Here is a 57,671-nt window from a genome sequence, read left to right on the forward strand (position 1 = left end):
CCTGCATCAACCTGGCGGCTTCCCTGGTTGCGACCAAACGCCGTGTGCTGCTCATCGACCTTGATCCACAGGGCAACGCCACCACCGGTAGCGGTGTGGACAAACAGGCGCTGGAGCATTCCATCTACGACGTGTTGGTTGGTGAGTGCAACCTGGTCGAGGCCATGCAGTTCTCCGAGCATGGCGGCTACCAGCTGCTGCCGGCCAACCGCGACCTGACCGCCGCGGAAGTTGGCCTGCTGGAAATGAAGATGAAGGAGAGCCGCCTGCGTTACGCCTTGGCGCCGATCCGCGAGAATTACGATTACATCCTCATCGACTGTCCGCCGGCGCTGTCCATGCTGACCGTCAACGCTCTGGTCGCCGCCGATGGTGTGATCATTCCGATGCAGTGCGAGTACTACGCACTCGAGGGGCTGAGCGATCTGGTCGATAGCATCAAGCGTATTGGCAAGCTGCTCAATCCGTCGCTGAAGATCGAGGGCCTGCTGCGTACCATGTATGACCCGCGCATCAGCCTGACCAACGACGTATCGGCGCAGCTCAAGGAACATTTCCCTGACACGCTCTATCAAACCGTGATCCCGCGTAACGTGCGCCTGGCCGAAGCGCCAAGTTTTGGCATGCCGGCGCTGGTCTACGACAAGCAATCTCGTGGAGCGATCGCTTATCTGGCGCTGGCAGGCGAATTGGTTCGCCGCCAGCGTGCGAACGCTCACACCGCAAACGTATAAGGAATTCATGCATGGCCGCCAAGAAACGTGGGCTGGGACGAGGCCTGGACGCCCTATTGGGGGGCTCTAGCGTCGACGCCCTGGAGGAAGAAGCGGTCAAGGCTGACACCAGCGAGCTGCAGCACCTGCCCCTGGATCTGATCCAGCGCGGCAAGTACCAGCCGCGCCGTGATATGGATGCCACTGCCCTCGAAGAGCTGGCCCAGTCGATCAAGGCCCACGGTGTGATGCAACCCATCGTCGTGCGTCCTGTGGGCGAAGGTCGTTTCGAGATAGTTGCCGGTGAACGCCGCTGGCGTGCCACTCAGCAAGCCGGTCTGGAACGCATCCCGGCGCTGGTACGCGAGCTGCCAGACGAAGCGGCCATTGCCATGGCGCTGATCGAGAACATTCAGCGCGAAGACCTCAGTCCGATCGAAGAAGCCATGGCCCTGCAGCGCCTTCAGCAGGAGTTTCAGCTGACCCAGCAACAGGTCGCCGAAGCCGTTGGCAAGTCGCGGGTAACCATCACTAACCTGCTGCGCCTTATCGCCTTGCCAGAAGAAGTAAAAACTCTTCTCTCCCATGGTGATCTGGAAATGGGCCACGCTCGTGCGTTGCTTGGTTTGCCTGCCGAACAGCAGACAGAAGGAGCGCGACACGTTGTCGCACGCGGGCTTACCGTCCGTCAGACCGAGGCAATGGTTCGGCAATGGCTGAACACTCAGGAGAAGCCCGTTGCCCCTACCAAGACCGATCCGGATATCAGTCGCCTCGAACAGCGCCTGGCTGAGCGGCTGGGCTCTCCGGTACAGATCAAGCATGGGCAGAAGGGCAAAGGGCAATTGGTTATCCGCTATAACTCCCTCGATGAACTCCAGGGCGTTCTAGCCCACATCCGCTGAAACAATTGCCCGCGCAGCACTAGTGCGAAAAGGCTTTCGGGCAGTTGAATGGGGTGGGAACCACCCCTATACTCTGCGCGCATTTCGACGGCACAAAATGTGCCAAGTTATTGATTAGCTTGGTAACGAAGTCTGAGTACGATCTACCGGGAAAAATGATGGATATACGCACGCCAAAACGCCTGCCATTCCATCGACTGCCGGTGTTTCCTGTTCTACTGGCTCAACTGATCGTGGCATTGGTTCTTGCCGCTGCCTGCTGGCAATGGCGGGGCTCGATCGGCGGATATTCAGGCTTGTACGGTGGCCTGATCGCCTGGCTGCCAAATGTGTACTTCGCCCACAAGGCATTCCGGTTTTCCGGAGCGCGGGCGGCCCAAGCTATCGTCCGGTCGTTCTACGCCGGTGAAGCTGGGAAACTGGTTCTGACAGCGGTGCTTTTTGCGCTGGTGTTTGCAGGTGTGAAGCCTTTGGATGCGCTGGCGTTGTTTGGCGTATTCCTGCTGACCCAATTGGTCAACTGGTTCGCACCCTTGCTGATGAAGAGATAACTTTTAAAGCCTTAGAGCGTTTGAGGGATTTATGGCAGCTGCAGAAACCGCTTCGGGTTATATCCAGCATCACTTGCAGAATCTGACCTATGGTCAGCATCCGGTGAATGGCTGGGGGTTCGCCCACTCCGCTGAAGAAGCCAAAGAAATGGGCTTCTGGGCTTTCCACCTCGATACCCTGGGCATCTCTGTGGTGCTGGGCCTGATCTTCATCTTCCTGTTCAAGGCTGCCGCCAAGCGCGCCACCTCGGGCCAACCGGGCGGTCTGCAGAACTTCGTTGAAGTACTGGTCGAGTTCGTCGACGGCAGCGTCAAGGACACCTTCCACGGCCGTAACGCGCTGATCGCGCCGCTGGCCCTGACCATCTTCGTCTGGATCTTCCTGATGAACCTGATGGACTTGGTGCCAGTTGACTGGATTCCGGTCGCTGCTGCCAAGATCGCCGGTGACGAGCACCTGTTCTTCCGCGCCGTACCGACCACTGACCCGAACGCGACCTTGGGCATGGCCCTGTCGGTATTCGCGCTGATCATTTTCTACAGCATCAAGGTCAAGGGCATCGGCGGCTTCCTCGGTGAACTGACCATGCACCCGTTCAGTGCCAAGAACATTTTCGTGAAAATTCTGCTGATCCCGGTCAACCTCCTGCTGGAGTTTGTGACCCTGATCGCCAAGCCGATTTCTCTCGCTCTGCGTCTGTTCGGCAACCTGTACGCTGGCGAGCTGATCTTCATCCTCATCGCGGTGATGTTCGGCGGCGGCATTCTGTTGGCAGCACTGGCAGGTGTACTGCAGTGGGCCTGGGCAGTTTTCCACTTGATCATCATCACGCTGCAGGCATTCATCTTCATGATGCTGACCATCGTCTACCTGTCGATGGCGCACGAAGACAGCCATTGATGACGTGCTGCGTATCCACTGCCCTGGCGGCAGGATGCGTGGCGTTTTCGATGGATTCCAGCCTTGGCTGGAGCGCCCGGAAGGGCATTGGAAGTAACGATTTTGCTTTACCGCTTTACCCTTAGAAAAACCTAAACCAATACGACGTAAAAAGTCGGGAGGAAAGATGGAAACTGTAGTTGGTCTGACCGCGATCGCTGTTGCACTGCTGATTGGCCTGGGCGCTCTGGGTACCGCCATCGGCTTCGGCCTGCTGGGCGGCAAGTTCCTGGAAGGCGCTGCGCGTCAGCCGGAAATGGTTCCAATGCTGCAAGTGAAAATGTTCATCGTCGCCGGCCTGCTCGACGCCGTGACCATGATCGGTGTTGGTATTGCACTGTTCTTCACCTTCGCGAACCCCTTCGTTGGTCAAATCGCTGGCTGATCACTCGAATTTTCGAGTTGATTGGTGTGATGGACAACGAACGAGCGAGGTGTTGGCGTGAACATTAATGCAACCCTGATTGGCCAATCCGTTGCCTTTTTCATCTTCGTGCTGTTCTGCATGAAGTTCGTATGGCCTCCGGTCATTGCGGCTTTGCAAGAACGTCAGAAGAAGATTGCAGAAGGTCTGGATGCTGCCAGTCGTGCGGCTCGTGATCTGGAGTTGGCCCAAGAGAAAGCGGGTCAGCAACTGCGCGAAGCCAAGACACAGGCTGCTGAGATCATTGAGCAAGCCAAGAAACGCGGTACCCAGATTGTCGACGAAGCCCGTGATCAGGCTCGCGTCGAAGCGGATCGTGTGAAGGCTCAGGCTCAGGCCGAGATCGAACAGGAAATCAACAGCATCAAAGATGCCTTGCGTGCCCAAGTGGGTGCTCTGGCCGTCGGTGGTGCCGAGAAGATTCTGGGCGTATCTATCGACCAAAACGCGCATGCGGAGCTGGTTTCCAAACTGGCAGCCGAAATTTAAGCGAGGGCGCGATCATGGCAGAACTGACCACGTTGGCCCGACCTTACGCTAAGGCGGCTTTCGAATACGCCCAGGCTCACCAGCAGCTGGCCTCTTGGTCAGCCATGCTTGGCCTGGCAGCGGCGGTGTCTCAGGACGCCACGCTGCAGCGCGTGTTCAAGGCTCCGCGTTTGACGAGTACAGACAAGGCCACCACCTTTGTTGAGGTGTGTGGTGACAAGTTCGACGCCCAGGTACGCAATTTCATCCACGTTGTCGCAGAGAACGATCGTCTGGCCCTGTTGCCGGAAATCTACTCGCTGTTCGAGCTGTACAAGGCCGAACAAGAGAAGTCGATCGACGTGGATGTCACCAGTGCCTTCGCATTGAGCGATGAACAGCAAGACAAACTCGCCAAGGTTCTCAGTGCACGGCTCGGCCGGGAAGTGCGCCTGCATGCTGCGGAGGACGCTACCTTGATTGGTGGTGTCGTGATCCGCGCCGGCGACCTGGTTATCGATGGCTCAGTTCGCGGCAAAATCGCGAAGCTGGCCGAAGCATTGAAATCTTGAGTTTGAAGGGGCAGCAGAGCTATGCAGCAACTCAATCCTTCCGAAATAAGTGAAATCATCAAGGGACGTATCGATAAACTCGACGTCTCTTCCCAAGCCCGAAACGAAGGCACTGTCGTCAGCGTGTCTGACGGTATCGTGCGCATTCACGGTCTCGCCGACGTCATGTACGGCGAAATGATCGAGTTCCCGGGCAGCGTCTACGGTATGGCACTGAACCTGGAGCAAGACTCCGTAGGTGCTGTAATCCTGGGTGCGTACACCACCCTGGCCGAAGGCATGAGCGCCAAGTGCACTGGCCGCATCCTGGAAGTTCCGGTTGGTCCGGAACTGCTGGGCCGCGTTGTCGACGCACTGGGCAACCCGATCGATGGCAAAGGCCCGATCAATGCTCAAGCCACCGACGCAGTCGAGAAAGTTGCACCTGGCGTGATCTGGCGTAAGTCGGTCGACCAGCCGGTGCAGACCGGTTACAAGTCGGTCGATGCCATGATCCCGGTAGGCCGTGGCCAGCGCGAGCTGATCATTGGTGACCGTCAGATCGGTAAGACTGCTCTAGCAGTCGACGCCATCATCAACCAGAAGAAAAGCGGCATCTTCTGCGTCTACGTAGCCATCGGTCAGAAGCAATCGACCATCGCCAACGTGGTTCGCAAGCTGGAAGAGTCCGGCGCCCTGGCCAACACCATCGTGGTGGCTGCCTCGGCTTCCGAATCCGCTGCGCTGCAGTTCCTGGCTCCTTACGCCGGCTGCACCATGGGCGAATACTTCCGTGACCGCGGTGAAGATGCTCTGATCGTGTACGACGACCTCTCCAAGCAGGCCGTTGCTTACCGTCAGATCTCCCTGCTGCTGCGCCGTCCGCCAGGCCGTGAAGCCTACCCGGGCGACGTGTTCTATCTCCACAGCCGTCTGCTGGAGCGTGCTTCGCGGGTTTCCGAAGACTATGTCGAGAAGTTCACCAATGGCGCCGTGACTGGCAAGACCGGTTCTTTGACCGCTCTGCCGATCATCGAAACCCAGGCTGGCGACGTTTCCGCGTTCGTTCCGACCAACGTGATTTCGATCACCGACGGTCAGATCTTCCTGGAATCGGCCATGTTCAACTCGGGTATCCGTCCGGCCGTCAACGCCGGTATCTCGGTATCTCGTGTGGGTGGTGCTGCACAGACCAAGATCATCAAGAAGCTCTCCGGTGGTATCCGTACCGCTCTGGCTCAGTACCGTGAGCTGGCGGCATTCGCCCAGTTCGCTTCTGACCTGGACGAAGCCACCCGCAAGCAGCTTGAGCATGGTCAGCGCGTTACCGAGCTGATGAAGCAGAAGCAATACGCTCCAATGTCCATCGCGGACATGGCGCTGTCGCTGTATGCCGCTGAGCGTGGTTTCCTGACCGACATCGAAGTCGCCAAGATCATCAGCTTCGAGCAGGCTCTGATCGCCTTCTTCAACCGTGATCACGCCGACTTGATGGCGAAGATCAACGAGAAGGGTGACTTCAATGACGACATCGATGGCCAGCTGAAAGCCGGTATCGAGAAGTTCAAGGCCACCCAAACCTGGTAAGCCGCAGCGGGCGCCAAATGGCGCCCGCCTGCTAACCCGATAGGTGTGAAATGGCAGGCGCAAAAGAGATTCGCAGCAAGATTGCGAGCATCAAAAGCACGCAGAAGATCACCAGCGCCATGGAAAAGGTGGCGGTCAGCAAGATGCGCAAGGCACAACAGCGCATGGCAGCTAGCCGTCCCTACGCGGAGCGTATCCGCCAGGTAATTGGTCATTTGGCCAACGCCAACCCGGAATACCGTCATCCCTTCATGATCGAACGCGAAGTAAAGCGCGTCGGTTACGTGGTGGTGAGTTCGGACCGTGGTCTGTGCGGTGGCTTGAATACCAACCTGTTCAAGGCCCTGGTCAAGGACATGTCGGCAAACCGCGAGCGCGGCGTGGAGATCGATCTCTGCGTGGTTGGCAGCAAGGGCGCGGCATTCTTCCGCAACTTTGGTGGCAACGTCGTCGCTGCGATCAGCCACCTCGGCGAAGAGCCGTCGATCAATGATCTGATCGGCAGCGTCAAGGTGATGCTCGATGCTTACCTGGAAGGGCGCATCGACCGTTTGTCCGTGGTTTCCAACAAGTTCATCAATACCATGACCCAGAAGCCGACCGTGGAGCAGTTGATTCCACTGGTGGCCGATCCGGATCAGGAGCTGAAACACCACTGGGACTACCTGTACGAACCCGACGCCAAGCAGCTGCTTGACGGGCTGATGGTGCGCTACGTGGAGTCGCAGGTGTACCAGGCAGTGGTCGAGAACAACGCAGCCGAACAGGCCGCGCGGATGATTGCGATGAAGAATGCCACCGACAACGCTGGCGATATCATCAAAGACCTGCAGTTGGTTTACAACAAGGCACGTCAGGCAGCGATCACCCAGGAAATTTCGGAAATCGTCGGCGGCGCTGCCGCGGTTTAACGGTTCAAATATTCAGAGGAACCAAAGATGAGTAGCGGACGTATCGTTCAAATCATCGGCGCCGTCATCGACGTGGAATTCCCGCGTGACAAGGTGCCGAGTGTTTATGAAGCGCTGAAAGTAGTCGGCGCCGAAACCACTCTGGAAGTTCAGCAGCAGCTGGGCGACGGCGTGGTGCGTACCATTGCGATGGGTTCGACCGAAGGCCTGAAACGTGGCCTGGACGTCGACAGCACTGGCGCAGGCATCCAGGTACCGGTCGGGGTGAAAACTCTGGGCCGCATCATGGACGTACTGGGCAACCCAATCGACGAAGCTGGCCCGATTGGCGAAGAAGAGCGTTGGGGCATTCACCGTCCTGCGCCGACCTACGCCGAGCAAGCTGGTTCCAACGAGCTGCTGGAAACTGGCATCAAGGTTATCGACCTGGTTTGCCCGTTCGCCAAGGGCGGTAAAGTCGGTCTGTTCGGTGGTGCCGGTGTCGGCAAGACCGTGAACATGATGGAACTGATCCGTAACATCGCCATCGAGCACAGCGGTTATTCCGTGTTCGCCGGTGTGGGTGAGCGTACTCGTGAGGGTAACGACTTCTACCACGAGATGAAGGACTCCAACGTTCTCGACAAGGTAGCCCTGGTCTACGGTCAGATGAACGAGCCACCAGGCAACCGTCTGCGCGTAGCACTGACCGGCCTGACCATGGCCGAGAAGTTCCGTGACGAAGGCCGTGATGTTCTGTTCTTCGTGGACAACATCTACCGCTATACCCTGGCCGGTACCGAAGTATCCGCACTGCTCGGCCGTATGCCGTCTGCAGTGGGTTATCAGCCGACCCTGGCCGAAGAAATGGGTGTTCTGCAAGAACGCATCACTTCGACCAAGACCGGTTCGATCACCTCGATCCAGGCCGTATACGTACCTGCGGACGACCTGACTGACCCGAGCCCGGCGACTACCTTCGCCCACTTGGACGCCACCGTCGTGCTGTCCCGTGACATCGCTTCCCTGGGTATCTACCCAGCGGTCGATCCACTCGACTCGACTTCGCGCCAGCTGAACCCGAACGTGATCGGCCAGGAGCACTACGACACCGCTCGCGGCGTTCAGTACGTGCTGCAGCGCTACAAAGAGCTGAAGGACATCATCGCGATCCTCGGCATGGACGAACTGTCGGAAGAAGACAAGCAGCTGGTATCCCGTGCTCGTAAGATCCAGCGCTTCCTGTCCCAGCCGTTCTTCGTGGCCGAAGTCTTCACCGGTTCGCCTGGCAAGTACGTTTCCCTGAAGGACACCATCGCTGGTTTCAGCGGCATCCTCAAAGGTGATTACGATCACCTGCCGGAGCAAGCGTTCTACATGGTCGGCGGCATCGAAGAAGCCATCGAGAAAGCGAAAAAACTGTAATCACCCGTGCGCCTGGCAACGGGCGCTTACGTGAGGCTAGATATGGCTATGACAGTCCATTGCGACATCGTCAGCGCAGAAGGCGAGATCTTCTCCGGTCTGGTCGAAATGGTGATCGCCCACGGCAACCTGGGTGATCTGGGGATTTCCCCGGGCCACGCACCGCTGATCACCGACCTCAAGCCGGGCCCGATTCGTCTGGTCAAGCAGGGTGGCGAAACCGAGGTGTTCTACATCTCCGGTGGCTTCCTCGAAGTGCAGCCGAGCATGGTCAAGGTACTTGCCGATACCGTGCAACGTGCCGCCGACCTGGACGAAGCCTCTGCCCAGGAAGCCGTCAAGGCTGCCGAGAAAGCGCTGAGCGAGCAGGGTGCCGAGTTCGACTACGGTTCTGCCGCTACGCGTCTGGCCGAGGCCGCAGCTCAGCTGCGCACCGTCCAGCAACTGCGCAAGAAGTTCGGCGGTAGCTGATACCTACGGGCTTCATCGTTGCTTGGTAAAAGGGTAGCCTTGGCTACCCTTTTGCTTTTCTGCCGTTTTCATTTCGCAGCCGACCCGTGTGGCTGCGATTGCCAAGGAACCGCTCCCCATGTCCCTCGATATCGTCATCCTCGCCGCCGGCCAAGGCACCCGCATGCGTTCCGCTCTGCCCAAGGTGCTGCACCCGGTGGCCCACAAGCCCATGCTCGGTCACGTCGTCGACACTGCCCGCAGCCTGCAGCCACAGAGCATTCAGGTGGTGATCGGGCATGGCGCCGAGAAGGTTCGTGAGCGACTGGCGGCGGACGACCTGAATTTCGTCATCCAAGCCGAGCAGCTCGGTACCGGCCACGCGGTGGCCCAGGCCCTGCCGCAGCTCAGTGCCGAGACCGTACTGATTCTCTACGGTGACGTGCCGCTGATCGAGACCGCGACCCTGCAGCGCCTGCTGGCTCTGGTCAATGATGACCAGCTCGGCCTGCTCACCGTCGAACTTGCCGATCCGACCGGCTACGGCCGCATCGTGCGGGACGATCAGGGCGTGGTGCAGGCCATCGTCGAGCACAAGGATGCCAGCGCAGCGCAGCGGCAGATCCGCGAAGGCAATACCGGGATTCTCGCCGTGCCGGGCAAGCGCCTGGCCGACTGGCTGGGGCGGCTGTCGAACAGCAACGCCCAGGGCGAGTACTACCTGACCGACGTGATCGCCATGGCAGTGGCCGACGGCCTGGTGGTGGCCACCGAGCGTGCCGCCGACGAGATGGAAGTTCTCGGTGCCAACGACCGCATCCAGCTGTCGCAGCTGGAGTGTCATTACCAGCAGCGCATCGCCCGCCGCTTGATGGCGCAGGGCGTCACCCTGCGTGACCCGCATCGTTTCGATGTGCGCGGCGATGTCACCGTGGGCCGCGATGTGACCATCGACATCAACGTGATTCTCGAAGGCCGGGTGGTCATCGAGGACGACGTACAGATCGGTTCCAACTGCGTGATCAAGGACAGCACCCTGCGCAAGGGCGCCATCGTCAAGGCCAACAGCCATCTGGAAGGTGCAGAAGTGGGTGAGGGCGCCGATTGCGGCCCGTTCGCCCGTCTGCGCCCTGGCAGCGTGCTGGGAGCCAAGGCCCATGTGGGTAACTTCGTGGAGCTGAAGAATGCGGTGCTGGGCGAGGGCGTGAAGGCGGGTCACCTGACGTACCTGGGTGACACTGTCATCGGCGCGCGCACCAACATTGGCGCAGGCACCATCACCGTCAACTACGACGGTGCCAACAAGCACCAGACGGTGATCGGTGAGGATGTATTCATCGGCTCCAACAACTCGCTGATTGCACCTGTGGATATTGGTGCTGGTTCCAACACGGCTGCCGGCTCGACCATTACCAATGACGTGCCACCCAAGAACTTGGCCGTCGCCCGTGGCCGCCAGCGCAATATCGAAGGCTGGCAGCGTCCTGAAAAGAAGCGGTAAGCATCCGTAGCCTGGGTTGAGCGAAGCGATACCCAGGAAATACCAGCTACCGATGAGCCTGTGGATAACCGCTAGATAGCTGGCTTCGCTTCATCACGGCATACAGGAGTCAACGCATGTTCGGTGTAACGGATTACAGCGCTTTCGTGGTGGCCTTCATCGTGCTGCTGGCGATTCCCGGCCCCGGGAACCTGGCGCTGATCTTATCCACAGGCAAGGGTGGGTTTCGCGGCGGTCTGGCATCGACTTTGGGCATCATCCTCGGTGATCAAGTGCTGATGTGGCTGGCTGTAGCCGGAGTGGCTGCGTTGCTCAAGGCTTATCCCGCCGCCTTCCATCTGGTGCAGTGGCTGGGCGCGGCTTATCTGATCTGGCTGGGTGCGCGGATGTTGCTGGCCAAGCCAGGCGCTGCGCCAACCCTGGATATAAAACCGCGCCAGTACCTGCGGCAGACCTTGCTGATCACCCTGTTCAACCCCAAGGCCATCATCTTCTACATGGCCTTCTTTCCGCTGTTCATCGACCCGCAGCGCCATCAAGGCATCCTCACCTTCGGCTTTTTGGCCGTGACCATTGCGGTACTGACCTTTCTTTACGGGCTGATAGTGGTGCTCTGCAGCCATTTGCTGGCGGAGCGCATGCGTGCCAGCCCTCGCATTGGCAGGGGTCTCGAAAAGCTGGCTGGGCTGTTTCTAATCGGTTTTGGGGTCAAGCTGACCCTCAACTGAAAAGCTGGAGAAGTCCTGGAAAGCTGGAGTTATGGATAACTTTATTGGCGAATTTGCTTGCCCGGTAACTTGACTCAAAAGCTTCGTTAGGTTTTGATTCGCTCCATTATCTTTCGAATCGAAACTTAAGCATGTCGAAGCGCAACACACCGCAGCGTCGTCACACCATTCTCACTTTGCTCGCCGAGCAGGGTGAGGTGAGCGTGGACGCGTTGGCCAAGCGCTTCGCGACTTCCGAAGTGACCATCCGCAAGGATCTCGCTGCTTTGGAAACCAATGGTCTGTTGCTGCGTCGTTATGGCGGTGCGGTGCCGTTGCCCCAGGAACTGATCGTCGAAAGCAGTCAGCCGATTTCCCCTTACAAGCAAGCCATCGCCCGTGCCGGTGTGGCGCGGATTCGCGAGCATGCGCGGATCATCATCGACAGCGGCACCACCACGGCAGCGATGATTCCCGAACTGGGCCACAAGCCTGGCTTGGTGGTGATGACCAATTCGCTGAGCGTGGCCAACGCCTTGAGCGACATCGAGCACGAGCCGGTGCTGCTGATGACCGGCGGAACCTGGGATCCGCACTCGGACTCCTTCCAGGGCCAGGTCGCCGAGCAGGTGCTGCGCTCCTATGATTTCGATCAGCTGTTCATCGGCGCCGACGGCATCGACCTGCAGCGCGGTACCACCACCTTCAATGAATTGCTGGGCCTTTCACGGGTGATGGCCGAGGTGGCCCGTGAAGTGATCGTGATGGTCGAGAGCGACAAGATCGGCCGCCGCATCCCCAATCTCGAGCTGCCCTGGAGCAGCGTGCACACCCTGATTACTGACGAGCGCCTCGCTGATGAGGCGCGTGAACAACTCTTGGCCCGCGGGATCCAGTTGATCTGCGCGGTAGCTGACGCTTCCTGAGGAGAACGCTATGTGTGGCATCGTAGGCGGCATTGCCGAACGTAACATCACCGCTGTGCTGGTCGAGGGCCTCAAGCGCCTTGAGTACCGTGGCTACGACAGCGCCGGTGTGGCGCTGGTCGATGATCTAGGTGCATTGCAGCGTCGTCGTCGCGTCGGCAAGGTCAGCGAACTGGAAAGCGCGCTGAGCAGCGAGCCGCTGCCGGGTCGCCTGGGTATCGCCCACACCCGTTGGGCCACCCATGGCGTGCCGACCGAGAACAATGCTCACCCACACTTCTCCGGTGATCAACTGGCCGTCGTGCACAACGGCATCATCGAAAACCACGGCCCGCTGCGCGAGCGCCTGCAGGGCCTGGGTTATACCTTCAGTTCCGATACCGATACCGAAGTCATCGTGCACCTGCTCGATCACACCCTGAAAACGCAGAGCGACCTCGCTGACGCTCTAAAGGCGGTGGTCAAGCAGCTCCAGGGTGCTTACGGTCTGGCCGTGATCAGCGCCGCCCGTCCTGATCGTCTGCTCGCCGCGCGCAGTGGCAGCCCACTGGTGGTGGGCTTGGGCCTGGGTGAGAATTTCCTCGCCTCTGACCAGCTCGCCCTGCGCCAAGTCACCGATCGTTTCATGTACCTGGAAGAAGGCGACATCGCTGAGATCCAGCGCGACAGCGTGCAGGTCTGGGATACCCACGGCACTGTCGTGCAGCGTGAAGTGGTGCAGTACCACGAAGGCGCCGATGCCGCTGATAAGGGCGCGTTCCGCCACTTTATGCTCAAGGAAATTCACGAACAGCCCACCGTCGTGCAGCGCACGCTGGAAGGCCGCCTGGGCAGCGATCATGTGCTGGTACAGGCCTTCGGCCCTCAGGCTGCCGAGCTGTTCACCAAGGTGCGCAACGTACAGATCGTCGCCTGTGGTACCAGCTACCATGCCGGCATGGTCGCCCGTTACTGGCTCGAAGGGCTGGCGGGCATTCCCTGCCAGGTCGAAGTGGCCAGTGAGTTCCGCTATCGCCGCGTAGCGGTGCAGCCGGACACCCTGTTCGTCAGCATCTCCCAGTCCGGCGAGACGGCCGACACTCTGGCCGCCCTGCGCAACGCCAAGGCCGACGGCGGTTACCTGGCCAGCCTGGCCATCTGCAACGTCGGCATCAGCTCGCTGGTGCGTGAATCCGACCTGACCCTGCTGACCCACGCCGGCCCCGAGATCGGCGTCGCCTCGACCAAGGCCTTCACCACTCAACTGGTCGGCCTGATGCTGCTGACCCTGGCCCTCGGCCAGGTCAAAGGCACCCTGGAAGACGGTGTGGCTGCCGAACTCGTCGAAGAGCTGCGCCGCCTGCCGGCCCGCCTGGACGAAGCGCTGGCCATGGACAAGATTGTCGAGAAGGTCTCCGAGCTGTTCGCCGAGAAGCACCACACCCTGTTCCTGGGCCGCGGCGCTCAGTACCCGGTGGCGATGGAAGGCGCGCTCAAACTCAAGGAGATCTCCTATATCCACGCCGAAGCCTACCCGGCCGGTGAACTGAAACACGGCCCGCTGGCCCTGGTGGATGCAGATATGCCGGTGGTCACCATCGCGCCGAACAACGAGCTGCTCGACAAGCTCAAGTCCAACCTGCAGGTAGTCCGTGCCCGTGGCGGCGAGCTGCTGGTGTTCGCCGACGAGCAGGCCGGAATGAGCAATGGCGAAGGCACCCACGTGGTGAACATGCCGCACATCCACGACGCCCTGGCGCCGATCCTCTACACCCTGCCGCTGCAGTTGCTGTCTTACCACGTGGCTGTGCTGCGCGGCACCGACGTCGACCAGCCGCGCAATCTCGCAAAATCGGTAACGGTTGAGTAACGGAAAATGTGCAGGCATATCGCGTAGCCTTGCAGATCTTTTTAGCTGGATCGGTCGTTAAGGAGTCGAGCATTGAGTCACAAGAGCAAAGCGATTCTCTGGGCCAGCATGGGTTTAAGCCTGTTGCTGTTGGTTGTCACGCTTCGTTTGTTCTCTGTCTGGGCGACGACGCTTCCGTTGGATGTGCCGGTACGGCTCGACCAGGACAGCACCCTGGAATTTCCGGTCAAGGTTCGAACCCTCGAGTTCGATACCCTGGCTGTGGTGTTTTCTACCGGTGAGCTGCCGCTGTATACGGTGCGCAAGCTGTCTGGCGGACCGATCTGGGAAAATGAGCAGTGGGTCGAGTACCCACCAGCGCCGATGACGGTGGCCTGGAAGCTGCTGACTCCGGCAGGTGAGCGGGTGTCCGAAGGGCAGGGAGACGTAGGGCAAGAGTTAACCAGCTATGGCAGTGACGAGATTACTCGTGCCGTAGCGCGCATTCCCATGGAGCCTGGGGACTATCGCCTTCAGGTAAACGTGCTGACACCCGATGCACGCTTTGCTGAAGTAGCCACTCGGCTGGTGGTGGTGGCGCAAGGCAAGGGGCAGACCTGGCAATCGGGCGTTGCCTGGTGGGGCGCGATAATCTCGGGCGTGCTGCTGATTCCGCTGATGGTCATCTGCGGCTTGTTGACCCTGCATCACTACACGCGCTGGCGTTACGGAGCACCTGCGGCGGATTGACTGGTGAGCCAGCAGCTTTCAGCGAAAGGGATGAGCGCGAGCCCTGGAAGCGTATGCGTGGTGCCAGCCCGAAATGCCAAAGGGGCTCCTATACAATGAGTGCTCCGCAAGGGAGCACTCATTTGTGAATGTCAGCTGACAGTAAGTGATGTTCCTCAGGACGTAGCGTCAACACGCGTACACCATCACCAGTTACCGCTACGGTGTGTTCGAACTGCGCCGACAGCTGGCCATCACGGGTTACGACGGTCCAGCCATCGCGTTCGGTACGCACCCCAGGCTGGCCTTGGTTGATCATCGGTTCGATGGTGAAAACCATGCCTTCGCGCAGGGTCAGGCCGGTTTTTGCTTTGCCCCAGTGCAGCACCTCCGGCGGCTCGTGCATTTCCTTGCCGATGCCATGCCCGCAGTATTCGCGCACCACTGAGTAGCCGTGGGCGCGGGCGTGTTTTTCGATGGCGTGACCGATGTCACCCAGCCGCCCGCCCGGGCGCACGGTTTGGATGCCTTTCCACATTGCTTCATAGGTAACTGCGGCAAGCTGCCGGGCCTGTGGAGAAACCTCGCCAATCAGGTAGGTCTTGCTGGAGTCGGCGATGTAGCCGTTCTTCTCCAGGGTGATATCGAAGTTCACCAGATCACCGTTTTGCAGAACCTCGCTGGCACTGGGTACGCCGTGACACACCACCTCGTTGCGTGAGGCATTCAGCGCATAGGCATAACCGTACTGCCCCTTGCTGGCAGGGCGGGCCTGGAGCTGCTGGACGATAAAGTTATCCACAAGGTCGTTGACCTGCAGGGTCGACATGCCCAGCAGACTGAGGCTATCCAAATGGCTGAATACGGATGCCAGCAGCCTGCCGGATTCCGCCATGAGGGCGATCTCTTCCGGCTTCTTGATCATACCGCTGCTTCCACATGGCGCGGGGGCACTACACCGGCAGCGCGCATCTCTGCGGCGATCACTTCGTTGAAACTCAGCGTCGGGTTCATCTCGCACAACATGCCGATGCGGATCCAGAAGCCGGCCTGGGCGTTGATCGAGCGGCACGACACGCTGCTCGCCTTACGAATCTGGTCGTGCAGCTCATCTTCGATATTGACGATGCCCATGGGTGCTCCTGATATACGAAACGTATATGGATCATATATCAGCGCTCGAATCTCTGCCATTGCTGTGCTACCGGACGGATCGCGCGCTGGGCCGTATTTCCTGACTCTACCCGTCGGCTGATCTACGTCAGTGGTTGTAATAAGAACGATTCGCGAATAATGTGCGCGGTCGCCAGCATATCCACGCTGTTGTTTGCGCTTGTCGGCCTCGGAGGGCGTCCATGTCGCTACCTGAAACGGATTCCATCGTTCCGCTCGATGTTCTCTACGGCACGCACCACGGCTGGCTAAGTGGCTGGCTGCGGCGTTCGCTCGGCTGTTCGCAGCAGGCGGCGGATCTGGCTCAGGACACCTTCGTGCGGCTGCTGACGCGTGGCAAGCCGATCAGTGATCGCGCCCCGCGCGCCTTGCTGGTTCGTATCGCCCGCGGCCTGGTGATCGACCATTGGCGACGTGATGCGCTGGAGCGTGCCTACCTCGACGCATTGGCACAGTTGCCTGAAGCCAGTCACCCGTCGCCGGAAGTACGCCACGAAGCGCTAGAGTGCCTGGAGCGAATCGCCGCCTTGCTCGACGGCCTCAAGCCCGCCATACGCGAGGCCTTCCTGCTCTATCAGCTCAGCGGCCTGACCCATCAACAGATTGCCGAGCAACTGGGCATTTCCAGCCGTACCGTCGAGCGGCACGTGGCCAGCGCTTTGTTGCACTGTTACCGCGGCTGCTTCGAGGCAGCGCTATGAGCGTAGCCGCCGAGCGTTTACCTGAGGCCATCGTATGCGCGGCCATTGAATGGCAGATGCGTCTGCGCGATCACGCTGGTGGCGAGGTACATGAGCAACTGCAGGAATGGTTGGGGCGCGATGCGCGTCATCGACTGGCTTGGCAGCGCCTGCAGCAGATGGGTGGGCTGTTCCAGGCCAGCCAGCTGCCGGATGCCGCGTACACCATCCCCTTATTGCGCCGCGCCGAAGCCGACCTGGGCCGGAGACGCACGCTGAAGTTACTTGGTTTCGGCCTGGTGGCGGGCGGTGCCACGCTGTTGGTGACGCAGACCTCGCCCACCTGGCGGGCCGACTTCGCCACTGCGACGGGTGAGCGTTGGCGCATCAGCCTGGGCGCGGCTGCCGAGGTGGTGCTCAATACCGGCAGCGCTTTGGATGTAGAGGGGCAGGAGTTGATCCTGCGCGCTGGTGAAGCATTGGTGGAGGGCGCGGACTGGCACGCGCGCTGCCGTTTCGCCACGTGCCAGGGCCGCGATGCCAGCGTGCTGCTGCGCGAGCATGACGATTACAGTGAGATTCGGGTGCAGCGTGGCGAAGCGCTGGTGTCCACCGCAACCGGCCAGTTGCGGCTGCGGGGCGGCGAGGGAGTCGGTGTTTCTGCGACCGGCACGACCACCCTCGGTCAAGGGCCTATCGACCCCTTTGCCTGGGCACGCGGTCTGCTGGTGGTCAGCGACATTCGTCTGGCCGACTTCCTGGCCGAAGCGGGGCGCTATCGAAAGGGGTGGCTGGGCTGCGATGCCGCCGTTGCCGACCTGCATCTTTCCGGGGTTTTCCGCCTGGACGAGCCGGAGGTTATCTTGCGCAACATCACCCACCTGCTGCCAGTGAAGATCGTCGAGCGTACGCGTTGGTGGGTACGGGTGATACCGGTGGCCTGAGGCGAACCGCGAGTGGCTGTTTGAAGGCGGAAGCGGACGGTGGATGCAGAGCTTTCTTTTTGTAGGAGGGGCTTTAGCCGCGAGCTCTTTGCTCTTCAATAGAGCTTGCGGCTAAAGCCCCTCCCACGAGATCGCGACCGTCCGCTTCCGCCTTACAACCATAAATGAAACCCCGATTTTTAAATCGAATGTCGGACTTTTCCGGTTCGTCCGGTTAGAGGGAATCACTCTCTCAATGGATACCGTCATGCGTTCTGCCAGCCCCCTGCCGTTTCAGCTTCAGCCCCGTACGTTGCCCCGTGCCATCTGCCTGGCGCTGGCCCTGATCGGTGGCACGGCGAGCCTGTCGGTGCAGGCTGCTTCAGCGACGTCCTCGGTGGCTGCACCGAGCATTCCTGCTGGCTCGCTGGAGCAGGCGCTGAGCACCTTTGCCGAACGCGCCGGCATCACCCTGTCGTACTCCCCAGACGCGGTACGTGGCCTTAGCAGCCAGGGCTTGGCCGGTGGCGGCTCTCTAGAGGAAGGGCTGGCGAAGCTGCTCAGTGGCAGCGGCTTGGTCGCGCAAAAGACCGCGTCCGGTTACGTGGTCTTGCCGGGCAAGACCGAAGCCAGTGTGCAACTCGACGCCACCAGCATCGAAGCCGCAGCGACGCAGAGTGCCTTCGAACCGGCGGGCGGTTACTTCGCCAGCAACGCCAGCAGTGCGACCAAGAGCGACCGGCCGATCCTGGAAACCGCCCAGAGCATCAGCGTGGTGACGGCCGAGCAGATCGCCGATCGCAAGGTCAACCGGGTCGAGGATGCGGTCGCTTATACGGCGGGCGTGCGAGTCGGGGGCTCGGGTCTGGATCCGCGTTTCGACACCATCAACGTGCGTGGTTTCGAGACCACCCAGTCCGCCGACTTTCTGGATGGTCTGCGTCAGGCTGGCAGTGGTTGGTTAGCCTTGCCTTCTATCGAGGCCTACAGCCTGGAGCGCATCGAGGTGCTCAAAGGCCCGGCATCCGTGCTTTACGGACAGATAAGCCCCGGTGGCATGGTCAATCGGGTGAGCAAGCGGCCAAGCCTGCTGGCGAAAAATCAGGTGGAGGTGCAGGCCGGCAGCTACAACCACCGGCAGGGCCAGTTCGACATCGGCGGCAAGCTGGATGAAGAGGGCGACGTACTGTTCCGCACTGTGGGCGTCTATCGTGATGCCGAGTATTCCATCGAGCAGATGGACAACAACACGCGCCTGCTGGCGCCTTCGCTGAGCTGGCAGATCGACCCGGATACCAGTCTGACGCTGCTGGCCCAGTATCAGGAACGGCAGACGGCTGCGTCACCGATGCTCTATCAGGATGGTGGCCGCCTTACCAACATCTGGCAGGGCGACGAGTACTTCGACAAGCTCGAGCAGCGCAAGTGGTCGATCGGCTACGAGTTCGAGCACGCTTTCAACGAGACCTTCAGCCTGCAGCAGAACCTGCGTTACGGTCAGTTGGATACCACCAACCAGTACCTGGATGTCGGGCCGGTCAGCGTCGACAACATTCTTCCTCGCAGCACCGCAGGCAGCTACGAGGATATGTCCACGTTATCCACAGATACTCGCCTGGTGAGCCGTTTCGCCACCGGCAATCTGCAGCACACCGTGGTTAGCGGGGTGGACTACGCCTGGCTCGACACGGCCCTGGTGTATGCCACGGGTGCTGCTCCGTCGCTTGATCTCGATGCGCCTGACTACCATCAGCCGATCTCTGCCCCGGACAATATTCTGGTCGACAGGGACGGCCTGGAGCACCGTGCAGGCATGTACCTGCAGGATCAGATCGAGCTCGACCGCTGGCGCCTGTCTGCTGGGCTACGTCGTGACTGGGTGCATGCGCGCTCCAATGGCGACCAGTTCGGCGTAGACGTCAACAGCAAGACCAGCAATTCGGCTACTACCGGATCGCTAGGTGCGCTCTATCTGTTCGACAACGGCCTTGCCCCTTACGCCAGCTATGCGACCTCGTTCCTGCCGCAGAGTGGTTCCGACTCCGTTGGCAAACTGTTCGAGCCGAGCGAGGGCGAACAGTACGAGATTGGCCTCAAGTATCAGCCGCCGGGCAGCAGCACCCTGCTCACGGCCTCGTTGTACCACCTGACACAAACCAACGTGGTGACGCGGGATCCGGCAAACAGCAGCTTTCAGGTTCAGACCGGCGAGCAGGTTTCTCGCGGTCTGGAACTGGAAGCGGTCTCAGACCTGAGCGATAACCTGCGAATGACCTCCAGCTATAGCTTCAACGACGCCGAAGTCACCAAAGACAGCGACTACCAGGGCAAGGCACCGAAGAACGTACCGCGCCACATGGCATCACTGTGGCTGGATTACCGCCTGCCGTTCGGGCTCGGCCTATCGGGTGGTGCGCGTTATACCGGCAGCACCTACGGCAACGGCGACAACACCCTGAAGAATGAGGCGTACACCCTGATCGATGCCGGTGTGCACTACGACTTCGGTGGCGGTATGGACGGTGTGCGCCTCGCTCTGAATGCCCGCAACCTGACCGACAAGCGCTATATCAATTGCCAGGACAGCAATTGCTACCGCGGCGAAGCGCGCAGCATGGTCACCAGCCTGAGTTATAACTGGTGATCGCGATTGGCTGGTGGCGTGCGTTGCTGAGCGTGCTACTGCTGGGCAGCCTGGCGGTCGCCCAGGCCGAGCCGGTGGCGCTGGACGGTACCGAGCAATGGATGATGAAAAGCGCCGAAGGGCGCGAGTACCGCATCATGATCAGCCTGCCGGAGGGCGACGTGCCCCACACCGGCGGCTACCCGGTGATTTACCTGCTCGACGGCAATGCCTACTTTCCGGCCTTCCATGCCGCCAAGCGTGCCCAGGAGCGGCTGCGTGGTTCGATTCTGGTGGCCATCGGTTATCCGAGCGACACGCCCCTAGACTTCGAGCGCCGCGCGTTCGACCTGTCGCCGCCGCAACCCGCCGAGCGCAATACACCGGCGCAGGGTGGGCAGGATCTGTTCCTCGACTTCATCGAGAAACGCCTGATGCCCAGGGTCGCCGAGCGCTTCAAGGTCGATCAGGATCAGCGCAGCCTGGTCGGCCATTCCTTTGGCGGGATGTTTGGCATCTATACGCTGTTCACCCGGCCCGCGTTGTTCCAGCACGTGGTAGCGATCAGTCCGAGTCTGTGGTGGCGTGATCGCTATCTGCTGGAGCATGAGCAGGCTTTCGTCAAACAGGCCCACTCGGGTCAGCTGGATCTTATCCACAGCAGCCTGACGCTGTTGATAGGTGATCGTGAGGCGCCTCAGGGGATTCAGGATGCCCGTGCCCTGCAGCAGCGCCTACAAGGTCTGTCGCAGTATGGGCTGCGTAGCGACTTCCATATCGAGCCGGGCGAGGATCATACGTCAGTGGTGTTTCGGGTAACTTCCCAGGTGCTGGACGAGTTGATCAGCACGCGGCGCTATTGATCCATGTGGCCTCGATAGCTTTGCGAATATAGATCGAAAACTATACAAAGCTTTGAAAGCTCCGCTATATATGGGCTACAGAATCTTATCCACAGATAGTTAAAGAGCTTATTCAGGATAGATGTGTATAACTACTCCGAGCTGGTCAGATTCTGTACAGATATCTGAACGCCATAGTGTGTGCGGCCTGTGGCTGAGAGCTACCAGGTTATCCACAGACTAAGTCACGGTAATTGTGAACATCACCCTGCCTGTCGATAACTTCGCCGTGGCCAGACACGCGCTGCAAACACTCGTCATCCAATCGTCATGTTAGTGACATAGCGTCCCTGCGCATCAGAAGAAAGCAGGAGCACCATGATGCATGACGATCAATTGACTGACCTTGAACGTTTGACCCTTTCCCGACGCCGTTTCATCGGCGCAGGCGCGCTGACTGGCGCCGCATTGTTTCTCGGTGGTGGTCTGCTGGGCCGTAGCGTGTTGGCCGACTCGATCAGTGCAACGGTCGGCAGCCCGCTGCTCGGCTTCAACAACATTGCTGCGTCCGCGGCCGATACCATCACCTTGCCGCCCGGTTATTCGTTCAGCACATTGATCAGTTGGGGCCAGCCGCTGCATGCCAGTGGCCCGGCGTTCAAGGGCGATGGCAGCAACACTGCTGCCGAGCAGCTGCAGCAGTTCGGTGACAACACCGATGGCATGAGTTTCTTTCCCTGGCCGGGCGACGCGGATCGCGCGTTGATGGCCATCAACAATGAATACGTGAATTACCGCTACCTGCTGGCTCACGGCGGTTTGCCGAAATCCGCCGAGGACGTGCGCAAGGCGCAGAATGCCGAGGGCGTGACGGTGATCGAAGTGCGTCGCGGCGCCAGTGGCTGGACGTTCGTTCAGGGCTCGCCTTACAACCGCCGGGTGCATGGCAACCTGCCGATGGACGTCAGCGGCCCGGCACGTGGCCACGAGCTGCTCAAGACCGCCGCCGACCCGGCTGGCATCGAGGTTCTCGGTACCTTCCAGAACTGTTCCAGCGGCCAGACGCCCTGGGGCACTTATCTGACCTGTGAAGAAAACTTCAGCGACTGCTTCGGCAGCAGCGATGCAGGCCTGCAGTTCACTGCCGATCAGAAGCGCTTCAGCGTGCTGCATGCCAGCGCGGAAAACGAATGGCACCACTTCGATCCGCGTTTCGATCTGGCGAAGACGCCCAACGAGTTGAACCGCCATGGCTGGATCGTCGAAATCGATCCGTTCGACCCGCAAGCCAAACCGATCAAGCGCACCGCCCTTGGCCGTTTCAAGCATGAGAACGCTGCTCTGACCACGACCCGCGATGGTCGCGTGGTGGTCTACATGGGCGACGACGAGCGCGGTGAGTTCATCTACAAATTCATCACCCGTGATCGCCTCGATCGCGGCAATGCCAAGGCCAATCGTCATCTGCTCGACCATGGCACGCTGTATGTGGCGCGTTTCGACGAAGGTAACGGCAATGCCGATCATCCCAAAGGTCGTGGCCGCTGGATCGAGCTGACGGCGGGCAAGAACGGCCTGAGCGCCGAGAAGGGCTTCGCCAGCCAGGCCGACGTGGTGATCCGTGCGCGTCAGGCGGGTACTCAGGTCGGCGCCACGCGGATGGATCGCCCGGAGTGGATCACCGTCAGCCCGCAAGACGGTCAGGTCTATTGCACTCTCACCAACAACAGCAAGCGTGGCGAGGAAGGTCAGCCGGTTGGCGGGCCGAACCCGCGAGCCAACAACCTGTACGGGCAGATCCTGCGCTGGCGCGAGCACGGTGACGATGCGGCCGCGGCTGATTTCGAATGGGATCTGTTCGTGGTCGCCGGCAACCCCGTTGTGCATGCCGGTACGGCTCAGGCGGGTAGCCACGGGATCAATGCCGACAACATGTTCAATAGCCCGGATGGTGTCGGCTTTGACGGCGGCGGTCGCCTGTGGATCCAGACTGACGGCAAGTACAGCAACAAGGGTGATTACGCCGGCATGGGCAATAACCAGATGCTCTGTGCCGACCCCAAAACAGGCGAGATCCGCCGTTTCATGGTTGGCCCGGTGGGCTGCGAGGTGACAGGGCTGGCCTTTTCGCCGGACTACAAAACCATGTTCGTGGGCATTCAGCATCCCGGTGAAGAGGGCGGCTCGACCTTCCCGGATCATCGCCCTGGTGTCCATCCACGTTCCTCGGTGATGGTCATCAGCCGTGACGATGGCGGCGTGATCGGCGCCTGACGCGGTTTATAGGGTTATCGTCGTGGCGCCGCGTATCACCACATTGCCGCCTTCCTCCGGGAGGCTGGGAATACTGAGACCGAGCAATCTCAGGGTCGGCACGATAGCCCTCTGATCGCTGGCGCCCTCGTGGTTGTACAGGCGTTGCAGGCACACGTGCAGCACGTAGCGTGGGGCGCTGGGGTCACGGGCATCAAGGGCGATATTGCCGTAGGAGGGATGGCCATTCTGGCCGGGCAGGCTGGCCCAACTGAAGCCGGCGGCATCCTGCTCCGGTGCCGGGCAGTTACCGCCCAGCCAGCTGTCCGGCAGCCAGCTGCTTTCCACCACGCGGGTGATTTCCTGGCTGAGCAACTGCGTATAGGCGGCATTGCCGGGGTCGACCTGCAGCGTGGCACGAGCAGCATCGGCGCTGACCTGCTTGAAGGTCAGCATCAGCAGCATGGGAATGCTGTAGGCGATGATTGCGTAAACCACCACGAAGAACACGCCGAATAGCATGGCGAATTCGATGGCCACGGCGCCTTGCTGGGTTTTTCGTTTGCTGCGTTTCACATCACACCTCACTGAACCAGGCGCGGGATGCCGCAGCTGATGCTGTGGACTTTGATTTCGCTTTTGCCGAGATCTAGGCCGAGGCTGGTAAGCAGATTGCTGACGGCGGTGCCTACGGAGTTGAGCAGCGGTTTTATCAGTTCGAGTACAGGATTCAGGATGGAAAGCAACAAGGGCTGGGAGTTACTGCTCAGACCAAGCGCGCTGGCCAGGCCGGTTAGGACGCTGCTCAGCAAACCTCCCTGAGCTTTTGTCTGCAATGAAATTATCAGCTCATCGCGACAGCGAGTCTTGTTGGTGGCGCAGTTGATAAGACTCAATTTGCTATGCCACTCATCGGGCATCGTCGTATCCAGTAAAAGCAGCACGGGTCTGGGCCAGTCAAGTCCGTCCGTTTTCATGGCCCCCCGAATGGCATCCTTGCTGCTGTAAGCCGCGAGGTATTTATCCGCGATCTGAGCCGCCTGTACTGGGCTAAAACCGGGAGAACCGTCCGTTCCCTTCGGCACCCCAAGCCCAATCATTCTGGTGACCTGCGAGAGCAGGTTGGCGATCGAGTCGCCAATCTTCAGCTGGTTGACTTGGGTTATATCGGACTCGTCCACGGCGAGAGTCACCTCGTCCCGAACAGGATTGATACCCGTGCCAATCAGTGGCACCGCAACCTTTCCCTTGATTAGATCCATGTTCAGCAGCCTGAGAATGCTTGTCTCCTCCAGTTTCAACTCGGTGCAACTGCTGCGGGTCGACCATAGCGTGCCGCTGGGCATATTGCCGATACAGATATTGCCGACCGTGGACTCGACTTCGATGGTCGCCTCCGGCTCTGCCAGAGAGCAGTTGATATCCGTCACTTCGCCCCTGGCACTCACCAAGTCGAGGATGATGGGTAGCTTGATCGAGGTGCCCAATATATTGAGCAGCGAGCTGGCTAGAGGAACACCCGTGCTGTCGATATTGATGTGCACGCGAGTCTGTGCGTTGAATGCTGTCGTTCCTTGAGGGCCGATACCGATGGCCGGGGGTTCTACTACGCCAAGCTCCACCTTCACCAGCCCGAGAAGATTCAGTTGATCCACCAGCAAACCGCGCCCCTGAACGGCAGTCATCAGGCCTGTGGATAACACGTCACCAAGCGCGAGTTTGGCATCCAATGCTGACCCGACGGCCCGGCCCGGCCCGGTGACGAGCTTCAACAGTCCGGGACGTTCATCGGTCGCCAGCAGATTGACCGTGGCGTCCTTCAACGTAGAGTTGGCCAGCTCGCTACCAAGCGCTCTGATATCAGCAGCCAACGCCTCGTTATGAGTCACCAGCTTTGCAGATACATCGATCAGCTTTTGAATGCCGACCGCATTGACTTTGGTACCCACTAATTCTGCCAATCCCTCTGGCGTAAGCGCTTTTAATTGATTGATGCCAACCTCCACCCCAAGCGCTTTTAGTAATTCGCCCGGTGTCACCTGAGCATTCGCAAGGCCTTCGGAGTCGAGTAGCGTCAGGCTGCTTATGTCTGCCCCGGCGGCTTTCAGTAGCCTTGGCAGCGCTCCGTTGGCATTGAGGTCGAGCAATTGGGCGCCGACGCTGAATACCGTCAGCGGATCGCTGTCTTTCTCGGCCACCGCTACGGCTTGCAGGTTCACGGTGGAGTTGCCGGGAAGGCCGAACAGACCACCGGTACGGACGATGATGCTGGCAGGCACCTGGCTGCTGGTGACGACCCTGACGGCTCTGCCACCGGCATCGATTGTCGGTACCCGCAGGCCGTCGATGATCGCGATGCTCGCGCAGGACGATGTCAGCCCATCTACAAAGCCGTAGGACGCGGCGTTTTCGAGGGCATAGAGATGGGCCTTGGCGGTATCGAGAGCGCAGTTACCCGACTCAAGCCGGGAGATGGATTCCAGGGCTGCGGTATCGGCGAGCTTCTGTAGCTTGCGCTGTTCCAGATACAGGCGGCCGCTATCCACCACCAGGGCGAGAAACAGGATCGCCATGACCAGGGTCGCGGCGCTGAGGATGCTGAAAGCACCGCGCTGGCGCTGCAGATCGGATCGAATGCGCCTCATGCTCAGCTCCCCGACCCTGCGTTGTACAAGCGGATGGTCGCTTCGCCGCGTATCTCGCTGGGCAGCTGTGGAACCTTCCAGCCGAAGATGGAGAACGGCGGCATGATGCTTTCAGGGTTGCCGTGGCGTACGCACACGCTCCATACCGTGCCGGTTTTCAGGAAGCCGTCGTAGCCGTTGCAGGTTTGCGTCCAGGCCTCCGGCAGCCAGGAATTACGCATTGTCTGCAACACCCGCTGCTGATGGAGGGCGAGTTGTTCCGGCGTGGGCGCGCGGGTATCGGGCGAGTGGATGGCATCGCGCAGGGCTTCGGTGGCCAACTCCTGGTAGGTAGCGCCAAGCAGGAAAGGAATGCTGTAACCCACCAGGCCATAGAAAATCAGGAAGAAAATGATGAAGGCGATGGAAAACTCGACGGCGACGGCACCGCGCTGCTTGTGAGCCGAAGGTATTTCTGAAGAGTGAGGCACTTCCCTGATCCTCGCGCCGTTGCAGTCGCTCAATGCGGCGGACATACAGCAGGTATAACCCGAGCTGCTGGTTCCGCTGGGCACAGGTCACCTGTACGTGAAGTCGGCGGGGAGATGATGCCGATGACACACAGAGGGCTTGCCAGTAGATATGTAATAGCAAGCGGATATGCACCGCGCCATAGCACTTTGTGACTAACACCAAGCACCCTCACCCGCCGTGCGAGTGTTGGCCAGGCCCTCAGTAAAGCTGCGCTTTCAGCAGCGGCCTGAGCAGATAGTTGAGCACTGTGCGCTTGCCGCTGAGGATATCCACCTCGGCCACCATGCCCGGAATGATCGGCAGGATTTCATCGCGACGCTTGAGCTGGCTGCCGTCGGTCTTGATCAGCACTTCGTAGTAGAACTCTTTGCCCTGTGCCGTTTCCTCGGCAATGGTGTCGGCGCTGATTTGTTCCAGGGTGCCGTTCAGGTAGCCGTAGATGCTGTAGTCATAGGCGGTGATCTTCACCTTGGTGGGCATGCCGGGCACCAGGAAGGCCACGTCGCGGGGTTTGATCCGCGCTTCGATCAGCAATCGATCCTCCACGGGGATCACTTCCATGATCGGCTCGCCAGGCTGGATCACCCCACCTCGGGTGTTGATCAGCACGGTGTTCACCCGGCCGCGCACCGGTGAAAGGATCTCGGTACGGCGTAGTTGATCTTCCCGCTGTTGGACGATGGGCTCCAGGGCACTGAGTTCGGCCTTCTTGCTCTGCCGCTCGGTGTAGGCATCCTGAAAGTAGCTGCTGCGCAGCTCGGTGAGTTTGCCGTTGAGAGTGGCGATCTCCTGGCTCAGCTTGAGCGCTTCCATCTGGCTCACGGCACGTTTGGCCACCAGCGGCTCGACCAGGTTCAGTTGCTGCTGCGAGAGGCGTATCTGCCGGTTGATGGCGCTGACGCCATCCTGCAGTTTGTCGCGCCGCGACTTGAACAGTTCCTGCTCGGAGCGGGCCAGGGGGCTCGCAGGGTCGATATCCTCGGGGAACGCGATGCGATCCTTGCCCAGCACTTCGGCATCCAGGCGGGCGATGGTGGCGCGCATGGCCGCCGACTGATTGGCCGACTCCTGGAACGAGGTACGAAAGCGCGTTTCGTCCAGCCGCACCAACGGTTGCCCGACCTCCACCAGATCGCCTTCGCCGACCAGCAGGCGATCGAGAATGCCGCCCTCCAGGCTCTGGATCTTCTGAATACGGGTGAACGGCACCACGCGGCCATCGCCACGCGTCACCTCATCGAGCTCGGCCCAGGTAGCCCACGCGATGGCCAGCAATACGGTAGCCAGAATCGTCCACAGCAGGGGCCGGAACAGTGGGTGGGTGGCACTCAGCAACGGGTCTTCGAGCTGTCGGCGCAGGCGATCATTGGATGGCATGGTTGCCTCCTCGGTTTTCCGCTGGCGCGTTCACCACGTTGTCCTGCACCACCTGATCCAGAGCGCCATCCATGATCACCCGGCCCTGACGCATCACCACCGCGCGCTCCACCAGCGAGAGCATGACCTTCTTGTGGGTGACCAGAATCAGGGTACGTCCGGTTATCCACTGCTGCAGGTACTCGACCACCTGTTTTTCGCTGGTCTGGTCGAACGAGGATGTCGGTTCGTCGAGCAGTACGATGGGTGGATCCTGCACTAGCACGCGCACCAGCCCGACCGCCTGACGCTGGCCGCCGGATAGGCTGGCATTGCCCTGGATGGGCATGTCCAACCCCAGCGGATGGCTGCGCACCCAGGCACCCAGGCCGACGCCGTCGAGGGCTTCGAACAGCTCCTCGTCGCTGACTGCGGCACCCTCCAGATTGAGGTTGTCGCGCAGCGTGCCGTAGAACAGGGCGATGTCCTGAGGCAGGTAACCGATATGCCGGCGGCGATCTGCGGGGTCGATCTGAGTCAGGCTGATGTCGTCGACCATCACCCGCCCGGCGCTCGGGTCGAGCAGCCCGGCAAGCAGGCGCAACAGGGTGGATTTGCCGGCACCATTGCCGCCCAGCAGGGCGATGCGCTCACCGGCGCGAATGCTCAGGGCGTTGACGTCGACGATAGGCGGGGCGTCATCATGGCTGAGGCGCAGCTGCTCGATACGATAATCGCCTGCCAGGTTTTCCTTGCGTACGAAGCGCTGGCCGGCGGGCCGTTCCACCGGTCCGGTCATCAGTTGGTCGAGGCCTTCGAGGGCGACCTTGGTGTGCTGCCAGCGGCCGAGAATGCCGGCGATCTGCGACAGCGGCGCGATGGTTCGCGCGGAAAGAATCGAGCAGGCCACCAGCGCGCCCATGCTCAGGTATCCATCGCTGATGCGGTACACGCCGAACACCACCACGCCGACGTAGCAGAGCTGTTGCACTGTGCTCACCCCGTAGCTGAGCGCCGAGGTCAGGCTCTGGGTCTTCATCGCGCTGCCGGCGAGCTGCGCCGTGAGGGTTTCCCACAGGTGCATGCAGCGGCCTTCGGCGCGGCTGGCCTTGACTGTTTCCAGGTGCTCGATGGATTCGAGCAGGATGCCGTTCTTCACCGCGCCCTCGCGCAGATTCTGCCGGGACAGACGCGCCAGGCGACCCTGGGCGAGCAGCCCGGGCAACACCATCAGCACCGCCGCGACCGCAGGCACCCAGACCACATGGCCACCGATCAGGGCGATGATCAGCAGGAAGATGAGCACGAAGGGCAGATCGCTGATCACCGCCGCGCTCGACGAGGTGAAGAACTCGCGCACCGATTCGAATTCGCGAATCTGCGTGCTGAAGGCACCGACCGAGGCGGGCTTGGCGCCCAGTCGGGTATTGAGCACCCGCTCGAACAGCAACGATGACAATTGCAGATCCAGGCGTTTGCCCAAGGTCGTCAGCAGGTGCGCGCGCAGCCCGCGCAACAGGCTTTCCAGGACGATGGCTAGGGCCACGCCACTGGCCAGTACCCACAGGGTGTCGAAAGCAGCGTTGGGCACCACGCGGTCATAGACCTGCATGGCGAACAGCGCTGCGGCAATCGCCAGCAGGTTGGCGATGAAGGCCGCTACGGCGACCTCGACATAGGAGCGACGCAGACGCTTGAGCGCGCTGTAGAACCAATGTTCGTGAGTCGGGCTAGCGAACTCTTCTGCGCGGCCATCGGGGCGATAGCGGCATTTGGCGAACACCGCCATGCCGCTGTAGATACTCTGCAGGTCGGCGATGGCCAGGCGTTGTACGCCTCCATCGCTATGGGGCACGAGAATCTCGGCGTGCTCGTCGTGCTGGCTGACCAGCACCACACAGCGTCCGTCTTCGAGCAGCAGCAAGGCGGGCAGCAGGTAATCGTCGATCCGCTTGAGTGGCTCCTCGGCGACCCGCGCGACGATATCCGCACGGCGCAGAGCGCGGGCGACCATGCGCAGGGGCAGGCGGCCCTGTTCCAGGGCGATGCCATCGGCCAGTTCGGCTCCCGTCACCGGTCTGCCGAGCTGGCGGCAGAGCAGCACCAGACCCTGGCGCAGTGGATCCTGATCGCCTCCCTTGCCCGCTGTTGCCAGGTTGTCAGGATCCATTCAGGCCATTCTCCAACAGGGGGCCGAGCAGACCGATCTGCGCGGCGGCACGGTACTCGAGGCGCAAGCGTTCGACCTGCAGCACGATCAACTGGCGCTCGGCCTCGAAACGTTCGCGTTGTACGGTAAGCAGGTCGATCACATCGCGGCGACCGACCTCGAACTGTTCACGGTAAAGACCGCCTACCTGTTCCGAGTCCCTCACCTGCACGGCGAGGGCATGTTCTCGCCAGAGCAGGGAGTCGCCGATATCGAACAGGCTCTGTAATTGGCGGCGAATGTCGCGCAGGATGGCGTCCTGACCCCAGCTGGCCGACTCCAGGCGTTGCGCGGCGGCAGTGGGGCGCTGGAAGTTGGAAAGCCCTTGGATGGTGTCCATGCGCAGGCGCAGGTTGACCATCGAATCGTTCTGCAGGCGCCCGCCGATTTCCCGGCGCGTCGCCGAAGCCTCCAGATTCAGTTGTGGCAGCAGCGCTGCCTTGGTGCCGCGCAACTCGGCCTCGGCCAGGCTGGTATCTTCCACGGCACGCTGATAAAGCGGCGAGCTGCTGATGATGCGTGGCAGGTCTCGTGTTGCAAGGTAGCGCTGCATGGAGGGCGGACGGGGCTCGGCAAGACCCTCCGGTGGTGCTCCGACCAGCAGGTTGAACTGGTTGCCGGCATCGAGCCGTGCGCCTTTTTCCAGTGCCAACTGCTCCTGAGCGCGGGAGATTTCCAGGCCGGCACGATCCTGTTCGCTGCGATCCGAATAGCCATCTGCACCTCGCGCCTCGGTCATTGCCCGGATGTCGTCGAGCAGACGGATATGGCGGCGTACAGCGTCGATGCGGCGGTCTGCGACCAGCACATCCAGGTAGGTTTCGACGATATCCAGGGCGGCGTCTTCACGGGTCACCTCGGCGGTGGCCGAGAGTTGGCGCTGCGTTGCCTTGGCGGTGTCGACCTGGCTTTCCACACGGCCCCAGTCGTAGAGCATCTGCGAGACGGTGACGTCGTAGACGGTCTCGCCCAGGTTGAATTCCTGGGGGCCGCCAGAGAGCGACAGCGATGGGTGGTAGCCGCCCCTGGCTATCTTCACCTCGGTTTCGGCGCGCGAGACTTCAGACAGCGCTGCACGCACTTGCGGGTGAATGGCCAGCCCGTTGCGTACCGCCTGATCGACCGGGATGGCCGCCGCCGAGGCGGGCAAACACAGGGCGAAGGCGACGCGCATGACCCAGTGACAACAACGTGTATCCATACTGCGCAACGGCTTCCCTATCAACTGACCACGACCTGTACCGTATTTTCTTCCACCAACAGCGTGGTGCTTCCGTAGGTATAGACGTCGTAGGTGATGCCGTCGATCTGCTGCGCCCCGGTTTTCAGCGCGCTGGCCGTGAGGTTGAGCACATCATTGCTTTCGCCGGTGATCTGCAGGGTGTTTCTCGAGTCGGTCATGGCGTCGACGGCTGCAGCGGTGAGGGTCAGCGTGCTGCCTGAATCACCGGTACCGAGATCGATGCGCTCGATATTGCTGAACGTGCCGATTCCTGCGGCCCCATAGTTGATGTCGATCCCGCCATCGAAAACCACCGTGTCGAACCCGGTTCCGCCATCGACGTTGCCGAAGTTGGTGGCCTTGATCTGGATGGTGTCGTTGCCTGCGCCTGCATCCACGCGGTCGCCGGAGCCGACATTGAGGATCAGATCATTGCCGGCGCCGGCGAAGATCCGCTCGCCTGCGATGGTCGCGTTGCCGGAAAGTATGTCGTCTGCGGCCGTGCCATCGACCCGCACGTTGCCGATGGTCAGGCCGAGTAGGCCCAGCGGGTCGAGGTCGACGGTATACACGCCGCTCGTCTTGCCGGCGGAGGTTGCGGTGATGCGCAGTGCAAGATCGCCGCCGAGGTTGAGGATGTTGGTGAGCGACAAGCCTAGCTGGCTGAGCACGGTGGGGCTGAGCAGGTTGACCGAGAAATTGCCATTGGCATCGGCTGCCAGCGGGGCGATGCCGATATAGCCAAGCGGCGTGAGCACTTCGACGGCCAGTGCGGCACCGGCCACGGTCTTGCCGCTGATGCCCAGCCGGGCGGCTGGAAGATTGAGCAGATTGAGATTGGCGTCCACGGCCAGGTTGCCTAGGGTGATGGGTTGCTGCTGCAAGCTGGTACCCAGGCCCAGTGTCGCGACGTTGCTCTGGTTGCCCGCCTGATCCTTGGCGGATACCGAAACCTGAGCGCTGAGCAGCTGATCGTAGCTCAGGCCGATATTCAGCCCGGTAAGCAGATTCAACGAGGCCAGGCCCGCGTTGTTTGCGGTGACCGTGGCGGTGGCCACCGTGCCGCCCAAGTCGATGCGTATCGTCAGTTCACTGTTCGGCTCACCGGAAATGGTCAGCAGGTTCCCGACCAGACCGAGTACCGGAGAGGAAGGCGGGATGGTGTCGACGGTGAAATTCGCCGCCTGGGAGTTGGCGCCATTGTTGATATGCGCCGTCACCGAAGCCGCCCCTTGGGGGAAGCTGCCGGTGGGTGGCACTACCGACACGACGGCGCTGCCAGCCAGGGCCTCGGCAGCGGTCACGCTATGGGTCTGGTTGAACTGGTAACCACCGGTGCCGGTGTAGGTGACGGTGACCACGTCACCGGCGCGTACGCCTGTGGCCAGGCCAACGCGTACCTGAATACCGTCCGCTGCCTCGGCAGCATTGATGTAGGTATCGGCCGCCTCGGGAACGCTGATGGTCGGCGCCGACAGGTTGGGCGCGTTGGTGTTCGCGGATACGCTGACGTTGCCCGCAGCATCGATGGACGTCACGCCGATCGGCTGGCCGGCCACCAGTGCCGGGATCAGTACCGCGGCGAACGTACCCGCTGCAGTCGCCGTCACGGTGATCGGGTTAGCGACGTTGCCATTGACCACGATACGTACCTGGCTGTTGGCTTCGGCATTGCCGGTCAGCAGCGTGCCGTCTGCAGTGACGAACAGGTTGCTCGGCGCGCTCGGTGCCTGGCTGTCGATGTTGGTGGTTGCCGATGTGCTGGTATTACCGGCAGCATCCTTGGCGACCACAGTGACCGCAGTGTTATGGGCCAGCGGGGTACCTGGGGTGAAGCTCCAGGCACCGCTGGCATTGGCTGTGGTTTGGCCAATCGCTGCGCCGCCAGGGCCCGTAATGATTACCGTGCTGCCGGCCTCGGCGGTGCCGGTCAGCACAGTGCCGTTGCTGATTGAAATGCTCGGTGTGTTGGGTGCCACCTTGTCGATGGTGGTACTGACCGGGAGGCTGGTGTTGCCCGCGGCATCCTGAGCCACGGCATTGACCACAGTGCCATTGGCCAAGGTGGGCGGTGAAGAAAGCGTCCAGACGCCATTGGTGCCAGTGACCACTGTACCGATCAGGGTGCCGTTGACGCCCGTCAGGGTCACCGTGCTACCCGCCTCGGCTGTGCCCGTGAGTAGCGTGCCATTGCTCGGCTGAATGGTCGGGGCAACCGGCGCCACGGCGTCGATGGTGGTACTGACCGGGCCGCTGTTATTACCAGCGGCATCTCTGGCAATCGCCGTTACCACCACGCCATTGGCCAGGGCGGGGCTTGGCGAGAATGCCCAGGCGCCGTTGCTATCGGCGGTGGCGATGCCGATCTGCACGCCGCCCGTGCCGGTGAGGATTACCGTACTGCCCGCTTCGGCGCTACCGATCAGTTGGGTGCCGTTACTTGCCACGATGGTCGGCGCATTGGGGGCGATATTGTCGATGGTAGTGGTTGCCGATGGGCTGATGTTGCTGGCCGCATCCCGGGCGACCACGGTTACCACCGTGCCATTGGTGAGCGGGGTACTGGGATTGAGGCTCCAGCTGCCGCTGGCATTGGCGGTAGTGGTGCCGATCTGCACGCCGCCCGTGCCGGTGAGAATCACCGTGCTACCCGCTTCGGCCGTGCCGGTCAGCAGGGTGCCGTTACTGGCTTGGATGGTTGGCACTGCGGGTGGCACGCTGTCGATCACGATGATGGCCGGCGCACTGACATTGTTGGTGGCGTCAGTGGCCGTGACGCTGACCGAAGTGCCGTCTGCGAGTGCCGGTAAAAACGTCGATGACCATGCACCTGTGATCGGGTCCGCCGTGACCTGAACGTCTGGCTGACCGGCAACGCGGATGGTGACTGTACTGCCCGGTTCAGCGATACCGCTGATCAGGCTGCCGTTGCTGGGTGCTACGACTGGCAGGTCAGGGCCGGAGTCGTCCACCGTCACGGTGGCCGGGCCGCTCGTGTTACCGGCGGCATCCACGGCGATCGCGGTGACCAGTGTGTTGTCTGGCAGTGCCGGGGTCGACGTGAAGTGCCAGTTGCCGTTGGTATCGGCGGTGACCTGGGCGATTTGTAGACCCCCGACGCTCAACCGCACGGTGCTGCCTGCCTCTGCGGTGCCGCTCAAGTCGGCCCCATTGCTGGCGGCGATGAAGGGAGGAGGCGGTGGTACGGAGTCGACTCTGGTACTGGCCGAGGCACTGAGGTTGCCTGCCGCATCGCGGGACTCCACGCTGACCAGTGCGCCATTGGGCTGTGTCGTAGGCGGGGCGAAGCTCCAGGTACCACTGGCACCCACTATCAGCGTGGTCAGGGTGTTGCCATCGACCTTGAGGGTCAGGGTACTACCAGCCTCCGCGGTGCCCTGCAGCAATGCGCCATTGGTGGCGGCGATGGTTGGTGTTGCTGGGGCAATGGCGTCGATGATGATGCTGGCAGACTCCCCCGTATTGCCAGCCGCATCCCGTGCGCTGATGCTGATCAAGGCGCCGTGCTGCAGGGGTGGTTGTGGGCTGAAGTTCCAGTCTCCACCAGGCCCCGCCGTGGCCTGGCCGATGATGACCCCGCCGGGGCCGGTGAGGATCACCGTACTGCCAGCCTCGGCGCTACCGGTCAGCGATATACCGTTGCTCGGCTGAACGGTCGGGGCAATCGGCGCCACGGTATCGATCACCAGATTCGCCGATGGGCTGGTGTTGCCTGCCGCATCGCGAGCCGCCACGGTGACCTGGGTATTGTTGGTAAGCGCCACGGGTGGAACGAACGACCAGTTGCCTGCGCCATCGACAATGGCCTGACCAATGGCGGCACCGCCGGCCCCAGTGATGATTACCGTGGTACCTACATCTGCAATACCGCTCAGGATCACGCCGTTACTGGGGTTGATGCCCGGGGTGGCAGGAGCCAGCGCATCGACTATGGCCTCTGCCACAAGGCTGACATTGCCTGCCGCATCGATCGCCGTGGCGCTGATCTGGGTGGTGTTGCCCAGGGGCGGTGTTGCGGTAAACGTCCAGTTGCCATTGGCATCGACCTCGGTGGTACTGATGCTGCTGCCGTTCACCTGGATGTTCACCGTGCTACCGGCTTCGGCGGTTCCGCTGATGATCTGGCCGTTGCTTGGGTTGATCAGCGGTGCCGATGGCGCGACGCTGTCGATCAGGATGCTGGCCGGCGCGCTTTCATTACCCAGAGCATCTCGGGCCACAATTGTGACCAGGCTGCCATTGGCCAGTGCCTGGGCCGGCGCGAAGCTCCAATTGCCATTGGCGTCGACGTTAACGCTGACGCTCGGGATAACACCTGCACCCGTTATGATTACCGTGCTGCCGATTTCGGCGGTACCGCTCAGTAAGCTGCCATTGCTCGGGTTCACGGTCGGATGATCCGGCACCTGCGAATCGATGACGGTACTCGCTGGTGGGCTGGTATTACCCGCCGCATCCCGTGAAACCACGCTGACTTGAGTGCCGTTGGGCACCACGGTAGTGGGGGTGAAACTCCAGATACCCCCCGCGTTTGCCGTGGTTTGGCCAATTGGGCTTCCGCCTGCACCGGTGATGATCACTGTGCTGCCTGCTTCCGCAGTGCCACTGAGTTCGATGCCATTGCTTGGCGAAATCGTCGGTGCAACCGGAGCGACGGTATCGATGGTGGTGCTGACTGCGGCGCTGGTGTTGCCAAGTGCATCACGAGCGACGGCACTGATCACTGCACCATTGGGCAGTGCGGGGGAGGGTGTGAGCGCCCAGGTACCCTCAGCCGTGGCGGTCACCTGGCCGATGATGCGCCCGCTGGCATCCGTAACCACCACCGTGCTGCCTGCATCGGCGCTACCGCCCAGCTGCACGCCATTGCTGGCATTGATTGTCGGCGTTGCTGGCGCCAGTGCATCGATGGCGGTCGCTGCCTGGCCGCTGGTATTGCCAGCGGCATCGCGAGCCACTGCCGTAACCACGGTGCCGTTGGTCAACGCGGTATCCGGTGTGAACGTCCAGTTGCCATTGGCATCAGCAATAGCCTGGCCGATGCTGACCCCACCTGAGCCTGTGAGAATCACCGTGGCCCCAGCTTCGGCAGTGCCGCTCAGTTGCGCGCCGTTGCTGGCGTTGATGGTCGGGGTATTTGGAGCGACGCTGTCGACCACGGTGGTAGCTGGCGTGCTGCTGATACCCCCCACATTGATCGTGGCGTTTACGGTGGTGCCGTCCGCGAGTGGAGTCGTTGGTGTAAACACCCAATTGCCCTGGCCATCGACCAGCGCCTGGCCGATAGGCGTACCTGCTGCGTCAGTGAGCAGTACGGTGGTGCCCGGTAGGGCGGTGCCGCTCAATTCGTTGCCATCACTCGGCGCTATGCTCGGGCGTGGTGGCAAGGTGGCGTCGACCCGCACCGTCGAGGCGGTGCTTTGATTACCGACGGCATCGGTGGCGATAACCGTCAGCAGCGCCCCATTGGGCAATGCGCTAGCGGGCGTGATCGACCAGTTTCCGTTAGCGTCAGCCTGAAGGGTTTGGCTGAACCCATTGGGCCCGGAGACGGTGACGAAACTATTGGCCTCCGCCGTACCGTTGATCTGTACCCCATTACTGGGGTTCACCACAGGCGCATTGGGTGCCTGGGCGTCGATGGTGATGCTGGCCCCCGGGCTGGTATTGCCGACGCTATCGCGCGCCACCACTGAAACCTGGGTTTGATGGGCCAACTGCCCGTTGATGGGGTAACTCCAGGTGCCGCTGTTATCGACCTGCACGGTCACTGGGGCGGCATTGCCGATGCTCAGCAGCACTGTGCTGCCTGGATCCGCTGTGCCGGTTAGAAAGCCTGAGCCACTGCTGGCAGTGATAGTGGGTACGCCAGGTGCAATGGCGTCGATGACCGTCGTTGCGGGCTGGCTGGTGTTACCGGCGTTATCGCGCGCGACCACAGTGACCTGCGTGCCATCAAGCAGCGGATTTTGCGCTGTGAATGTCCAGTTGCCGTTGGCGTCTGCCGTGGTCTGGCCGATCGCAACGCCGCCAGGGCCGGTGAGAATGACGGTGCTGCCGGCCTCGGCAGTACCGCTCAGGAGGCTGCCGTTGCTGGGTTGAATGACCGGGGTGTTGGGTGCCTGGGCATCAATGGTGATGCTGACGGGCGTGCTCTGGTTGCCGGTAGCATCCCGTGCGGTGATGCTGACAGGGGTGCCGTGGGTGAGTGCATTCGGTGGGGTGAAACTCCAGGTGCCGTCTGCGGCGACTACGGCCTGACCGATGACGGTGCCGCCGGCGCTAATGATCAGAGTGCTGCCGACCTCACCGACGCCGCTGAGTTGTGTGCCATTGCTGGGCACGATGGTCGGTGAACTTGGCGGCAGATTATCGATGGTGACGCTACTGGTGGGGCTGGTGTTGCCCGCCGCATCGCGTGCCACCACGCTGACCTGGGTGCCATTGGCCAGTGCAATGGCTGGTATGAAGGCCCAGTTACCGTTTGCGTCAGCTGTGACTTGGCCTATGGCGGCACCGCCAAGTTCGGTCAGAATCACGGTACTTCCCGGTTCGGCGCTGCCGCCGAGTTCGCTGCCATTGCTCAAGGCAACGGTAGGTGCCGCGGGGGCGGCACTATCTATCGTCAGTGGTGCCGCCGGGCTGGCGTTACCGCTGGCATCCGTGGCAATGGCCCGAACCTGCGCGGAGTTGGGTATCGGCGGGGTAAGGGTGATGCTCCAGGTACCATTTGCACCGACCGCTGTTTCGGCTATCAGGTTGCCGGCCAGATCCCTGATGGTCAGGGTGCTGCCAGGCTCTGCGCTGCCGCTCAATACGCGGCCGTTACTTGGATCGAGAAGCGGAGCGGCAGGCGCGCTTGCGTCGACGATCACGCTTGCCGCCGGGCTGGTATTACCGGCGTCATCGCGGGCGACCACGCTGATTTGCGCATTGTCGGCCAGTACGGGAGACGGAGTCAGCGTCCAGTTGCCGTCCACATCGGCTGTAGTTCGGCCAATGATCCGTCCACTGGCATCGCTGACGATCAGCGTACTGCCCGCTTCTGCGGTTCCGTTCAACAGTGTGCCGTTGCTGGGCAACAGAGTAGGCGTCTGCGGTGCGACGCCATCGGTGGTGGTAGTGGCTGCCGCGCTCTGGTTACCCGTCGCATCACGTGCGACCACGCTCACCAAAGTGCCGTTGGCCAGTGCTGTGCCCGGTTGGAATGTCCAGATGCCCTGATCGTTGGCAGTGGCCTGGCCAATGCTGGCGCCGCCAGGGCCGGTCAGGATCAGCGTGCTACCCGCTTCGGCAGTGCCGGTCAGCAGGCTGCCGTTGCTCGGCTGTACAGTCGGTATGGCCGGGGCGATGCTGTCCACCACCGTGATGGCCGGAGCACTGCTTACGCCATTGACGCTGACGGTAGCGCTGACGCTGGTGCCGTTGGCCAGTGGCGCACCTGGAGTGAAACTCCAGGCGCCATTCGCATCGGCGCTGGTCTGGCCGATGGCGACGCCACCCGCACCGGTCAACACCACGAGGGCGCCGGCTGCAGCGGTACCGCTGAGCTCGCTGCCGTTGCTCGGCACGATGGTCGGGCGTGCTGGCAGCGTGGTGTCGATCGTCGTTGCGCTGGTGGTGCTCTGATTACCCGCCGCATCGGTCGTAGTAACGACCACCGAGGTGCCATTGGGCAGCGGGCTGGACGGGGTAACCGCCCAGTTGCCATTGGCATCGGTTGTGGTGGTCTGGTCAGGGCGGCCCGGCGTGGTGACGGTCACGGTGCTATCGGGCTCGGCGGTTCCGCTCAGTATGTTGCCGTTGCTGGGATGCACCACGGGCGCTGCTGGCGGTTGGCTGTCGACACCGCCGGTAACCGGCGCGCTGCTATTGCCGCTGGGATCCTGCGCCACAACCGTGACAGGCGTGCCATTTGCGATAGGCGGCGTTGGGACGTAGCTCCAGTTTCCGTCGCTACCCACATTGACCTGAATCGGGGGCGTGTTGCCGATGGTGACGATGACCGTACCGCCAGCTTCTGCTGTGCCGCTCAACTCGTTGCCGCGAGTCGGGTTGAGGGTCGGAGCCTGGGGTGGCTCGGCATCGACAACACCTGTGGCTGGTGCGCTGGTATTGCCGGCAGCATCACGTGCGCTGACGCTGATAGGCGTGTCATGGCCTAGCGGCTGAGCAGGAGTGATGCTCCAGATACCGTTGGCATTTGCAGTCGTCTGCCCGATGACTACGCCACCTGGGCCCGTGACGATTACCGTGCTGCCTGCTTCGGCCACGCCACTGACGGTATTGCCATCGCTTGGACTGAGTGTCGGCAGGGGTGGCGGGATGCGGTCGATGACCACGCTGGAGGGCGTGCTGGTATTGCCCACGGCATCGCGTGCCGTTACCTCGATGTTGGCACCATTACCTAAAGGCGTGGTTGGTATGAAGCTCCAGTTACCATCCGCATCGGCAGTGGTCTGGCCGATCAGTTGGCCATTGCTGTAGATCAGGATTATCTTGGCGCCCGCTTCGGCCGTGCCCGTCAGCAACTCACCATTGCTGGGCTGCACCACCGGTGCTTCGGGCGGCGCCGCATCGATGGTGATGGTGGTGCCGGCACTGCTGCCTTGAGGGTTCTGTGCGATGGCATTGATGACGGTGCCATTGGCCAGAGGCGATGCTGGAGTAACCGACCAGGCTCCGCTGCCATCGGCTGTGGCTTGGCCGATAAGTCCGCCATTGGCGTCTCTGACGAAGATCATGCTTCCCGCGTCAGCCGTACCCGAAATGACCGTACCGTTACTCGCGCTGATGATCGGCGCATTGGGTAGTGCGCTGTCGACGGTTACCGAATCGACAGGGCCGGTATTACCCGCGGCATCGCGGGCCACTGCGCTGACCACCACGCCATTGGCGACCGGTGGGCTGGCGGTGAAGCTCCAGTTGCCGTTGGCATCCACCAGGGTCTGGCCGATGACGGTGCCGCCGGCGCTCAGTATCAACGTACTGCCGGCCTCGGCAGTGCCGCTGAAGACGATACCGTTGCTGTTGCCGATGTCCGGCGCCAATGGTGCTGCTGCGTCGATGGTCAACGCGGCGACCGGGCTGCTGTTGCCAGCACGATCCGTAGCGATGATGTTGACTACGGTGCCGTCTGCCAGTGCCGGGTTAGGGCTGTAGCTCCAGAGCCCGTTGGCATCTGCGGTTACCGTCACCGGTGGGTTGTTGCCAATGGTTAGCGTGACGGTGCTATTGGCTTCCGCCGTGCCGCTCAGCAAGGTGCCATTGCTGGCTTCTACGGTGGGCGCTTCAGGAGGGTTGCGATCGATCACGATACGGATGATCGGTGAGCGAATGCCCTGCACGTTGGTCGCCGACATGTCGACTAGGGCGCCGTCGGCCCAGGGAGTATTTGGAGTGAACGTCCAATTACCGTTGGCATCGGTAATGGCTTCTCCGATCAGCGAGCCATCGGGGTTGGTGATCAGCACCGTCGAGCCGGGTGGCGCGGTGCCGGTCAGCTGATCACCGTTGCTTGGATCGACCGTGGGTGCATCGGGTGACAGCACGTTCGGTGCGATGATGGTCGCCGTCTGGCCTTGGTTGCCAGCGCCATCGATGACCCACACCGCAATCGTTTCCCCCGCCACCAGCGGTGGGCTCAGCGTGAAAGTGAAGCGCCCGTCTGGGCCGGCGATGGTGAAAGCGTCGGCGATACCATCACCGTCCAGATCGATCTCGACGCGCGCGCCCGGTTCTGCGAGCCCGGTCAGCACGTCGCCTTCGGGAGACACCTGCAGCTCACTGGCCTGATCCGGCGCCGTGCTGTCAGGTGCAGCGACCTGCGCTGCCGGACTGGTATTGCCGGCTGCATCCACGACCACCACGCTGACGGCTTCGCCGTTGGTCAGCGGCGGTACGAGTGACACCACGAAGCGGCCGTCGTTATCCACCGTCGCGGTGTAGTCGGCGACGCCATCTCCGTTTACATCCACCTGCACGGTCGTTCCCGCTACAGCGCTGCCGGTAAGCAGGCGGCCATCTGCGCTGATCTGCAGGTTTGTTGCGGCGGGAGGCGCCGCTAGGTTGCCACCACCGCCGCCGTTATTGCTGCTGCTTCCCCTGCTATTGATCTCATCGGCCACGACCACGCCACCGGCAATCGCCACGCCGCCAATAATCGCGGCGGTGCCCAGGCCCAGGGTGCCCCCGGTGGTGGCTGCAGCAGATGTCAGCGAGGTGAATCCGGAAAGGGTGGTTTCCGATGCATAGGACGCCGCGAGAATGCCGTCGGATGCGGCTTGCGAAAGGTCTACCGCGATCAGCTGTTCTTCTTCACCCACCAGGAACAGCTGGCTTGGCTGTTCGACTGGCGAATAGAAATTGCTGATCCGCAGCACTTCCCCATCCTGCATCTGCACGACCAGATCCATGCCCTCACGGCTGTAACTGGCAACTGATTCTGGGGAGATATTCAGTGCGACGTTACTGCGCTGACTCAGCGGTAGCGTATTGCTGACAGTGCGTTCGGTTGCTTGAGCGACTTGCTGGTCAATAGGGGCGACCTTAGCCTGTACTGCCATGAAGATTTCTCCCAATCCTTAACTTTCGACTTTCATCGAATTCCTGATTTCACTCCGGGAGTACCCGTAATTCAGCTGCATCAGATGAAAACGACCGCTATGTAAAACTAGCGTCCGAATCCTAAGCGTGTAGGGGGAGATGATATTTTTTTGGAATAGCGTTCTAGTCTTTTTAGAGCCGAGAGCTATTTAATACGAATGAATTAATGCCAGTTTTTCATAAAGTAATTTTTAAGGCTTTGTTTTTATTATTTATTTTCAAAGTCTTTATTTTTTGTTTTTTTAGTTGATAAGCGAATATGCAGATTTTTTTTGAAAAAAATTATTCCTCAGCTATGCCGCTGAAACCACAGCGCTTATATAAGGTTCAATTCTTCTGGTCGGCTATTAACTTGAGCGGCGCAGTATTATGGTCAAAGGCTTACACGATAAATCGTCATTCGGCATTGCAACTAACTATCTCAGTTGTAATTGCATGCCGATATCTGGCTGTCGCGGATTATTCGATCCACTCGCGGCCATGACGCTCCAATAAGTGTTGCAGTTGTTCCGGGCCATTACTGCCTGCTGTATAAGGGCGTGGGCGCTGATAATGTTGATCCCAGCCCTTGATGATTGGATCGATCCACTGCCACGCAGCCTCAACCTCGTCGCGGCGCATGAAAAGCGTCGAGTCGCCTTCGATGACATCCAGCAATAGGCGCTCGTAAGCATCCCAGCGGCGCTGCTTGTTGAAGGCATCGGCCAGATTCAGGTCAAGCTCAACTGGTTTCAGACGCATCCCCTTACCCGGCTCCTTGGCCATCAATTGCAGGCTGATACGCTCTTCAGGCTGCAGGCGGATAAGCAACTGGTTGGCTTCGCCGTTACCGAACAACTGGTGAGGCACCGGCTTGAACTGGATAAGGATTTCCGAGGTCTTGCGCGCCAGCCGCTTGCCGGTGCGAAGATAGAAAGGCACGCCGGCCCAGCGCCAGTTGTTGATCTCGGCCTGCACGGCAACGAAGGTTTCGGTATCGCTGTCGTTGTCGACGTTCTTCTCGAAGTAATAGGCGGGCACTTCCTGGCCGCCGATCATGCCGGCGGCGTACTGGCCGCGCACGGTCTTGTCACGCACGTCGAGGCCAGTGATGGGCTTCAGCGCTTCGAGAATCTTCACCTTCTCATTGCGCACCGACTCGGCGTCGAAGCGCACCGGCGCTTCCATGGCCACCAGGCAAAGCAACTGCAGCAGATGGTTCTGAACCATGTCGCGCATGGCGCCGGCCTGGTCGTAATAGGCGCCGCGGTTTTCCACACCCAGGGTCTCGCAGACGCTGATCTGCACGTGGTCGATGTGCCCAGCACGCCACACCGGCTCGAACAGAGCGTTGGCGAAACGCAGCGCCATCAGGTTCTGTACGGTTTCCTTGCCCAGGTAGTGGTCGATGCGGAACACCTGGGACTCGTCGAAAACCGCACCGATCCCTGTATTGATCTCCAGAGCCGATTGCAGCGAATGGCCGATAGGTTTTTCCAGCACGATGCGCGCGCGGGAGCCTGCCAGGCCGGCAACCTTGAGGTGCGAGGCGATGTCTTCGAACAGATTGGGCGCGGTGGCCAGGTAGTAGACCCGAACCCGCTCCCGGTCACTGCCCAGATACTTGGCCAGGCGGCCGAAGTCGGCGCTCTGCGAGGCGTCCATGCTGAAGTAGTCGAGACGCTCGGCGAAAGCGCGCCAGGTTTCATCATCGAAGTCAGCGCGTGCCACCTGTACGCGACAGTGGCGCTCGGCAAGCGTTTGGTAAGCCGCGCGGGTGTGGTTGCTACGAGCCAGGGCGAGGATGCGCGTATCGCGGTTCAGGCGACCGTCGCGATGTAGGTAATAAAGCGCAGGCAGCAGCTTGTGCAGGGCCAGATCGCCCGTGCCGCCAAACACCAGCATGTCACAGGAATTGCTCAGCATGGGGAACTCCGATTCGGTTTGTCCGTGCGAGGGCGTCAGGCTTGTAGTATAACTACAAGAACACTACAGCCCGGCGCACTTGGATCATAACCGAGTCACGACAGCTCCAAAGCCCAGCCGGCGTATTCACCACTAATCATCGAGTCCCTGCCAGTGAATTTGTTGCAGCACATCGCCCAGTCACGCCACCTTCTGCGTAAGTCGGAACTGAAGGTAGCCGATCATGTACTACTCGATCCTACGGCGGTAATGCACAGTTCCATGGCCGAGTTGGCGCATTCGGTGGGTATCAGCGAACCGACCATCGTGCGCTTCTGTCGAGCCATCGGTTGCAGCGGTTTTCAGGATCTCAAACTCAAGTTGGCACAGAGCCTGGCCGCCGGCGCAAGCTTTGGTCAGTTCGCCATTCATGAAGACGATTCGGTCGCCGACTTCAGCATGAAGATCTTCGATACCACGCTGCATACCCTGATCGAGGTGCGCGAGAATCTCGATGCGGTGGCACTGGAGAAGGCCATCGGCCTGTGCTCCCAGGCGCAGCGCATCGAGTTCTATGGTTTTGGCGCGTCCGGTGCCGTGGCTGCCGATGCCCAGCACAAGTTCTTCCGTTTGCTGCTCAATGCGGCGGCGTACTCCGACCCACACATGCAGGCGATGTCGGCGATTACCCTCAAACCGTCGGACGTCGCGGTATGCATCTCCCAGTCCGGGCGCTCCAAGGATCTGCTGACCACTGCCAACGTGGTACGTGAGGCCGGAGCTTCGCTGATCGCCCTGTGTCCGGGGCAGACGCCGTTGGCGGATCTGGCCACGGTCAACCTGGCCATCGACGTGCAGGAAGACACCGAGATCTATACGCCGCTGGCCTCGCGCATCGCCCACCTGGTAGTGATCGACGTGCTCGCCATGGGCGTGGCCATGGCCCGCGGCCCGAGCCTGGTCAACCACCTCAAGAGCGTCAAGCGCAGCCTGCGCAGTCTGCGGCTGTCGGCGAAGTCGATAAAGAATCACGAAGAAGGCGCCTGAGTTCACCTCAGCGTCACCGCATTGCCCTCAAACTGTCATGGCGTTCGCTGAAGCTGGTCTCCCGTTATTCAACCTGGAGACCTGCCATGGCTCGCCATGTGGATGAAGCGCAACAGCATGAACAGAGTGTGGTGAAAGCCCGGCGCAAACTGCTCGACGAGCAGCGCATGCGCTACCGCCGCGCCATCGAGGCGTATGGCGAGAACCGTCGGCTGCAGTCCGAGATCGCCAGTTTCCACGACCCGTTCTCCATCGAATCCCATCGGCTGCACTGAGTAAGCTCAGCGCAATACATCCCAGGCGACGAGGCTCCTATAATGGCGCTTTTGCCCACCGCCAGGGATGTGCCATGCGTCGTCATCTGCTTGTTCTGCTGCTCCTGCTCTTTCCGCTGTTCGCCGTCGCGCAGAATGCGCAGCCGAAGGTCGGCCTGGTGCTGTCCGGTGGTGCCGCCCGCGGGTTGGCGCATATCGGCGTGCTCAAGGCGCTGGAGGAGCAGGGCGTGCAGATCGATGCCATCGCTGGCACCAGCATGGGCGCGGTGATCGGCGGCTTGTATGCGTCGGGTTACAGCATCGCTGAACTGGAGGAGGTGGCGCTGACCATGGATTGGCGGCAGGTGCTGTCCGACGACCCGCCCCGCACCGATATGCCGTTCCGCCGCAAGCAGGATGACCGCGACTTCCTTATCAAGCAGCGCCTGAGCTTCCGTGACGACGGTAGCCTGGGCCTGCCGCTGGGGGTCATCCAGGGTCAGAACCTGGCGCTGCTGCTCGAGCGCCTGCTGGTGCGCAGCAGCGATGTGCGCGATTTCGACCGCTTGCCCATTCCCTTCCGTGCCGTGGCCACCGATATCGCCAACGACCAGAAGGTGGTCTTTCGCAGCGGTCACCTGCCCCAGGTGATCCGCGCGAGCATGTCGATCCCGGCGGTATTTGCGCCGGTCGAGCTGGATGGTCGCCTGCTGGTCGATGGCGGCATGGTCGACAACATTCCGGTGGACGTGGCCCGTGACATGGGCGTGGATCGGGTCATCGTGGTGGATATCGGCACCCCGCTGAAACCGCGTAAGGAACTGCTCACCGTAGTCGACGTGCTCAACCAGTCGATCACAATGATGACGCGGCGCAATTCCGAAGCGCAACTGGCGACGCTGCAGGCCACCGACGTTCTAGTGCAGCCGAACATGTCGCCCTTCGGCGTGACCGACTTCGGCCGCGGTGAGGAAATGATCGAAGCCGGCTACCAGGCCGCCAAGGCGCTGCAGCCGCGCCTGACAGCGCTGGTGCGACGCAGCGGCGGCAACCCGGCGCTTACGTTGGCGCGCAGTGCCGAGCAACGCACCCCGGTGATCAATGCGATCCAGGTGGATAACGACTCCAAGGTCGGCGACGAGGTGATCCGCAACTACATCCGCCAGCCGCTCGGCGAGCCCTTGGACATGGCCGGGCTGCAGCGTGACATGGGCACGCTGTACGGTCTCGATTACTTCGAGCGGGTGCAGTACCGGGTGGTCAGCCACGAGGGAGAAAACACCCTGGTGATCGATGCGCGTGAGAAACGCACCGGCACCGATTACCTGCGCCTGGGCCTGAATCTCTCCGACGACTTCAATGGCGACAGCGTCTTCAATCTCGGCGCCAGCTTCCGCAAGAACGGCATCAACCGGCTTGGTGCCGAGTGGCTGACGCGGGTGCAACTGGGCGATCGCCAGGAGCTCTACAGCGAATTCTACCAACCGCTGGACGTGGGCTCGCGCTGGTTCGTCGCGCCGAACGTGTATGGCGAGGCGTGGAACGTCGACGCCGTGCTCGACAATGACCCGATCGCCGAATACCGGGTGCAGCGCTACGGCTACGGGCTCAATGTGGGCCGGCAGATCGCCAACAACGGCGAGATCCGTTTCGGTATCGGCCAGGCCTGGGGCGACGCGGAGGTACGTATCGGCGAGCGTGACCAGCCAGAGTTCAGCTTCACCGAGGGGTACTACGAAATGAAGTACTCCTTCGACACCCTCGACAACGTCGACTTCCCCCACGAAGGCGAAGAAATCGGCCTGCACCTGCGCCAGTACGATGCCAGCCTCGGTGCCGATGACCGCTACCGGCAATGGGAACTGAAGCTCGACAAGGCCTTCAGTCACGGGCCCCACAGCCTGTTGCTCGGCGGTCGCTATGGACGCACGCTCGACGATGCCGAGGTGGTCACGTCGAGCTTCCAGCTGGGCGGTGCCCAGCAGTTGTCCGGGTTTCGTCAGGACGCCCTGGCGGGGCAGAACATCAGCCTCGCACGGGCGGTGTACTACCGGCGCATGACGCCGCGCTCATTCTTGCCGCTGGATTTCCCCATCTACCTCGGCGCCTCCCTGGAGCGCGGCCGGGTGTGGAACAACGACAACGCCTTCGACAGCGGCTACATCAACGCGGCCAGCGTTTTCCTCGGCTACGAAACGCCGTTGGGGCCGCTGAACTTCAGTTACGGCCTCAACGACGAAAACGAAAAGGCGTTGTACCTGAATCTGGGAAGCAGCTTCTAAATGGGAAAGCCGGATAGGGATCGGCTCCCGCCTCATGCGGTTTTGTAACGCATGGTTATGTAAATTCGGCAAATGAGAGGCGAATTCATCAAGGAAATCCGTTAAAACAGCCTGAGCCCTAGCGTGCCGGCAGACGATCGAAGTAGATCGCCATTTCCGCTGCCGCTCCAACTTTCCCGCTGAAGAAACGGCATGCCCCTCTCTCGTCCCTTGCTGGTGGTCATCTCCTTGGTGTTGCTCGGCGCATTGCTGTACTGGCTGCGTGCGCCGCAACCTGCCGTCGACAACGCGCCCACTGCCGTACCGGTGGTGCTCCATGAAGTGGTGCCTGGCGATATCCCGGTGCTGCTGCGAACGCTGGGGCGTGTGCGGGCGCTGAACAGCGTGGAAATTCGCGCGCAAATCGATGCCACCCTGGTCGAACTGCCCGTTTCCGAAGGGCAGCAGGTGCGCAAGGGCGAGCTGCTGGCGCGCCTCGATGACCGCAGCCTGCGCGCCGCTCTGCAACAGGCGGAGGCCGAGCGTGGCGTGACCCGTGCGGAGCTGGATATCGCCCGGCTCGATCTGCAGCGCTACGCGAATCTGGTGCGCGAGCGTGCCTCACCGGCGCAGACCTTGGATCAACAGAAAGCACTGGTAGCACGCCTGCAGGCCACCCTGGCGACCCGCGAAGCGGCGGTGACTGCCGCTCAGGTGCAGCTCTCCTATACGCGCATCGAGTCGCCCATCGATGGCCGCCTTGGTATTCGCAATGTGGATGTCGGCAGCCTGCTCAGGGCCAATGACACCGCCAGCCTGTTCTCGGTGGTGCAGACCAACCCCATCGATATCGAGGCGACCCTGCCCCAGCGGCGCCTGCCCGAGCTGCAGCGCTTGCTCGCGGCCGCCGATAAAACCCCGGTGCAGGCGTTCCGTGAGGATGGCGGCACGCTGCTCGGCACCGGGCAACTGGCGCTGATCGACAACCGCGTTGCGCTGGATACCGGCACCCTGCGCTTCAAGGCACGCTTCGATAACGCCAGTGAGCAGCTCTGGCCTGATCAGTCGGTGGTGGTCACCCTGCAGACCGATCTGCTCGCCCAGGCCCTGTCGGTACCGCTGGAAGCGATTCGTCAGCGTACCGAGGGCACCTTCGTGTGGCGTGTCGAGGGCGATACGGTGCAACCGGCGGCGGTGAAGGTGCTGCACGAAGACGAGCAGCGCGCGGTGGTCGAAGGGCTGGCCGCCGGTGATCGGATCGTCACCGATGGCCAGTCGCGGCTGCGCCCGGGCGTCACCGTCAGGAGCATCGAGCCGGTACCCGTCGCGCCCGGAGAGGCACCTTGATGCAGCCGCGCGGGTTCTACGCGCTGTGCATCGCTCATCCTATCGGCATGATTCTGTTGTCCCTGGCGCTGATTCTCGGCGGCATCATCGCCTTCGTGCGCCTGCCCCTGGCGCCGCTGCCGGAGGTGGATGCGCCGACCATCGAGATCTCCGCACAGATGCCCGGTGCCAGCGCCGAAACCATGGCTTCCTCGGTCGCCACGCCACTGGAAGTGCAGCTCAGCGCTATCCCTGGCGTCGACGACATGACCTCGACCAGCTCGCTGGGCCGGGTCGAGCTGATCCTGCAGTTCAATCTAGACAAAGACATCGACGCCGCTGCCCAGGAAGTCCAGGCCGCGATCAACGCCGCTTCGTCACGCCTGCCAAGCCAGCTGCCGGAGTTGCCGGTGTGGCGCAAGATCAACCCGGCTGATACGCCGATCCTGATCCTTTCGGTCAGCTCCGATACGCTCTCGCCCTACGAAGTCAGCGATCTGGCCGAGTCGTCCATCGCCCGCCAACTGAGCCAGATCGAAGGCGTCGGGATGATCCGTCTCAACGGCCTGCAGCGCCCGGCGATCCGCATCCAGGCGCGGCCCGAGCGACTGGTGGCGGCCGGCGTCACTCTGGCCGACATTCGTGCTGCGGTGCAGCGCGCCAGCGGTAATCGGCCTACGGGGGCGCTGGTCGGCGAGCATCGGCTGTCGACCTTGGACAGCAATGGCCAACTGTTCGAAGCCAATGATTACGCCGAGCTGATCGTCGCCTACCGCAACGGCGCTGCGGTGCGCCTGGGTGATGTAGCGAGCGTGGTAGCCGGCGCGGAAAACGCCTATACCCAGGCCTCGCCGGACGGTAAACCGGGAGTCGCGGTGGTCATCCGCCGACAGCCGGGGGCCAATATCGTCGCCACCGTCGATGCGGTGACGGCTGCGCTACCGGAGCTGACTGCCGGCCTGCCGGCCGATCTCGAGGTCAAGGTGCTCAACGACCGCACCCGCACCATCCGGGCCTCGCTGCACGAGGCCGAGCTGACCCTGCTGATCGCCGTGGCGCTGGTGATCGGCATCATGGCGCTGTTCCTGCGGCAGTGGTCGGCGACCCTGGTGGTGTTCGCCGTGCTGGCCACCTCGGTGATCGGTTCCTGCGCTGCCATGCTGGCGTTCGGGCTGTCGCTCAACAACCTGACGCTGGTGGCGATCATCGTCGCCGTGGGTTTCATCGTCGATGACGCCATTGTCGTCGTGGAGAATATCCACAGGCATCTGGAGCGCGGCGTCGGCCGGGTGCAGGCGGCGCTCGATGGCGTGCGCGAGATCGGCTTCACGGTGATTTCTATCAGCCTGTCACTGGTGGCGGTGTTCATTCCGCTGTTCTTCATGAGTGGCTACGTGGGTCGGCTGTTTCGCGAGTTCGCCCTGGCGGCTACCTCGGCGATCATGATTTCCGTGGTCATCTGCCTGACCCTGGCGCCCGCCCTGGCCGCACTGTGCATGCGCCCGCTGGCCAACCATGGCGGCCCGGGGCCGACAATGCGCCGCGCGCTCGGCGGTTACGAGCGCGTACTGGTCTGGGCGCTGGATCATCCACGCAGCATCCTGACGGTGTTCTTCGCCTGCATCGCCATCAGCGTGGGTGGCTTCGCGCTGATGCCCAAAGGCTTCTTTCCGCTGCAGGACACCGGCTTCATGAATGGCACCGTGCAGGCCTCGGCGGACATTTCCTATGAGGCGATGCGCACCAAGAACCGGCAACTGGTGGAGATCTTGCGCAACGACCCCGACATCGTCGCCTTCAATACCGATATCGGTAACGACGGCAGCTACAGCGTCGGCGGCCTCGCCGTGGTGCTCAGCGACCCGGATGATCGCGACGTCAGTGTCGAGCAGATCATCGACCGGCTGCGCCCGCAGTTCGCCGCCATCCCCGATCTGCGCGTGACCCTGCGCGCCGCCCAAGACATCAACCTCGGCTCGCGCGCCTCGCGGGCTCAGTATCAATACGTATTGCGCAGCCGATCGCTGGAAGAGCTGGCCACCTGGACGCCACGCCTCACCGAAAGGCTGCAGGATCACTCGCTGTTTCGCGACGTCAACAACGACCTACAGTTCGACGCCTCGGTAACGCCCGTGCAGATCGACCGCGAGGCGGCCTCGCGCTATGGCTTCTCGGCAGCGGATGTCGATGAGGCGCTGTATGACGCCTTCGGCCAGCGCCGAATCAACGAAATCCAGACCGCTTCCAACCAGTACCAGGTGGTGCTGGAGCTGAGCAGCAGCCAGCGCCAGCGGGTGCAGAGCCTGGAGCTTTTCCAGCTGCGTTCGCCGGCAACCGGGCAGTTGGTGCCACTGAGCACCTTCGTGCGGATATTGCCGGCCAAGCCGGCGCCGGTGAGCATCAACCACAGCGGCATGCTGCCGTCGGCGAACCTGTCGTTCAACCTGGCGCCCGGCGTCGCCCTTGGTGACGCGGTGGCGGTGCTCCGTCAGATCGAGCAGGACATCGGCATGCCGGCCAGCATCGGCGGGCGCTTCAGCGGTGCTGCCCAGGCGTTTCAGCAGACCCTGGCCTCGCAGCCCTGGCTGATCCTCGCGGCGCTGGTCGCGGTGTACATCATTCTCGGCGTGCTCTATGAGAGCCTGGTGCATCCGCTGACCATCCTGTCGACCATTCCTTCGGCGGGCATCGGCGCCTTGCTGCTGCTCTGGTTGTGGGGCCTGGATTTTTCCATCATGGCGTTGATCGGCCTGATTCTGCTGATCGGCATCGTCAAGAAGAACGGCATCCTGCTGGTCGATTTCGCGCTGCAGGCCCAGCGCCAGGGCATGCCGCCGCGAGAGGCGATTCACCAGGCGTGCATGGCGCGCTTCCGGCCCATCCTGATGACCACACTGGCGGCGATGTTCGGGGCGGTGCCGCTGATGCTGGCATTCGGTACGGGTGCCGAGCTGCGTGAGCCGCTGGGCGTTGCCGTAGTCGGTGGCCTGCTGTTCAGCCAGATACTGACCCTGCTGACCACGCCCGTGGTCTACCTGATGATGGATCGCCACCTGGCCAGACGACGTGAGCCGGTTGCCCAACACCAGGAGCTCGCGCCATGAGGCCGCTGCTGCTGGTCTTCGTCTGTCTGTCACTCGTGGCTTGCAGCAGCCGTGAACCGTTGCCGCCTTCGCCCTTGCCGGCAGAGGCAGTGGCAGTGGCAGCTCTGCCGCAAGCCTGGTGGCAGAGCCTGCAGGATCCTGCCCTCGATCAACTCGTGGAGCTGGCGCTGCGCGACAACCTGGATCTGGCCACCGCAACACAGCGCATCCGCGAGCAGCGTGCGCTACGTCGTCAGGCCACCGGCAATCGTTATCCGAACCTGAGCATTACCGGCAGCCACGAGAAGGGTCGTAGCGCTAGCGATGGCCACGACGAGGACTATTTCTATGGTCTCGACCTGAGCTGGGAGGCTGATCTATTCGGTCGCCTGGGCGCTCTTGAGCGCGCCGCCGATGCCAATCTGCAGGCGGCGGACGCCGACTATCAGGCGCTGCGCGTCAGCCTGATCGCCGAGGTGGCAGGTACTTATCTGAACTATCGCCTGGCCCAGCGTGAGGTGGAGATAGCGGGGCGTGCCGCCGACAGCCAGGCGCAGATCGCCAGGATCACCCGCATACGCTTCGATCAGGGCACTGCCAGTGGCTTCGATGTCGAGCGTCTCGATACCCAGCTTGCCGTTACCCGAGCGGCAATCCCGGAAGCGCGTCAGCGCGCTGAAGCGGCGCGCTATTCGCTTGCCTATCTGCTCAACGCCGAGCAGGCGGGCATCGATGCGCTGCTGGCCGAGCAGGCCACCCCGCTGGCGCCCCGTGACGAGCGCCTGCTGCCATTGCTGGAGCTGCCGGCGAGCAGCCTGCGTGCCCGCGCTGACGTGCGCGCCGCCGAGCTACGATTGCTGGCTGCCGACAGTAGCCTGGATGCCGCCAAGGCACTGCGTTATCCACAGCTGACCCTGGGCGCACTGGTGGGTTTCGAGCAGGGTATTGGCGTGCCGGCCTGGACGCTCAGCGGACAGGCCCTGCAACCGCTGTTCGACTTCGGCCGTATTCGCGGCGGTATCGAAGCTGGCGACGCGCTGCGCGAGCAGGCCTGGCTGGGCTATCAGGCGAGCCTGATTCAGGCACTGCGAGAAACCCGCAGTGCGATCAGCGCCTATGTTCAGGGGCTCGACCGTCAGCGCCTGTTGGACACGGCCAGCCGTTCCGCGGCCAACGCCACGGCTTTGGCGCAACGGCAGTACGACGCCGGTACTGTGTCCCTTATCGAAGTGCTGGATGCCGAACGCACCCAGTTCGACACAGAGCTCGAACAGCAGCGCGCCTTCACTGATGTAGCGCTGCGATGGGTGGAGATCTACCGCACGCTAGGGCTGGCACCTGCGCAGCCGGCAGGCTCGTCAGGCGAGCCTGCACAGACTCCGAATTGAGCGAGCTGTGTCATTGAGAGGGTGTGGGAACGATAGGGGTGGTCACGGCTAGCAAAGCTTAAAGGTGAACACCTTTCTGTGACACTCAGGAATTGACCGCCTGGGAGATCGGAAAACGCTGATTGAGCACTTCGATCAAGCGCTCCTGGTAGATGGGTTTAGGTAGGAAGTCGACCACCTGCAGGGGTAAAAGCCCAATTACGTCGTTCATATCCGCATGACCGGACATGACGATAATCGGCAAGGTCGCATGCTTGGGGTTGGCGCGCAGATTCTGGATAAGACGCAGCCCACTCTCGTCGGGCATGCGCAGATCAGTGATCACCAGTGCGATGGCAGGCCAGGTATCCAGGCATAACATCGCACCACTGACACTATTGGCGCAGTGACAATGGAAACCTTCACCCTCGAGCAACTCGCCAAGTTCTTCGAGGGCTTCGGTTTCATCATCGACTAGTAATATATGTTGACGCATATATAGAGACCTTCCGTAGGTCGATATTGCCAACTATCCGTGCTCGAAATTATTTACGTTTATTAAGGCGTGCTAGGTGTTCTTGCCTCTGTCAAAGCATCGGCGATGGATTGGAATACGCTATTCACTTCGGTGCCGACACTGGTGACAGTCGCGATAATAACCACGGCGATCAACGCCGCAATAATTGAATATTCAATAGCCGACGCGCCGTCTTCTTTGGCGAAGAACTCGCGAATTTTTTCGCGCAGGATAATGAGTGTGAACATGTTCGTACTTCCTCTGTAGCCATGCAGGCAGGGGTGCCTGTAGATGGGGCTTGCAAGGGGAAGTGTAGAAACGGTGTGCGGCAGTTCGCAAACTCACCTTGGTATTATATAGAAAGTATTAATCACAACTATAAGCGCTAATAAATTCAATGCTTAAGGCACTAGTTATGAAGCGCTATTGTGTAAGCGTCAGCGCTCTGACTACTATGCAGCGACGAACGGCATGAATTATTGATGGCTGGATTCGCGATAAGTTTCCGGAAAATCTTATTAAAGTGAAAAGCCGCGTTGCCGATACTCAACACGGTTCCATTTACCCGCCTATCGTTATTCAGCATGAACATCGCGTTGTGCCGAGGTCTTGCAGTTCTATGGCTACAAGGAGTGTGCTGTCATGAATAGCCGATTGACGCTGGTGCTGGCTGGCGTGCTGCTGGTCGGAGCCGTGGTCACGGGGTATTGGGGGCTGACCCTGAGCCGTGAGCCCGTGCAACCGGCATCGGCGCCCGTGGTGTCTCCTGCTACCCCTACCCCGGCAGGACAGGTGAGCAGCGAACTACAGGCTCAGGTAGACGAGCAGCAACGCACCAGCGTGGTGGTGCTCGCTCGTGATGTACAGGCGCTGACTCCCATCACGCGTGACGATCTCGCCGTGGAGCGCCTGCGCATCGCCCCGCCGGGAAGTTTCGCCAAACCGGAGGAGTTGCTGGGCCGTACGCTCTGGCGGAACACCACGGCCGGTACGGTTGTGAATCAGGCGACGTTCGAGATGGGCGGCCCGCTGGCACGGATGATTCGCCCGGAGGAGCGAGCCATTGCCGTCGCAGTGGATGAAGTTATTGGCGGCGGTGGGCACCTGAGTCCCGGTGATTATGTGGACGTGCTGCTGTATCTGCGCCAGGACGAAAACAATCGTGATCAGACCGCCCAGGTACTGATACCAGCACTGCGGCTGCTGAGTGTAGGTGGTGCCCTTGGGGCAACCAATCAGGGAGAGGCGGCGCAATTGCCCGCGGACGCGGAGGAAGAGCGTCGTCGGCGTCGTTCACCTACCACCGCCGTTCTGGCCGTTCCCGACGTTCTGCTGACGCGCTTCATGCTGGCCACTCAGGTCGGCAGCCTGCGCCTGGCCGTGCGCAGCGCGGATGAAAACCTGCTCGCGGGTTACTACGCGGGCGACGAGCCGAAGGCCGCTATCGCCGAGGCGCAACGGCAACTGTTCCAGTTCGAGAAGCTGGCGTTAGGTGGCGCTGCGCCTCAACCGCAGCCAGGCGTGGTGGTACAGCAGGTATCCACGCCTGCCAGCATCCCGGTGTATCGCGGCAATGACGCCACTCGGCAAACTCCCTGACCGGCAAGGATTCCAGCCATGAACGATGCCAACCGTAGTCCGCGCCGCTCGCGCCTGGTGTTTTGCCTGGTGGGAGCGTTGTTGGGCCTGCCATCCGGGGTGTTCGCTTCCTGCGCAGGCCTCGAGCCGGTGCCGGCGGTAATGGAAGTGACACAGGGCATGCAGCGCGAGCTGCGCTTTCCGGTACCGATCACGCGCCTGGCCATTGCCGATCCGGAGGTCGCCGATGTGAGCCTCAATACCAAGGATAGCTTTCTGTTGCTGGGCAAGCGTGGCGGCACCACCAGCCTGATGGTATGGACGCGTTGCGACCTCGAGCCCAGGCAGAGCATGGTCGTGGTGCAGGGCGCCGCTACCGCTGCGCTCGCCGAGCCGGCGGTGCTTTACGGTGAGGACATCGTGCCGAGCCAGGTGCAGACCGATATCCGCTTCGTCGAGGTCAGGCGCAGTAAGCTGCGTGAAGTAGGGCTGCGCATCTTCGGTACGGCCTCGAACAACTTCCTGATCGGCGCTCCTGGTACCGGGCCGGCGACGGTGCCCGTAGGCGGTGTCGGTGGTGTGGGGCCTGGCGCTGCTTTCCCGCTGTCGCGCGACGGTTTCAATATTGTCTGGGGCGGTGGCAGCAGCAAGTTTCTGCTGGGGCTGGATGCGCTGGAGAACAGTGGCTTCGCCTACACCCTTGCTCGTCCCAGCCTGGTTTCTCTCAGTGGTCAGAGCGCAAGCTTTCTCGCCGGTGGCGAATTTCCCATACCGGTACCCAGCAGCGGCAGCGATTCGCTGTCCATCGAGTACAAGGAGTTCGGCGTGCGTCTGACGCTCACGCCAACCGTGGTCGGGCGCAACCGTATCAGCCTCAAGGTCGCCCCCGAGGTCAGCGAATTAGACTTCACCGCCGGCATCACCATCGCCGGTACGCAGGTGCCTGCGCTGAACGTGCGGCGCACCGATACCAGCGTTTCCCTGGCCGATGGCGAGAGCTTCATCATCAGCGGTCTGATCTCGACTAACAGCTCCTCGACTGTGGAGAAGTTGCCTTTTCTCGGCGACGTGCCCGTGCTCGGCGCGTTCTTTCGTTCCTCGCGAATCGAACGCGAGGAGCGTGAATTGCTGATGGTGGTCACCCCGCGGCTGGTGCAACCGATGGCGGCTAATGCCCAGCTACCGGAATTGCCGGGTGAGCAGTTCCGTAACTACGACCCGGGTGTGTTCCGGCAACTGTTCCTCGAGAACGGCGACTTTCATCGGGCTGACGGCCTGTCGCGTTAGGGAGTACGCATGGAACAGATTTTTCTCGCACAAACCCGCCGCAAGCAGGATCTCGAATGGTTGCAGGCCGCTTTGGCTGGCCAGGGGCAGGTACTCAACGTCGGCGAGACGCTCGATGAGGTGCTCGGGCTGATGGACATGACCGGCAGCTGCCTGGTGTTCGTCGGCCTCAGTCGCGAAGGGCAGACGGCCCAAAGCGCGTTGATCGAGTCGTTGCTCGACGTACGGCCGATGGTCGTGGTGGTGGCCTTGGGCGATGGCCTGGATAACCAACTGGTGCTCAACGCCATGCGCGCCGGTGCCCGTGATTTCATCGCCTATGGTTCACGCAGCAGTGAGGTGCTGGGGCTGGTTCGCCGTCTGACGCAGCGCCTGCCGCAATTGCCGCCGTCCCGTGACCAGGGCGAACTGACGTTGTTGTGCGGCCTGCAACCGGATGCCGATGCCGCACTGCTGGCCGTGCACCTGGCGCTGCAGGTTCAGGCCCGCGGCCAGCGCACGCTGTTCGTCGATCTTGGAGTGCCGAGAGGAGAGAGCCTGGAGCTGTTCGGGCTGGAGTCGTCGTTCTGCTTTGGCGATGCGTTGCGCAATATCCGCCGTCTCGATTCGAACCTGATCGAAAGCGCCTTCGCCCGGCACCCCGACGGCCTGCGCGTGTTGCCCCATGGGCCGGATGACGATGCCCTCGAACGCTTCAGTCTTGGCGAGCTGTTTCTGCTGCTGGGCAGTTTGCGTCAGCATTTTCAGCACGTGGTGGTGAATCTCTGCGGTCAGCCTGACTGCGATGGTCTGCGCTCCTTCGCTACTCACGCTCAGCGACTGTTCTGGTGCGTCGATCAGAGCGTGCCCAACTGCCGCCGTAACCTGGCTCTGTTGGCGCTCTGGCGTGGCAAGGGCATCAAGCTCGACCATGCACGGCTGCTGGTCGACCGCTACCAACCGAGTGTGGCACCTGGCCTGCAGGAGTTGAGCAGAACCTTTGCGTTGCCCCTCGAGGCTGGCCTGCCGCTGAGCCCGGTCACTCGCCTCAAGGCCAAGAATCAGGGCGTGCCACTGTACGAGTTCGCCCCGCGTGATGGCCTCACGCAGGGGCTGCTGGCGCTCGCTAACGGCGTGGTCGAGCACAAGCAGGGTGGCTCCGGTCGCTGGTGGCAACGCTTGTTGAGGGTCGGCTCATGACGATTGGTCCGTTCGGTGGCGATGGTGCGCGCGTCGGTGTGCAGGATCTCAAGCCGGTGTTGCACCGTTACCTGATCGATGCTCTGGAAGAGAAGGGCGAAAATCTGCTCGAAGGGACTCGCACCTCGTTGGCGAGCTTCGTCAGCGAGCAGGTCAGTGACTATGTCAGCCGTCGGCAGATCGCCATCTCCCGCTATGAGGTGGATCGTCTCGCCGAGGAGCTGGTGG

General features: G+C 61.5%; 43 protein-coding genes (2 of these 43 only partly in view). 31 read left to right on the forward strand and 12 right to left on the reverse strand.

The genetic code is table 11. The features are described from left to right. The 16 genes from ACZ0AI_RS17645 to ACZ0AI_RS17720 form a co-directional block, all read left to right on the forward strand. A protein-coding gene (locus ACZ0AI_RS17645) for a ParA family protein (RefSeq protein ID WP_463562989.1) crosses the window boundary here: on the forward strand, positions 1-734 show its 3' portion. 55 nt of this gene lie to the left of the window's left edge; the window shows 734 of its 789 coding nt (coding positions 56-789); the start codon falls outside the window, past its left edge; the stop codon is at positions 732-734. Between the two features lie 11 nt (positions 735-745). Beyond that, positions 746-1,618, forward strand: a complete 873-nt coding sequence (locus ACZ0AI_RS17650; RefSeq protein ID WP_463562990.1) for a ParB/RepB/Spo0J family partition protein — start codon at positions 746-748, stop codon at positions 1,616-1,618. Positions 1,619-1,776: 158 nt separating this feature from the next. After that, positions 1,777-2,169 carry a F0F1 ATP synthase subunit I gene (locus tag ACZ0AI_RS17655; protein ID WP_463562991.1) on the forward strand — a complete coding sequence of 131 codons (393 nt, stop codon included), beginning with the start codon at positions 1,777-1,779 and terminating at the stop codon, positions 2,167-2,169. 31 nt (positions 2,170-2,200) lie between these two features. Continuing rightward, complete coding sequence (gene atpB, locus ACZ0AI_RS17660; RefSeq protein ID WP_463562992.1) at positions 2,201-3,070, forward strand: F0F1 ATP synthase subunit A; 870 nt, start codon at positions 2,201-2,203, stop codon at positions 3,068-3,070. 166 nt (positions 3,071-3,236) lie between these two features. Then, entirely contained in the window at positions 3,237-3,494 is a 258-nt protein-coding gene (gene atpE / locus ACZ0AI_RS17665; protein ID WP_003097235.1) for a F0F1 ATP synthase subunit C, read from the forward strand. Between the two features lie 57 nt (positions 3,495-3,551). Next, entirely contained in the window at positions 3,552-4,022 is a 471-nt protein-coding gene (locus tag ACZ0AI_RS17670) for a F0F1 ATP synthase subunit B (protein WP_225836800.1), read from the forward strand. Between the two features lie 14 nt (positions 4,023-4,036). After that, positions 4,037-4,573, forward strand: a complete 537-nt coding sequence (locus ACZ0AI_RS17675; RefSeq protein WP_225836801.1) for a F0F1 ATP synthase subunit delta — start codon at positions 4,037-4,039, stop codon at positions 4,571-4,573. 21 nt (positions 4,574-4,594) lie between these two features. Beyond that, a complete protein-coding gene (gene atpA / locus ACZ0AI_RS17680; protein WP_225836803.1) occupies positions 4,595-6,139 on the forward strand; it encodes a F0F1 ATP synthase subunit alpha in 1,545 nt (514 codons plus the stop codon). A gap of 50 nt (positions 6,140-6,189) precedes the next feature. Further along, entirely contained in the window at positions 6,190-7,050 is an 861-nt protein-coding gene (gene atpG, locus ACZ0AI_RS17685) for a F0F1 ATP synthase subunit gamma (RefSeq protein ID WP_042556077.1), read from the forward strand. A gap of 27 nt (positions 7,051-7,077) precedes the next feature. Then, positions 7,078-8,454, forward strand: coding sequence for a F0F1 ATP synthase subunit beta (gene atpD, locus ACZ0AI_RS17690; RefSeq protein WP_463562993.1), 1,377 nt, complete (start codon positions 7,078-7,080; stop codon positions 8,452-8,454). A gap of 42 nt (positions 8,455-8,496) precedes the next feature. Beyond that, complete coding sequence (locus tag ACZ0AI_RS17695; protein WP_042554474.1) at positions 8,497-8,925, forward strand: F0F1 ATP synthase subunit epsilon; 429 nt, start codon at positions 8,497-8,499, stop codon at positions 8,923-8,925. A gap of 118 nt (positions 8,926-9,043) precedes the next feature. Next, positions 9,044-10,405 (forward strand): bifunctional UDP-N-acetylglucosamine diphosphorylase/glucosamine-1-phosphate N-acetyltransferase GlmU, encoded by a 1,362-nt coding sequence (glmU, locus tag ACZ0AI_RS17700; protein WP_463562994.1) that lies wholly within the window; start codon positions 9,044-9,046, stop codon positions 10,403-10,405. A 116-nt stretch (positions 10,406-10,521) separates the two neighbouring features. After that, complete coding sequence (locus ACZ0AI_RS17705; RefSeq protein WP_463562995.1) at positions 10,522-11,133, forward strand: LysE family transporter; 612 nt, start codon at positions 10,522-10,524, stop codon at positions 11,131-11,133. 131 nt (positions 11,134-11,264) lie between these two features. Further along, positions 11,265-12,038 (forward strand): DeoR/GlpR family DNA-binding transcription regulator, encoded by a 774-nt coding sequence (locus tag ACZ0AI_RS17710; RefSeq protein ID WP_463562996.1) that lies wholly within the window; start codon positions 11,265-11,267, stop codon positions 12,036-12,038. 10 nt (positions 12,039-12,048) lie between these two features. After that, a complete protein-coding gene (gene glmS, locus ACZ0AI_RS17715) occupies positions 12,049-13,887 on the forward strand; it encodes a glutamine--fructose-6-phosphate transaminase (isomerizing) (RefSeq protein ID WP_463562997.1) in 1,839 nt (612 codons plus the stop codon). Positions 13,888-13,959: 72 nt separating this feature from the next. Then, positions 13,960-14,616 (forward strand): hypothetical protein, encoded by a 657-nt coding sequence (locus ACZ0AI_RS17720; protein WP_225836811.1) that lies wholly within the window; start codon positions 13,960-13,962, stop codon positions 14,614-14,616. 118 nt (positions 14,617-14,734) lie between these two features. On the opposite strand, the gene map is transcribed toward ACZ0AI_RS17720, so the two are convergent. Then, positions 14,735-15,520, reverse strand: coding sequence for a type I methionyl aminopeptidase (gene map / locus ACZ0AI_RS17725; protein WP_463562998.1), 786 nt, complete (start codon positions 15,518-15,520; stop codon positions 14,735-14,737). Continuing rightward, positions 15,517-15,729 (reverse strand): ParD-like family protein, encoded by a 213-nt coding sequence (locus ACZ0AI_RS17730; protein WP_225836815.1) that lies wholly within the window; start codon positions 15,727-15,729, stop codon positions 15,517-15,519. The genes map and ACZ0AI_RS17730 overlap by 4 nt, the downstream gene beginning before the upstream one ends. A gap of 221 nt (positions 15,730-15,950) precedes the next feature. Between ACZ0AI_RS17730 and ACZ0AI_RS17735 the strand changes: the two genes are divergently transcribed. From ACZ0AI_RS17735 to ACZ0AI_RS17755, 5 genes are all read left to right on the forward strand, one after another. Next, positions 15,951-16,469, forward strand: a complete 519-nt coding sequence (locus ACZ0AI_RS17735; protein ID WP_463562999.1) for a sigma-70 family RNA polymerase sigma factor — start codon at positions 15,951-15,953, stop codon at positions 16,467-16,469. Continuing rightward, the gene (locus ACZ0AI_RS17740; RefSeq protein WP_463563000.1) at positions 16,466-17,392 is read left to right on the forward strand and encodes a DUF4880 domain-containing protein; all 927 of its coding nucleotides are present in this window, start codon (positions 16,466-16,468) and stop codon (positions 17,390-17,392) included. Before ACZ0AI_RS17735 ends, ACZ0AI_RS17740 begins: the two co-directional genes overlap by 4 nt. A 247-nt stretch (positions 17,393-17,639) precedes the next feature. Next, positions 17,640-20,015, forward strand: coding sequence for a TonB-dependent siderophore receptor (locus tag ACZ0AI_RS17745; RefSeq protein WP_463563001.1), 2,376 nt, complete (start codon positions 17,640-17,642; stop codon positions 20,013-20,015). After that, positions 20,012-20,857 (forward strand): alpha/beta hydrolase, encoded by an 846-nt coding sequence (locus ACZ0AI_RS17750; protein ID WP_463563002.1) that lies wholly within the window; start codon positions 20,012-20,014, stop codon positions 20,855-20,857. The genes ACZ0AI_RS17745 and ACZ0AI_RS17750 overlap by 4 nt, the downstream gene beginning before the upstream one ends. A 360-nt stretch (positions 20,858-21,217) precedes the next feature. Beyond that, a complete protein-coding gene (locus tag ACZ0AI_RS17755; RefSeq protein ID WP_463565964.1) occupies positions 21,218-23,110 on the forward strand; it encodes a PhoX family protein in 1,893 nt (630 codons plus the stop codon). Positions 23,111-23,116: 6 nt separating this feature from the next. Here the strand turns inward: ACZ0AI_RS17755 and ACZ0AI_RS17760 are convergent, their stop codons facing one another. The 8 genes from ACZ0AI_RS17760 to zwf all read right to left on the reverse strand — a co-directional run bounded on the left by ACZ0AI_RS17760 (position 23,117) and on the right by zwf (position 43,565). Beyond that, positions 23,117-23,665 (reverse strand): TadE/TadG family type IV pilus assembly protein, encoded by a 549-nt coding sequence (locus ACZ0AI_RS17760; RefSeq protein ID WP_463563003.1) that lies wholly within the window; start codon positions 23,663-23,665, stop codon positions 23,117-23,119. Positions 23,666-23,673: 8 nt separating this feature from the next. Beyond that, a complete protein-coding gene (locus ACZ0AI_RS17765; RefSeq protein ID WP_463563004.1) occupies positions 23,674-25,734 on the reverse strand; it encodes a pilus assembly protein TadG-related protein in 2,061 nt (686 codons plus the stop codon). Between the two features lie 2 nt (positions 25,735-25,736). Beyond that, positions 25,737-26,204 carry a TadE/TadG family type IV pilus assembly protein gene (locus ACZ0AI_RS17770; RefSeq protein ID WP_225836866.1) on the reverse strand — a complete coding sequence of 156 codons (468 nt, stop codon included), beginning with the start codon at positions 26,202-26,204 and terminating at the stop codon, positions 25,737-25,739. A gap of 241 nt (positions 26,205-26,445) precedes the next feature. Continuing rightward, on the reverse strand, positions 26,446-27,624 hold the full coding sequence (locus ACZ0AI_RS17775; protein ID WP_225836869.1) for an HlyD family efflux transporter periplasmic adaptor subunit: 1,179 nt from the start codon (positions 27,622-27,624) through the stop codon (positions 26,446-26,448). Continuing rightward, positions 27,611-29,773: a type I secretion system permease/ATPase gene (locus ACZ0AI_RS17780; protein ID WP_463563005.1), complete on the reverse strand. Its 2,163-nt coding sequence runs from the start codon at positions 29,771-29,773 to the stop codon at positions 27,611-27,613. Before ACZ0AI_RS17780 ends, ACZ0AI_RS17775 begins: the two co-directional genes overlap by 14 nt. Continuing rightward, positions 29,763-31,013, reverse strand: coding sequence for a TolC family protein (locus ACZ0AI_RS17785; protein WP_463563006.1), 1,251 nt, complete (start codon positions 31,011-31,013; stop codon positions 29,763-29,765). Before ACZ0AI_RS17785 ends, ACZ0AI_RS17780 begins: the two co-directional genes overlap by 11 nt. Before the next feature lie 20 nt (positions 31,014-31,033). Then, positions 31,034-41,620, reverse strand: coding sequence for an Ig-like domain-containing protein (locus ACZ0AI_RS17790; RefSeq protein WP_463563007.1), 10,587 nt, complete (start codon positions 41,618-41,620; stop codon positions 31,034-31,036). A gap of 499 nt (positions 41,621-42,119) precedes the next feature. Then, on the reverse strand, positions 42,120-43,565 hold the full coding sequence (gene zwf / locus ACZ0AI_RS17795; RefSeq protein ID WP_463563008.1) for a glucose-6-phosphate dehydrogenase: 1,446 nt from the start codon (positions 43,563-43,565) through the stop codon (positions 42,120-42,122). Between the two features lie 153 nt (positions 43,566-43,718). On the opposite strand from zwf, the gene hexR reads away from it, so the two are divergent. From hexR to ACZ0AI_RS17825, 6 genes are all read left to right on the forward strand, one after another. Beyond that, a complete protein-coding gene (gene hexR, locus ACZ0AI_RS17800) occupies positions 43,719-44,591 on the forward strand; it encodes a transcriptional regulator HexR (protein ID WP_463563009.1) in 873 nt (290 codons plus the stop codon). 86 nt (positions 44,592-44,677) lie between these two features. Next, positions 44,678-44,866 (forward strand): PA3496 family putative envelope integrity protein, encoded by a 189-nt coding sequence (locus tag ACZ0AI_RS17805; protein WP_463563010.1) that lies wholly within the window; start codon positions 44,678-44,680, stop codon positions 44,864-44,866. Between the two features lie 74 nt (positions 44,867-44,940). After that, entirely contained in the window at positions 44,941-47,127 is a 2,187-nt protein-coding gene (locus ACZ0AI_RS17810) for a patatin-like phospholipase family protein (protein ID WP_463563011.1), read from the forward strand. Positions 47,128-47,319: 192 nt separating this feature from the next. Further along, positions 47,320-48,453 carry an efflux RND transporter periplasmic adaptor subunit gene (locus tag ACZ0AI_RS17815; RefSeq protein ID WP_463563012.1) on the forward strand — a complete coding sequence of 378 codons (1,134 nt, stop codon included), beginning with the start codon at positions 47,320-47,322 and terminating at the stop codon, positions 48,451-48,453. Continuing rightward, positions 48,453-51,536: an efflux RND transporter permease subunit gene (locus ACZ0AI_RS17820; protein ID WP_463565965.1), complete on the forward strand. Its 3,084-nt coding sequence runs from the start codon at positions 48,453-48,455 to the stop codon at positions 51,534-51,536. The genes ACZ0AI_RS17815 and ACZ0AI_RS17820 overlap by 1 nt, the downstream gene beginning before the upstream one ends. Continuing rightward, positions 51,533-52,903, forward strand: coding sequence for a TolC family protein (locus ACZ0AI_RS17825; RefSeq protein ID WP_463563013.1), 1,371 nt, complete (start codon positions 51,533-51,535; stop codon positions 52,901-52,903). Before ACZ0AI_RS17820 ends, ACZ0AI_RS17825 begins: the two co-directional genes overlap by 4 nt. 85 nt (positions 52,904-52,988) lie before the next feature. On the opposite strand, the gene ACZ0AI_RS17830 is transcribed toward ACZ0AI_RS17825, so the two are convergent. Then, positions 52,989-53,378, reverse strand: coding sequence for a response regulator (locus ACZ0AI_RS17830; RefSeq protein ID WP_463563014.1), 390 nt, complete (start codon positions 53,376-53,378; stop codon positions 52,989-52,991). A 62-nt stretch (positions 53,379-53,440) separates the two neighbouring features. After that, positions 53,441-53,647, reverse strand: a complete 207-nt coding sequence (locus ACZ0AI_RS17835) for a Flp family type IVb pilin (RefSeq protein ID WP_463563015.1) — start codon at positions 53,645-53,647, stop codon at positions 53,441-53,443. Between the two features lie 394 nt (positions 53,648-54,041). Between ACZ0AI_RS17835 and cpaB the strand changes: the two genes are divergently transcribed. The 4 genes in view from cpaB to ACZ0AI_RS17855 are tightly spaced (at most 18 nt apart) and all read left to right on the forward strand, a layout consistent with a single transcriptional unit that may run on beyond the window. Beyond that, entirely contained in the window at positions 54,042-54,998 is a 957-nt protein-coding gene (gene cpaB / locus ACZ0AI_RS17840) for a Flp pilus assembly protein CpaB (protein ID WP_463563016.1), read from the forward strand. An 18-nt stretch (positions 54,999-55,016) separates the two neighbouring features. Then, the gene (locus tag ACZ0AI_RS17845) at positions 55,017-56,264 is read left to right on the forward strand and encodes a type II and III secretion system protein family protein (RefSeq protein ID WP_463563017.1); all 1,248 of its coding nucleotides are present in this window, start codon (positions 55,017-55,019) and stop codon (positions 56,262-56,264) included. A 9-nt stretch (positions 56,265-56,273) separates the two neighbouring features. Continuing rightward, entirely contained in the window at positions 56,274-57,443 is a 1,170-nt protein-coding gene (locus ACZ0AI_RS17850; protein WP_463563018.1) for a pilus assembly protein, read from the forward strand. Continuing rightward, a protein-coding gene (locus ACZ0AI_RS17855) for a CpaF family protein (RefSeq protein WP_463563019.1) crosses the window boundary here: on the forward strand, positions 57,440-57,671 show its 5' portion. The gene runs 1,010 nt beyond the window's last position; the window shows 232 of its 1,242 coding nt (coding positions 1-232); the start codon lies at positions 57,440-57,442; its stop codon lies beyond the right edge, outside the window. Before ACZ0AI_RS17850 ends, ACZ0AI_RS17855 begins: the two co-directional genes overlap by 4 nt.

It is taken from the genome of Pseudomonas sp. AC355 (assembly GCF_979258205.1).

Excerpts from the sequence above, each read along its gene's own strand:
- ACZ0AI_RS17705 (WP_463562995.1), top strand. The coding sequence starts at position 10,522 with ATGTTCGGTGTAACGGATTACAGCGCTTTCGTGGTGGCCTTCATCGTG.
- ACZ0AI_RS17830 (WP_463563014.1), bottom strand. The coding sequence starts at position 53,378 with ATGCGTCAACATATATTACTAGTCGATGATGAAACCGAAGCCCTCGAA.
- ACZ0AI_RS17730 (WP_225836815.1), bottom strand. The coding sequence starts at position 15,729 with ATGGGCATCGTCAATATCGAAGATGAGCTGCACGACCAGATTCGTAAG.
- ACZ0AI_RS17710 (WP_463562996.1), top strand. The coding sequence starts at position 11,265 with ATGTCGAAGCGCAACACACCGCAGCGTCGTCACACCATTCTCACTTTG.
- atpB (WP_463562992.1), top strand. The coding sequence starts at position 2,201 with ATGGCAGCTGCAGAAACCGCTTCGGGTTATATCCAGCATCACTTGCAG.
- atpG (WP_042556077.1), top strand. The coding sequence starts at position 6,190 with ATGGCAGGCGCAAAAGAGATTCGCAGCAAGATTGCGAGCATCAAAAGC.
- atpE (WP_003097235.1), top strand. The coding sequence starts at position 3,237 with ATGGAAACTGTAGTTGGTCTGACCGCGATCGCTGTTGCACTGCTGATT.
- ACZ0AI_RS17835 (WP_463563015.1), bottom strand. The coding sequence starts at position 53,647 with ATGTTCACACTCATTATCCTGCGCGAAAAAATTCGCGAGTTCTTCGCC.
- atpA (WP_225836803.1), top strand. The coding sequence starts at position 4,595 with ATGCAGCAACTCAATCCTTCCGAAATAAGTGAAATCATCAAGGGACGT.
- ACZ0AI_RS17775 (WP_225836869.1), bottom strand. The coding sequence starts at position 27,624 with ATGCCATCCAATGATCGCCTGCGCCGACAGCTCGAAGACCCGTTGCTG.
- glmS (WP_463562997.1), top strand. The coding sequence starts at position 12,049 with ATGTGTGGCATCGTAGGCGGCATTGCCGAACGTAACATCACCGCTGTG.
- ACZ0AI_RS17850 (WP_463563018.1), top strand. The coding sequence starts at position 56,274 with ATGGAACAGATTTTTCTCGCACAAACCCGCCGCAAGCAGGATCTCGAA.
- ACZ0AI_RS17790 (WP_463563007.1), bottom strand. The coding sequence starts at position 41,620 with ATGGCAGTACAGGCTAAGGTCGCCCCTATTGACCAGCAAGTCGCTCAA.
- ACZ0AI_RS17765 (WP_463563004.1), bottom strand. The coding sequence starts at position 25,734 with ATGAGGCGCATTCGATCCGATCTGCAGCGCCAGCGCGGTGCTTTCAGC.
- ACZ0AI_RS17650 (WP_463562990.1), top strand. The coding sequence starts at position 746 with ATGGCCGCCAAGAAACGTGGGCTGGGACGAGGCCTGGACGCCCTATTG.
- ACZ0AI_RS17805 (WP_463563010.1), top strand. The coding sequence starts at position 44,678 with ATGGCTCGCCATGTGGATGAAGCGCAACAGCATGAACAGAGTGTGGTG.
- ACZ0AI_RS17785 (WP_463563006.1), bottom strand. The coding sequence starts at position 31,013 with ATGGATACACGTTGTTGTCACTGGGTCATGCGCGTCGCCTTCGCCCTG.
- ACZ0AI_RS17845 (WP_463563017.1), top strand. The coding sequence starts at position 55,017 with ATGAACGATGCCAACCGTAGTCCGCGCCGCTCGCGCCTGGTGTTTTGC.
- ACZ0AI_RS17755 (WP_463565964.1), top strand. The coding sequence starts at position 21,218 with ATGCATGACGATCAATTGACTGACCTTGAACGTTTGACCCTTTCCCGA.
- ACZ0AI_RS17745 (WP_463563001.1), top strand. The coding sequence starts at position 17,640 with ATGCGTTCTGCCAGCCCCCTGCCGTTTCAGCTTCAGCCCCGTACGTTG.
- ACZ0AI_RS17655 (WP_463562991.1), top strand. The coding sequence starts at position 1,777 with ATGGATATACGCACGCCAAAACGCCTGCCATTCCATCGACTGCCGGTG.
- ACZ0AI_RS17810 (WP_463563011.1), top strand. The coding sequence starts at position 44,941 with ATGCGTCGTCATCTGCTTGTTCTGCTGCTCCTGCTCTTTCCGCTGTTC.
- ACZ0AI_RS17695 (WP_042554474.1), top strand. The coding sequence starts at position 8,497 with ATGGCTATGACAGTCCATTGCGACATCGTCAGCGCAGAAGGCGAGATC.
- ACZ0AI_RS17735 (WP_463562999.1), top strand. The coding sequence starts at position 15,951 with ATGTCGCTACCTGAAACGGATTCCATCGTTCCGCTCGATGTTCTCTAC.
- atpD (WP_463562993.1), top strand. The coding sequence starts at position 7,078 with ATGAGTAGCGGACGTATCGTTCAAATCATCGGCGCCGTCATCGACGTG.
- ACZ0AI_RS17740 (WP_463563000.1), top strand. The coding sequence starts at position 16,466 with ATGAGCGTAGCCGCCGAGCGTTTACCTGAGGCCATCGTATGCGCGGCC.
- ACZ0AI_RS17825 (WP_463563013.1), top strand. The coding sequence starts at position 51,533 with ATGAGGCCGCTGCTGCTGGTCTTCGTCTGTCTGTCACTCGTGGCTTGC.
- zwf (WP_463563008.1), bottom strand. The coding sequence starts at position 43,565 with ATGCTGAGCAATTCCTGTGACATGCTGGTGTTTGGCGGCACGGGCGAT.
- ACZ0AI_RS17815 (WP_463563012.1), top strand. The coding sequence starts at position 47,320 with ATGCCCCTCTCTCGTCCCTTGCTGGTGGTCATCTCCTTGGTGTTGCTC.
- ACZ0AI_RS17780 (WP_463563005.1), bottom strand. The coding sequence starts at position 29,773 with ATGGATCCTGACAACCTGGCAACAGCGGGCAAGGGAGGCGATCAGGAT.
- ACZ0AI_RS17820 (WP_463565965.1), top strand. The coding sequence starts at position 48,453 with ATGCAGCCGCGCGGGTTCTACGCGCTGTGCATCGCTCATCCTATCGGC.
- map (WP_463562998.1), bottom strand. The coding sequence starts at position 15,520 with ATGATCAAGAAGCCGGAAGAGATCGCCCTCATGGCGGAATCCGGCAGG.
- cpaB (WP_463563016.1), top strand. The coding sequence starts at position 54,042 with ATGAATAGCCGATTGACGCTGGTGCTGGCTGGCGTGCTGCTGGTCGGA.
- ACZ0AI_RS17675 (WP_225836801.1), top strand. The coding sequence starts at position 4,037 with ATGGCAGAACTGACCACGTTGGCCCGACCTTACGCTAAGGCGGCTTTC.
- glmU (WP_463562994.1), top strand. The coding sequence starts at position 9,044 with ATGTCCCTCGATATCGTCATCCTCGCCGCCGGCCAAGGCACCCGCATG.